This window comes from Streptomyces cellostaticus, assembly GCF_001513965.1.
Taxonomy (GTDB): domain Bacteria; phylum Actinomycetota; class Actinomycetes; order Streptomycetales; family Streptomycetaceae; genus Streptomyces; species Streptomyces cellostaticus.
Map to the genome: position 1 here is coordinate 56,043 of NZ_KQ948042.1, position 47,483 is coordinate 103,525.

General features: G+C 72.1%; 42 protein-coding genes and 1 rRNA gene (1 of these 43 only partly in view). 11 read left to right on the forward strand and 32 right to left on the reverse strand.

The genetic code is table 11. The annotated features are described in order from the left end of the window. Positions 1-655 carry the 3' portion of a mannosyltransferase family protein gene (locus AQI88_RS35125; RefSeq protein ID WP_067007462.1) on the forward strand. Its footprint begins 611 nt before the window's first position, so only the last 655 of its 1,266 coding nucleotides appear in the window; its start codon lies beyond the left edge, outside the window; the stop codon is at positions 653-655. A 239-nt stretch (positions 656-894) separates the two neighbouring features. Then, entirely contained in the window at positions 895-1,926 is a 1,032-nt protein-coding gene (locus AQI88_RS35130; RefSeq protein WP_067007465.1) for a phosphatase PAP2 family protein, read from the forward strand. A 110-nt stretch (positions 1,927-2,036) separates the two neighbouring features. On the opposite strand, the gene AQI88_RS35135 is transcribed toward AQI88_RS35130, so the two are convergent. The 3 genes from AQI88_RS35135 to AQI88_RS35145 all read right to left on the reverse strand — a co-directional run bounded on the left by AQI88_RS35135 (position 2,037) and on the right by AQI88_RS35145 (position 4,414). Next, the gene (locus tag AQI88_RS35135) at positions 2,037-2,252 is read right to left on the reverse strand and encodes an I78 family peptidase inhibitor (RefSeq protein ID WP_067007469.1); all 216 of its coding nucleotides are present in this window, start codon (positions 2,250-2,252) and stop codon (positions 2,037-2,039) included. Positions 2,253-2,617: 365 nt separating this feature from the next. Next, entirely contained in the window at positions 2,618-3,628 is a 1,011-nt protein-coding gene (locus AQI88_RS35140; RefSeq protein WP_067007472.1) for a helix-turn-helix transcriptional regulator, read from the reverse strand. Positions 3,629-3,718: 90 nt separating this feature from the next. Further along, a complete protein-coding gene (locus AQI88_RS35145; RefSeq protein WP_067007475.1) occupies positions 3,719-4,414 on the reverse strand; it encodes a LysM peptidoglycan-binding domain-containing protein in 696 nt (231 codons plus the stop codon). 539 nt (positions 4,415-4,953) lie between these two features. Between AQI88_RS35145 and AQI88_RS35150 the strand changes: the two genes are divergently transcribed. Continuing rightward, on the forward strand, positions 4,954-5,748 hold the full coding sequence (locus AQI88_RS35150) for a hypothetical protein (protein WP_067007478.1): 795 nt from the start codon (positions 4,954-4,956) through the stop codon (positions 5,746-5,748). A 105-nt stretch (positions 5,749-5,853) separates the two neighbouring features. Further along, the gene (locus AQI88_RS35155; RefSeq protein ID WP_067007481.1) at positions 5,854-6,255 is read left to right on the forward strand and encodes a hypothetical protein; all 402 of its coding nucleotides are present in this window, start codon (positions 5,854-5,856) and stop codon (positions 6,253-6,255) included. A gap of 69 nt (positions 6,256-6,324) precedes the next feature. Here the strand turns inward: AQI88_RS35155 and der are convergent, their stop codons facing one another. The 5 genes from der to aroH all read right to left on the reverse strand — a co-directional run bounded on the left by der (position 6,325) and on the right by aroH (position 10,807). Further along, entirely contained in the window at positions 6,325-7,806 is a 1,482-nt protein-coding gene (gene der / locus AQI88_RS35160; protein ID WP_067007484.1) for a ribosome biogenesis GTPase Der, read from the reverse strand. A gap of 77 nt (positions 7,807-7,883) precedes the next feature. Continuing rightward, positions 7,884-8,471, reverse strand: coding sequence for a lysophospholipid acyltransferase family protein (locus AQI88_RS35165; protein ID WP_067007599.1), 588 nt, complete (start codon positions 8,469-8,471; stop codon positions 7,884-7,886). 53 nt (positions 8,472-8,524) lie between these two features. Beyond that, on the reverse strand, positions 8,525-9,217 hold the full coding sequence (cmk, locus tag AQI88_RS35170) for a (d)CMP kinase (protein ID WP_067007487.1): 693 nt from the start codon (positions 9,215-9,217) through the stop codon (positions 8,525-8,527). 145 nt (positions 9,218-9,362) lie between these two features. Beyond that, positions 9,363-10,448, reverse strand: a complete 1,086-nt coding sequence (locus AQI88_RS35175; protein WP_067007490.1) for a prephenate dehydrogenase — start codon at positions 10,446-10,448, stop codon at positions 9,363-9,365. Next, a complete protein-coding gene (aroH, locus tag AQI88_RS35180; RefSeq protein WP_067007493.1) occupies positions 10,445-10,807 on the reverse strand; it encodes a chorismate mutase in 363 nt (120 codons plus the stop codon). The genes AQI88_RS35175 and aroH overlap by 4 nt, the downstream gene beginning before the upstream one ends. A 168-nt stretch (positions 10,808-10,975) precedes the next feature. On the opposite strand from aroH, the gene AQI88_RS35185 reads away from it, so the two are divergent. Together AQI88_RS35185 and AQI88_RS35190 are read left to right on the forward strand one after the other, a co-directional pair. Continuing rightward, the gene (locus AQI88_RS35185) at positions 10,976-11,374 is read left to right on the forward strand and encodes a Rieske (2Fe-2S) protein (protein ID WP_067007496.1); all 399 of its coding nucleotides are present in this window, start codon (positions 10,976-10,978) and stop codon (positions 11,372-11,374) included. A gap of 22 nt (positions 11,375-11,396) precedes the next feature. Further along, positions 11,397-12,158, forward strand: a complete 762-nt coding sequence (locus AQI88_RS35190; RefSeq protein ID WP_067007499.1) for a nucleotidyltransferase domain-containing protein — start codon at positions 11,397-11,399, stop codon at positions 12,156-12,158. Here the strand turns inward: AQI88_RS35190 and AQI88_RS35195 are convergent. From AQI88_RS35195 to AQI88_RS35250, 12 genes are all read right to left on the reverse strand, one after another. After that, positions 12,084-12,833 carry a nucleotidyltransferase domain-containing protein gene (locus AQI88_RS35195; protein WP_067007502.1) on the reverse strand — a complete coding sequence of 250 codons (750 nt, stop codon included), beginning with the start codon at positions 12,831-12,833 and terminating at the stop codon, positions 12,084-12,086. The two genes, AQI88_RS35190 and AQI88_RS35195, sit on opposite strands and share 75 nt — an antisense overlap. Before the next feature lie 4 nt (positions 12,834-12,837). Next, positions 12,838-13,860, reverse strand: a complete 1,023-nt coding sequence (locus tag AQI88_RS35200; RefSeq protein ID WP_067007505.1) for an ADP-ribosylglycohydrolase family protein — start codon at positions 13,858-13,860, stop codon at positions 12,838-12,840. Then, positions 13,857-14,576, reverse strand: a complete 720-nt coding sequence (locus AQI88_RS35205) for an NUDIX hydrolase (RefSeq protein WP_067007509.1) — start codon at positions 14,574-14,576, stop codon at positions 13,857-13,859. The genes AQI88_RS35200 and AQI88_RS35205 overlap by 4 nt, the downstream gene beginning before the upstream one ends. Positions 14,577-14,747: 171 nt before the next feature. Continuing rightward, positions 14,748-15,809: a pseudouridine synthase gene (locus AQI88_RS35210; protein WP_067007512.1), complete on the reverse strand. Its 1,062-nt coding sequence runs from the start codon at positions 15,807-15,809 to the stop codon at positions 14,748-14,750. A gap of 12 nt (positions 15,810-15,821) precedes the next feature. Continuing rightward, the gene (gene scpB / locus AQI88_RS35215) at positions 15,822-16,472 is read right to left on the reverse strand and encodes an SMC-Scp complex subunit ScpB (protein ID WP_067007515.1); all 651 of its coding nucleotides are present in this window, start codon (positions 16,470-16,472) and stop codon (positions 15,822-15,824) included. Further along, positions 16,469-17,575 carry a segregation and condensation protein A gene (locus AQI88_RS45365; RefSeq protein WP_425264581.1) on the reverse strand — a complete coding sequence of 369 codons (1,107 nt, stop codon included), beginning with the start codon at positions 17,573-17,575 and terminating at the stop codon, positions 16,469-16,471. Before AQI88_RS45365 ends, scpB begins: the two co-directional genes overlap by 4 nt. Before the next feature lie 908 nt (positions 17,576-18,483). Next, on the reverse strand, positions 18,484-19,053 hold the full coding sequence (locus AQI88_RS35225) for a hypothetical protein (protein WP_067007518.1): 570 nt from the start codon (positions 19,051-19,053) through the stop codon (positions 18,484-18,486). Next, positions 19,038-20,171, reverse strand: coding sequence for a ParA family protein (locus AQI88_RS35230; RefSeq protein WP_079057999.1), 1,134 nt, complete (start codon positions 20,169-20,171; stop codon positions 19,038-19,040). The genes AQI88_RS35225 and AQI88_RS35230 overlap by 16 nt, the downstream gene beginning before the upstream one ends. Positions 20,172-20,585: 414 nt before the next feature. Further along, positions 20,586-21,710, reverse strand: a complete 1,125-nt coding sequence (ald, locus tag AQI88_RS35235; RefSeq protein ID WP_067007524.1) for an alanine dehydrogenase — start codon at positions 21,708-21,710, stop codon at positions 20,586-20,588. Positions 21,711-21,849: 139 nt separating this feature from the next. Continuing rightward, complete coding sequence (locus AQI88_RS35240) at positions 21,850-23,934, reverse strand: tetratricopeptide repeat protein (protein WP_067007604.1); 2,085 nt, start codon at positions 23,932-23,934, stop codon at positions 21,850-21,852. Between the two features lie 186 nt (positions 23,935-24,120). After that, on the reverse strand, positions 24,121-24,747 hold the full coding sequence (locus tag AQI88_RS35245; RefSeq protein ID WP_067007527.1) for an NUDIX domain-containing protein: 627 nt from the start codon (positions 24,745-24,747) through the stop codon (positions 24,121-24,123). 97 nt (positions 24,748-24,844) lie between these two features. Then, the gene (locus AQI88_RS35250; protein ID WP_067007530.1) at positions 24,845-26,494 is read right to left on the reverse strand and encodes a CTP synthase; all 1,650 of its coding nucleotides are present in this window, start codon (positions 26,492-26,494) and stop codon (positions 24,845-24,847) included. A 542-nt stretch (positions 26,495-27,036) separates the two neighbouring features. On the opposite strand from AQI88_RS35250, the gene AQI88_RS35255 reads away from it, so the two are divergent. The 3 genes from AQI88_RS35255 (at position 27,037) to AQI88_RS35265 (ending at position 32,011) form a co-directional block, all read left to right on the forward strand. Continuing rightward, positions 27,037-28,839 (forward strand): glycoside hydrolase family 15 protein, encoded by a 1,803-nt coding sequence (locus AQI88_RS35255; RefSeq protein WP_067007533.1) that lies wholly within the window; start codon positions 27,037-27,039, stop codon positions 28,837-28,839. A 149-nt stretch (positions 28,840-28,988) separates the two neighbouring features. Next, entirely contained in the window at positions 28,989-30,323 is a 1,335-nt protein-coding gene (locus tag AQI88_RS35260) for an FAD-binding oxidoreductase (protein ID WP_067007536.1), read from the forward strand. Between the two features lie 44 nt (positions 30,324-30,367). Continuing rightward, positions 30,368-32,011, forward strand: a complete 1,644-nt coding sequence (locus AQI88_RS35265; protein WP_067007539.1) for a PucR family transcriptional regulator — start codon at positions 30,368-30,370, stop codon at positions 32,009-32,011. On the opposite strand, the gene AQI88_RS35270 is transcribed toward AQI88_RS35265, so the two are convergent. From AQI88_RS35270 to AQI88_RS35295, 6 genes are all read right to left on the reverse strand, one after another. Continuing rightward, on the reverse strand, positions 32,008-33,144 hold the full coding sequence (locus AQI88_RS35270; protein WP_067007542.1) for a glycosyltransferase family 4 protein: 1,137 nt from the start codon (positions 33,142-33,144) through the stop codon (positions 32,008-32,010). The two genes, AQI88_RS35265 and AQI88_RS35270, sit on opposite strands and share 4 nt — an antisense overlap. A 479-nt stretch (positions 33,145-33,623) precedes the next feature. After that, positions 33,624-35,342 carry a DNA repair protein RecN gene (gene recN / locus AQI88_RS35275; protein ID WP_067007545.1) on the reverse strand — a complete coding sequence of 573 codons (1,719 nt, stop codon included), beginning with the start codon at positions 35,340-35,342 and terminating at the stop codon, positions 33,624-33,626. Positions 35,343-35,487: 145 nt separating this feature from the next. After that, the gene (locus AQI88_RS35280; protein ID WP_067007548.1) at positions 35,488-37,050 is read right to left on the reverse strand and encodes a S53 family peptidase; all 1,563 of its coding nucleotides are present in this window, start codon (positions 37,048-37,050) and stop codon (positions 35,488-35,490) included. A gap of 166 nt (positions 37,051-37,216) precedes the next feature. Next, positions 37,217-38,122 carry an NAD kinase gene (locus AQI88_RS35285; protein ID WP_067007551.1) on the reverse strand — a complete coding sequence of 302 codons (906 nt, stop codon included), beginning with the start codon at positions 38,120-38,122 and terminating at the stop codon, positions 37,217-37,219. Beyond that, positions 38,119-38,934, reverse strand: coding sequence for a TlyA family RNA methyltransferase (locus AQI88_RS35290; protein WP_067007555.1), 816 nt, complete (start codon positions 38,932-38,934; stop codon positions 38,119-38,121). The genes AQI88_RS35285 and AQI88_RS35290 overlap by 4 nt, the downstream gene beginning before the upstream one ends. 7 nt (positions 38,935-38,941) lie before the next feature. Then, positions 38,942-39,217, reverse strand: coding sequence for a hypothetical protein (locus AQI88_RS35295; protein WP_067007558.1), 276 nt, complete (start codon positions 39,215-39,217; stop codon positions 38,942-38,944). Between the two features lie 42 nt (positions 39,218-39,259). On the opposite strand from AQI88_RS35295, the gene AQI88_RS35300 reads away from it, so the two are divergent. Next, complete coding sequence (locus AQI88_RS35300; RefSeq protein WP_067007561.1) at positions 39,260-39,607, forward strand: sterol-binding protein; 348 nt, start codon at positions 39,260-39,262, stop codon at positions 39,605-39,607. Here AQI88_RS35300 and AQI88_RS35305 read toward each other — a convergent pair. From AQI88_RS35305 to AQI88_RS35320, 4 genes are read right to left on the reverse strand one after another with little or no spacing between them, the layout of a single operon-like run. Continuing rightward, a complete protein-coding gene (locus AQI88_RS35305; protein WP_079058000.1) occupies positions 39,591-40,457 on the reverse strand; it encodes an ABC transporter ATP-binding protein in 867 nt (288 codons plus the stop codon). The two genes, AQI88_RS35300 and AQI88_RS35305, sit on opposite strands and share 17 nt — an antisense overlap. Continuing rightward, complete coding sequence (locus AQI88_RS35310) at positions 40,454-41,500, reverse strand: FecCD family ABC transporter permease (protein ID WP_067007567.1); 1,047 nt, start codon at positions 41,498-41,500, stop codon at positions 40,454-40,456. Before AQI88_RS35310 ends, AQI88_RS35305 begins: the two co-directional genes overlap by 4 nt. Further along, complete coding sequence (locus tag AQI88_RS35315) at positions 41,497-42,540, reverse strand: FecCD family ABC transporter permease (RefSeq protein ID WP_067007571.1); 1,044 nt, start codon at positions 42,538-42,540, stop codon at positions 41,497-41,499. Before AQI88_RS35315 ends, AQI88_RS35310 begins: the two co-directional genes overlap by 4 nt. Positions 42,541-42,595: 55 nt before the next feature. Next, on the reverse strand, positions 42,596-43,624 hold the full coding sequence (locus AQI88_RS35320) for an HAD hydrolase-like protein (RefSeq protein ID WP_067007574.1): 1,029 nt from the start codon (positions 43,622-43,624) through the stop codon (positions 42,596-42,598). Between the two features lie 73 nt (positions 43,625-43,697). On the opposite strand from AQI88_RS35320, the gene AQI88_RS35325 reads away from it, so the two are divergent. Further along, positions 43,698-44,981, forward strand: a complete 1,284-nt coding sequence (locus tag AQI88_RS35325; RefSeq protein WP_067007578.1) for a DUF1015 domain-containing protein — start codon at positions 43,698-43,700, stop codon at positions 44,979-44,981. A gap of 103 nt (positions 44,982-45,084) precedes the next feature. Here the strand turns inward: AQI88_RS35325 and AQI88_RS47160 are convergent, their stop codons facing one another. Beyond that, positions 45,085-45,897 carry a tetratricopeptide repeat protein gene (locus tag AQI88_RS47160; protein ID WP_208615989.1) on the reverse strand — a complete coding sequence of 271 codons (813 nt, stop codon included), beginning with the start codon at positions 45,895-45,897 and terminating at the stop codon, positions 45,085-45,087. A gap of 1,362 nt (positions 45,898-47,259) precedes the next feature. After that, positions 47,260-47,376 (reverse strand): 5S ribosomal RNA (rrf, locus tag AQI88_RS35340). Between the last annotated feature and the right edge of the window lie 107 nt (positions 47,377-47,483).

The following is a 47,483-nucleotide window of genomic DNA, read 5'->3' on the forward strand; positions in this document are numbered from 1 at the left end:
CTCGTTCGTGCGAGACGGAAGCACGCAGCGCGCGCACGGCGCACACGGCAGCGAACACGCCCCCACCCCGGCGGGAGACACACACGCCGAGCGCGTCCCGGACCCGGATGGCGCGCATGAGACAACACGCGCCCCTTCTCTCACCACCAGCGCACCCCCCTGGCGGCGCGCTCTCGGCATGCTGCTCGCTCCCCTGGGCGCCGCCGGCTATGTCCTCTGGGTCGGCCACCACACCGGCAAGGGCCCGCTCGGCTATCTCGACGTGCAGGCCGGCTGGCGCAACGGGTTCGACGGCGGATACGCCTTCGCCCGCTTCGTGGCCGACAAGTTCACGTCATTTCCGTCGGCCCTGGCCGGCGCGGGCCTGATCATCGGCGTGGCCCTGCTGATCTGGCTCTACGTGACCGGCGTGCGCCAGCGCCAGCCCGTGGCACTGCTGGTGTACACGGGTGTCGTGCTCGCGCTCGCCCTGTGCGCGTCGAGTTACTTCGGGTCGAAGCCCCGGCTGCTGATGCCCGCCTTCCCGGTCCTGTTCCCCCTCGCGCGCGCCCTGGCCCGGCTGCGGACGTCCAGGTCGGTGCTGGTCACAGCGGGTGTGGCGGTGGCGACGGCGGTCTACGGGGCCTTCTGGCTGAACGGCTCCGGTCCTCCATGATCAACTCTGGGGCACCGGTGAGCACCCTCTGAATTCCATCCCATGATTCGGTGAACGAATTCATAAGCACCATAAAATCGCGCCCTGCAACATGATCAAAGGAATTGCAGGAAGCAGGCCCACAGGATTGCGGAATCGCAGGAATTCGACCGCACCTGAGAGGTTTCCCACATCACATCGTCATCACAAAGCCCCTGTATCGACCGGGAACAGAGCTCACTCGCTGTAACGTCGATTGGGTGCGTACCGAACGAAACCTCACCCGGAGTCTGGACCGGGTGTTCGCCAGGCTGGACCGTGAGCCGGAACGACCGGCTCACATCGATGTGCCGAGGATGAGCCGGCACCGGGTCGTGCTGTTCACCGCGACCCTCGCCTTTTACCTGGCGATCGTCTGGGCCGTGGTGATCACCTCCTGGCTGGTCCGGCTCGACTGGCAGGTCATGTTCTTCCGGCCGTACCAGCAGTGGCCGCAGATCCACGCCTTCCTCGACTACTACGTGGTGCTCGGCCAGCGCGGCCCCACCGCCGTGATGGTCGCGGCCTGGCTCGGCTGGCGCTCCTGGCGGCAGCACACGCTCCGCCCGCTGCTGACCCTGGCCACCTCGCTGCTGCTGCTGAACATCACGGTCGGCGCCGCCAAGCTCGGCATGGGGCGGCTCGGTCCGCACTACGCGACCGTGATCGGCTCGAACGAGATGGGCGCGGGCGGCGATATATTTCCCAGCGGCCACACCGCCAACGCCGTGGTGACCTGGGGAATCCTGGCGTATCTGGCCTCCACCCCGAGAGCGCGCCGCTGGCTGTCGGCGCTGTCGGCGATCACTTCGCTCGGCGTCGGCCTCACCACCGTCTACCTCGGTACGCACTGGCTGAGCGATGTGCTGCTGGGCTGGGCCGCGGGCCTGCTGATCATGCTCGCCCTGCCCTGGTTCGAGCCGCTGATCGCCAGGGCCGAGACCGCGCTCTTCGACCTGCGCGACCGCTGGCGCGCCCGCCGCGGCCGTACGGTGCCCGCGCCGGCCGTCCCGGTCACGCCCGCGCCGGTGCTGCTCAAGCCGCGCACCGCGGCCGCCGAGCAGTCCGCTCCGGCGCGCGAACCGGTGTCGTCGGTGCGCGGCTCCCGGGCCCCGGCCCATCGGGCACCGAGCCCGCACACGGCCCGTTCGGAGCGCACCCCGGTCACCCCGGTGGGCAGCCGCCGCCCGCCGCACGCCGACCGCCTGCCGCGCGGCACCTCCCAGCCGGCCCGTCCCCTGACGGGCGGCTGACGCTCCACCACGGCAGCAGGGTCCGGTACGCACAGCCCACCCCGCCGCCACGGCGAAGGCCCCGTCTCCCCCTTCCGGGAGCGGGGCCTTCGTCGTACTCGCGAGGGATCTCAGCCCTTCCAGGCGCGGGCCACCCGGCCGTCGCGCACCTCGAAGTTGAGCCGCCCCACCCGGTACTCCATGGTGATGATCGCGCCCGGCGGCAGCGACCGTACGGTCGACCACCCCCGCTCCCGCGCGAGCCGCTCGGCGCGCGGGGCATCGAGGCCGACGTACCCGTCCGGACTGTCCTTGGGCTCCGCTGGCGGAGTGGGAATCGGTGCCATGCGGCCACGCTAGGCCGCATCGGGCGGCGACGGAAGCCGTGACCGGCGGCAGGCGCCGCGGGTCCCTCTCCGGTCACACTTCTGTCACAGGTTCCCGACACCCGTATCCGGCGAACTCCATCACACGTACGGGGGTTTCCGTCCCGCTTGCCGGGGCAATCGAACAGAATTCCCGCGCGTCGGAGCGCCCCTCCGAATTACCCGGCCGAAAGCGCCGCAGTAGCGATCGGGGCGGGTTCGCGGAGCGATTCCCTGCGGAATCCGGCGCACTGCGGCGCAAGCTGACGCCGCATCGGAATTTCACCGATTCAGCACATAATCGCCGTGCGCCCCCTGCCGGAGGCGGCCGCGCCGGCCCGGTTCGCCTACCCGCCGCCCGCAGCGTCCTCGGTGCGCGAGCCGGGTTCCGCAGCCCGGGCCAGAGCGGCATCGAGCCGGTCCCGAACCGTCCTGATGACCTCGTTCAGCTCGGCGGGCTCCAGCACCTCGAACGGGACGCCCGTCATCATGATGTGAATGACCATCACCTCCAGGTTCGGCGCACCGCTGCGCAGGATGCACGCATCCTCGCCGTCGGCCTCCAGCGTCCCCGCGGACGGCGAGATCCGCTCGGCGGCCTCGTGCAGCGGGACCAGCAGCCGCACGGCGGAGTGCACGGCGTACACGCGCGTGGAGACGCCCTGGGAGACGTAGACGGCGAGATCCTCGGCGGGCGGCTCACGCGGGGTGAACCGCGGGCCGTGCGGCGGCGTCGGGGTGACGCGGTCGACGCGGAAGGTCCGCCAGTCCTCCCGGTCCACGTCCCAGGCGACCAGGTACCAGCGCCGCTCGGTGCACACCAGCCGGTGCGGTTCGACGGTGCGGCGGCTCGCGGTGCCGTCGTGGCTCAGGTACTCGAAGCGCAGCCGCTCGGCGTCCCGGCACAGATGGGCGAGTTCGGTGAGCACGGCCGGGTCGACCGGGGACGACGGCGGACCGCCGCGCAGCATGGGCACGGTGAAGGCGTTGAGGGCGCCCACCCGGCGGCGCAGCCGGTTCGGCAGCACCTGTTCCAGCTTGGCGAGGGCGCGTACGGAGGTCTCGCCGATGCCCTCGATGCCCTGTCCGGCGGCGGTGCGCAGGCCGACGGCGACCGCGACGGCCTCGTCGTCGTCCAGCAGCAGCGGGGGCAGTTCGGCACCCGCACCCAGCTGGTAGCCACCGCCCGTGCCGGGGCTGGCGTTGACCGGGTAGCCCAGCTCGCGCAGCCGGTCCACGTCCCGGCGGACCGTGCGCGGGGTGACGCCGAGCCGCTCGGCGAGGTCGGCGCCGGACCACTCGCGGTGGGCCTGGAGCAGCGAGAGCAGGCGCAGCAGGCGTGCTGAGGTCTCCAACATGGGGCCGAGTCTGCCAGCCGATGCGGACAGCCGCTGTCCTCGATGGGGACAGCGGCTGTACGCGTCAGGTCACCGGCGCCCGGAGGCTGTTCAGAGCGCGAGGCGCTGACCGGGCACGATCAGGTTCGGGTCACCGCCGATGACCTTCTCGTTGGCGGCGTAGATCCGCTGCCAGGTGGTCCCGTGCCGGGCGGCGACGGCGCTCAGGGTGTCGCCCTCGCGGACGGTGTACTCGCCGCGGGACGCACTGCGGTCGGTGTGGACCGCCGGGCGTTCCGGCGTCTTCGCCGGAGCCGGCTTCGCCGGTGCGGACTTCACGGGAGCGGACTTCGTCGTCACGCTGCCCTTCGCTGCGGTCGTGCCGGACGAGCCGGACGAGCCGGACGCCGGTGCGGCGCCGGAGGCTCCGGCGCGGCCCGAGCAGACCGGCCAGGCGCCCCAGCCCTGGGCGCCCTGGACCTTGGTGGCGACGGCGATCTGGGCGCTCCTGGAGGCCTGGTCGGCCGTCGGGGCGTAGGCGGTGCCGCCGTACGCGCGCCAGGTGCCGGCGGAGAACTGGAGCCCGCCGTAGTAGCCGTTGCCGGTGTTGATGTGCCAGTTGCCGCCGCTCTCGCACTGGGCGATGCGGTCCCACACTCCGTTGTCCGCCGCGGCGGCGTTGCCGGTCGCGGCCAGCAGCCCCAGCGGGGCCAGCAGCGCCGCCCCGGCGAGGGCGGCCGTCGTACGGCCCTTGCGGGCGCTGTCGTGACGAGCGGTGTTGCGGGTGGTATCGGCACACTCGGACATGTAATTCCCTCTCCACGAACCCGGGCTCCCCCAGGGCGAAGCGCGCCTCCCCGCGTAGGACCGCGGTTCCTCGCGCCCGCCCCGTCCGCCACGACCGGTGCGGCGATCGTGCTCTGCCTGGCCGGCCGGCGGACGTACCCGAGCGGTGCTCGTTGCACACGGCGGAGGAATGTAGGGAGGTCGGGCGGCCGATATCAACCAACTCACCGTCATTCCAGGCCAGTTAGCCGTTACCCCGAGTATCGGCGATTTTCGGCCAGCCATTTCATGCGCTGATTTCGTAATTTATCGACCACCGACCGAGGCGATCTGTGAGCCACTTCACCCTTTCAAGTTCCTTGACAGCGCGAAGAGTTGACGGTGAGTGTCCAAATCCGTACCGGAGGTGACCCTGTGCGGTGGATGGTTCGATTCCGTTCTCCCCAGAGCGTGACTCCCACCACAGGACGCCCGTTGTCTTCTTCATGAGCCCGGAACCCCGGGGCTCAGGGGCCGGGAGCCACCCGGTCGACCCAGCACCGCATCCCGAGGGAGCCACCGTGCCGCGCATGCTCGACGTCAGTGACGCCGTACGCGCCGAGATCGGCGACGAAGAAGCCGACCGGCTGCTCGCCGGAGAGAACGCCCCGGGCAGTTACGACTGCACGTCCTGCCGCACCCCGGGCGACTCCGAGCAGGAGCGCACCAGCACCGTCCTGTTCGTCGGCGACGAGACCGCCGTCCTCGCCTTCGCCCACGCCAGCTGCCTGCCCTCGCAGGTCGTCCAGGTCACCGAGGAGCAGTTGCAGGGCGCCGTGCGCTCCATCGGCGGCACCGGCAGCGACATGGCCGCCGGCGGCCAGGCGCACGACGTCGCGCCCGAGCAGGCCGTGCTCGGCGTGACCAGCGGACTCGTCCTGATCGAGGGTGAGCTGCACCCCGCGCTCGTCGTCGAGCCGACCGCGCCGATCGTGCGCCCGGGCTCCACCGGGTCCGGCGACGACTTCCTTCCGCTGCTCATCGAGCAGGGCTTCATGCCGGTGATGGAGCTGGCGTCGGTTCCGCCGGTGCTGCACGGCTGGTCGGTACTGCTGGCCGTGGGCCGGCTGCACGCGGTGCTCCAGCCCGGCACGGGCGGCGGGCAGCCGGTGGCCTGGTGGCAGGCGCACCAGCCGCTCCAGGTGACCGACAGCTGGCGGGCGGCGGCCAACAAGCACCAGCAGGTGCTGATGTTCGCGGCGCCGGTGGGGTCCATCGGGCGGCAGCCCCGGGAGGATCTGCTGCGCGATGCTCTCGACAAGGCTGCGGCCCATGGCAAGTTGGTTGCTGCCGCGCTTCCCCTTGCGGGGACCTGAGACCGCCCGGGGGCGCGCCCACACGGCGGAGCCGCACAGTGATCCGGCCCCGCGCCCCTATTTGTCCGACCGCATCTCTTCAAGGTTCCGGTCGTTTGGACATACGTGCACGCATACGACACTCCTCACCGTCGGTCCGCCTTCTCCTCCGTTCCGTCCGCACGGTCGGGGCAGGAGGGCACCGGTGCGCCATCGGCCACGCCGATCTACGACTCGCTCTACGCGGAGTGGGTCAAGACCTTCCGCACGCTGCCGGGGGACCGCAGCGGTGAGGAAAACATGGGCTTCGTCGCCTTCGGAAGCCTCGGCCTCCCGGAGGGCACGGGCTCGTACGGCGGCCACCGGCCGGGGTCGTTCAGCAGCTCCTACAGCGCCTACAGCGCCGGGGCCTACAGCGCGCGGCAGCAGTCGCAGTGGCAGCGCATCGGCACCCTCGGGCGGCACCAGGACACCGGGATGCACTACGTTCCGGCGGCGCTGCCGCCCGGTCCGCGCCGGGGTGTGTGACGTACGGCGAAGGGCGACCCTCGTACCCCGGGGCCGCCCTTTGCCGTACAGCTGTGTCCGCTGCTTGTTCTACTTCTTCTTCGCGCCGCGCTTCTCGCGCACCCGCACCGAGATGTGGATCGGGGTGCCCTCGAAGCTGAACTCCTCGCGCAGACGGCGCTCGATGAAGCGCCGGTAGCCCGCCTCGATGAAGCCGGAGGCGAAGAGGACGAACCGCGGAGGCTTGGTGCCGGCCTGGGTGCCGAAGAGGATGCGCGGCTGCTTGCCGCCCCGGACCGGGTGCGGGTGTGCCGAGACCAGCTCGCCGAGGAAGGCGTTCAGGCGGCCGGTCGGCACGCGCGTCTCCCAGCCCGCCAGGGCCGTCTCGATCGCCGGGACCAGCTTCTCCATGTGGCGGCCGGTGCGGGCCGAGACGTTGACGCGGGGCGCCCAGGCGACCTGGGCCAGCTCGGTCTCGATCTCCCGCTCCAGGTAGTAGCGGCGCTCCTCGTCGAGGGTGTCCCACTTGTTGTAGGCGATGACCATCGCACGGCCGGCCTCGACGGCCATGGTGATGATCCGCTGGTCCTGGACGGAGATGTTCTCGGAGGCGTCGATCAGGATGACCGCGACCTCGGCCTTCTCCACGGCGGCCGCGGTGCGCAGGGAGGCGTAGTAGTCCGCGCCCTGCTGGAGGTGGACGCGCTTGCGGATGCCGGCGGTGTCGACGAACTTCCACGTCACGCCGCCCAGCTCGATCAGCTCGTCGACCGGGTCGCGGGTGGTGCCGGCCAGCTCGTTGACGACGACGCGCTCCTCGCCGGCCACCTTGTTCAGCAGCGAGGACTTGCCGACGTTCGGGCGGCCGATGAGCGCGATGCGGCGCGGGCCGCCGACGGCGGTGCCGAAGGACTGCTCGGGGGCGTCCGGCAGCACCTCCAGGACGGCGTCGAGCATGTCGCCGGTGCCGCGGCCGTGCAGCGCCGAGACCGGGTGGGGCTCGCCGAGGCCGAGGGACCACAGGTAGGCCGCGTCGGCCTCGCCGCTCGGGCCGTCGACCTTGTTGGCGGCCAGCACCACGGGCTTGCCGGCCTTGCGCAGCAGTCGTACGACCGCCTCGTCGGTGTCGGTGGCGCCGACCTTGGCGTCCACGACGAAGACGACCGCGTCGGCCGCCTCGATCGCGTACTCGGCCTGGGCGGCCACGGAGGCGTCGATGCCGAGGACGTCCTGCTCCCAGCCGCCGGTGTCGACGACCTTGAAGCGGCGGCCCGCCCACTCGGCCTCGTAGGTGACGCGGTCGCGGGTGACGCCAGGCTTGTCCTCGACGACCGCCTCGCGGCGGCCGATGATGCGGTTCACCAGGGTCGACTTGCCGACATTGGGGCGGCCGACGACGGCGAGCACGGGCAGTGGGCCGTGACCCGCCGCCTCGATGGCGCCCTCGACGTCCTCGATGTCGAAGCCCTCTTCGGCGGCGAGCTCCATGAACTCCGCGTACTCGGCGTCGCCGAGTGCCCCGTGCTCGTACTCGTGCTCGGCCGAGCCGTCGGGCTGGATCTGGTCGTTCATGAAGTCCGTACCTCGTCGTTCATCGTGGTGATCGGTGGAACGGCCCGTTATGGGCTGATCCACTACTCAAGTGTCGCTTAGCGCCCGGTCAGGCGCCTGGCGTTTTCCAGGTGGCGGGTGAGCTGCTTCTGGATGCGCTCGGTCGCCTCGTCCAGCGCCTTGCGCGTGCGCCGCCCGCTGCCGTCGCCCGCCTCGAACGGGTCGCCGAAGACGACGTCGACGCGGGAGCGCAGCGGGGGCAGTGCCTTTATCAACCGGCCGGGCCGGTCGGAACTTCCCAGGACGGCCACGGGCACGATCGGCGCCCCGCTGCGGACCGCGAAGTACGCCAGCCCGGCGCGCAGCGAGGCGAAGTCGCCCTCGCCCCGGGTGCCCTCGGGGAAGATGCCCAGCACTCCCCCGTTGTCCAGGACGCCGAGGGCCTCGGAGATGGCCGCGCGGTCGGCGGACGTACGGTCCACCTTCAGCTGGCCGATGCCCGTCAGGAACGAGCCCAGCGGGCCGACGAACGCCTCCTTCTTGATCAGGAAGTGCGTCGGCCGGGGCGCCACGCCCATGACCATCGGACCGTCGACGTTGTGCGAGTGGTTCACGGCGAGGATCGCCGGGCCGGTCGCGGGCAGCCTCCAGGCGCCGAGCACACGCGGCTTCCACAGCCCGTACATCAGGCCGACGCCGATACGCCGCCCGACCTCGGCGCCCCGCTCGGACGGAAGGCTCACTGCCCGGCCCGCTTCTCCTCGACCAGGGTGACGACGCACTCGATGACCTGGGCGAGGGTGAGGTCGCTGGTGTCCACCTCGACCGCGTCGTCGGCCTTGGCGAGCGGCGAGGTCTTGCGGCTGGAGTCGGCAGCGTCCCGCTTGATCAGCGCCTCGCGGGTGGCGTGGACGTCCGCGCCCTTCAGCTCGCCGCTGCGGCGGGCCGCGCGGGCCTCCGGGGAGGCGGTGAGGAAGATCTTCAGGTCGGCGTCCGGCAGCACGGTCGTACCGATGTCCCGGCCCTCGACCACGATGCCCTGCTCCGCGCCGGCGGCCAGCGAACGCTGCAGCTCGGTGATCCGGGTGCGCACCTCGGGCACCGCGCTGACCGCGCTGACCTTGGAGGTGACGTCCTGGGTGCGGATCGGGCCGGCCACGTCGACGCCGTCGACCGTGATGGTCGGGGCGGACGGATCGGTGCCGGAGACGATCTCCGGCTTGCCGGCGACGGCCGCGATGGCGGTCGGGTCCTCCAGGTCGATGTCGTTGGCCACCATCCACCAGGTGATCGCCCGGTACTGGGCGCCGGTGTCCAGGTAGCTCAGACCGAGCTGCGCGGCCACGGCCTTCGACGTGCTCGACTTGCCCGTGCCGGAGGGGCCGTCGATCGCAACGATCACGGGCTTGGCGGTCGGGGCGCCGTTTTCCACGGGGGGACACCTTCCTGGTGCGGTGCGGGGAGCGGGGTGCGGGGAGCGAGAGCGCCCTGCACAAGGTTACTGGGTGCGGGTCACTCGTCCGGACGCGCGCGTGCCGGGCGGGCTCCGGCCCGGAGGGCCAGGCCGGCACCGGGCACTACTGGCGCAGCGCCCAGCCCCGCTCGCGCAGTGCAGCCGTCAGCACCGGTACCGCCTTCGGCTCCACCATGAGCTGGACGAGACCCGCCTGCTGCCCCGTCGCATGCTCGATGCGGACGTCCTCGATGTTGACCCCGGCCTGTCCCGCGTCCGCGAAGATCCGGGCCAGCTGGCCGGGCTGGTCGTCGATCAGGACCGCCACGACCTCGTAGATCCGCGGGGCGGACCCGTGCTTGCCGGGTACCCGCACCTGTCCCGCGTTCCCGCGCCGCAGCACGTCCGCGATGCCCGCGCTGCCCTCGCCCCGCTTGTCCTCGTCGGAGGACTGCAGGGCGCGCAGGGCCCGCACGGTCTCGTCCAGGTCGGCGGAGACGTCCGTGAGGAGGTCGGCGACCGGGCCGGGGTTGGCGGAGAGGATGTCGATCCACATGCCCGGGTCGGAGGCGGCGATCCGGGTCACGTCCCGGATGCCCTGCCCGCACAGCCGTACGGCGGCCTCCTCGGCGTGTTCCAGGCGGGCGGCGACCATGCTGGAGACCAGGTGGGGCATGTGCGAGACGAGGGCCACGGCGCGGTCGTGGGCGTCGGCGTCCATGACGACCGGCACGGCCCGGCAGTGCGAGACCAGTTCCAGGGCGAGGTTGAGCACCTCGGTGTCGGTGTCCCGGGTCGGGGTGAGCACCCAGGGGCGGCCCTCGAAGAGGTCGCCGGTGGCGGCCAGCGGGCCGGACTTCTCCCGGCCGGACATGGGGTGGGTGCCGATGTAGCAGGACAGGTCCAGGCCGCGGGCCTCCAGCTCGCGGCGCGGGCCGCCCTTGACGCTGGCCACGTCGACGTAGCCGCGGGCGACGCCCCGGGTCATGGCGTCCGCGAGGAGCGCGGCCACGTGCGCGGGCGGGGCCGCGACGACGGCGAGGTCCACCGGACCCTCGGGGGCCTCGTCGGTGCCGGCGCCGAGCGCGGCGGCCGTACGGGCCTGCCCGGGGTCGTGGTCGGTGAGGTGGACGGTGACACCGCGCTGGGTCAGGGCGAGCGCGGCGGAGGTGCCGATGAGCCCGGTGCCGATGACGAGTGCGGTCCTCACTGGGCGATGTCCTTGCGCAGAGCGGCGGCGGCGCCGAGGTAGACGTGGGCGATCCCGGCGCGGGGCCGGTCGGACTCGATGTGGGCGAGGACCCGCACGACCCGGGGCATGGCGCCCTCGATGTCGAGCTCCTGGGCGCAGATCAGGGGTACGTCCACGATGCCGAGCTTGCGGGCGGCGGCCGCCGGGAAGTCGCTGTGCAGGTCGGGGGTGGCCGTGAACCAGATGCTGATCAGGTCGTCGGCGGTGAGTCCGTTCCGCTCCAGGATGGTGGTGAGCAGGGCTCCCACCTGCTCGTCCATGTGACCGGCCTCGTCCCGCTCCAGCTGGACGGCCCCCCGGACCGCTCGTACCGCCACGGCGCTGCTCCTTGCTGACATGCGTATCGGCTCTTGGTCCGTCCAGCCTAGTCAGCCCGCGCCGTCCGGGCGCGCGGCGCCCGGTCGCTGAGACAGTACAAAGATGCCGGTATTCACCAAGACACCGGTATCTCCTTTTTGATCACCATGTGCGTTCGGAGTGATGCCATGACCCAGCACTCGACACGCCGCACGGTTCTCGCGACGGGCGCGGCCGCGCTTGCCGTGGGATGCGCGGGATGCGGCGGCGACAAGAGCGGGAGTCCCCCGTCCGTGGGCGGGCAGGAGCTGGCGAGGACGAGCGACATCCCGGAGGGCGGCGGCAGGATCTTCAAGGAGCAGAAGGTCGTGGTCACCCAGCCGGAGAAGGGCGACTTCAAGGCCTTCTCGGCGATCTGCACCCACATGGGCTGCACGGTGAACCAGGTGGCGGACGGCACGATCGACTGTCCCTGTCACGGCAGCAAGTACCGCATCGCCGACGGCTCGGTCGCGCACGGTCCGGCGCCCAAGCCGCTTCCTCCTGAGACGATCAGGGTGGAGGGAAATTCGATCCGCCTGGCGTGAGCGGCCCGCGTACGCTCCGGGCATGCAGCCCGAGAGCGCTGAGCATCCTGAGGATCTCGTACGCGACCACACCGTCTACGCCTGTGTCATGGGTTCGCGGGCCTTCGGCCTGGCCACGGAGGCCAGCGACACCGACCGGCGGGGCGTCTTCCTCGCCCCCACGCCCCTGTTCTGGCGGTTCGAGAAGCCGCCGACGCATGTGGAGGGGCCGGGTGAGGAGCGGTTCTCCTGGGAGCTGGAGCGGTTCTGCGAGCTGGCGCTGCGCGGCAACCCGAACATCCTGGAGTGCCTGCACTCCCCGCTGGTGGAGCAGGTGGACGGCACCGGACGCGAGCTGTTGTCCCTGCGCGGCGCTTTCCTGTCCCGGCATGTCTACGACACCTTCACCGGCTACGCCCTCGGCCAGCGCCGCAAGCTCGACGCCGACGTCCGCACGACGGGCGCCCCGCGCTGGAAGCACGCGATGCACCTGCTCCGTCTGCTGATGAGCGCCCGGGATCTGCTGCGCACCGGAGACATGCGGATCGATGTCGGCGAGCAGCGGGAGCCGCTGCTCGCGGTGAAGCGGGGCGAGGTCTCCTGGGCGCGGGTCGAGGCGTGGATGGCCCGTCTCGCGGCCGAGACCGAGGAGGCGCTGCTCGGCACCCCGCTGCCGCCGGAGCCGGACCACGCGCGCGTGGCCGACTTCGTCTTCCGGGCGCGGCGCGCCTCAGCCCTCCAGGCGGAGCCGGACCACCAGGTCCTGCAGGGCGTCGTACGCGGTGGGCGCCTCGGGCAGGGCTGAGGCGGCCTGCGCCTCGTCGAGCACGGCGTGCAGCCGTTCCACGTCGGCCTCCGCGCGCGCGGGGTCGAGGTCGGCGGTGCCGTGCTCGCGCTCCGCCTTGGCGGCTATCAGCTCGGGCAGATAGCCGGGCGCGCCCACCTGGTCCAGGAGCGTGGGCAGATGGGCCTGGACCTCGCCGCTGCGCATGAGGTGTATGCCGGTGAGCAGCACGCGGAACGTGTAGAGCAGCGGCTTGAGTTCGCCGGTCTTCTCGAACAGCCGCCACTGGGTCACCGCGAAGCCCCGGTAGTGGTGGGCGTGGTGGCTGGTGAGGACGCCCGGCACGAGCGCGGTCAGCTCCCGGTGTGCGTCGGTGGTGTGCGCGACCAGGGGGGAGAGCAGCTGCTCCAGCACATAGCCGTTGCGCCGGAGCATCAGCCGTACGAACTTGCGCAGGTCGTGGGTGACGAGGTCCATCTCGACGCCGAACCGCACCCAGACCCGCGACCGTGTCTCCTCCGGCTCGTGCAGCCCGACCAGGTCGGCGGCGGGCAGCAGGTGGATGCCGCGCAGGTCCAGGTCGGAGTCCTCGGAGGGGAAGCCGTACAGGTGGGCTCCGGAAACGGTGGCGAACAGCAGGGGGTCGGGCTGTTCGGCGATCACGGGGGCCAGGTTCAGGTCGAGGTTGTCGATCATGCGGTCAAGCGTCCCAGAGCGCTCCCAGCGTCAACAGGTCGCCTCGGTACTCGATCCGGTCGGCCCACGCGGCCGGCCAGGCGTCCGCGCCCCGCCAGGCGCCCGCGAAGGCCCCGGTGAGGCAGGCGATCGAGTCCGAGTCGCCGGAGGAGCAGGCGGCCCGGCGCAGGGCGGTGACGGGCTCGTCGGGGAAGAGCAGGAAGCACAGCAGGCCGGTGGCGAAGGCCTCTTCGGCGATCCAGCCCTCGCCCGTGGCCAGGCACGGGTCGGTCTCCGGGGAGACGGTGCGCACGGCCTCCTGGAGGCGGCCGAGGATGTCCAGGCACTCGTCCCAGCCCCGCGCGATGAAGTGCTCGGCGCTGGGGTCCTGGGAGCGGGTCCACAGGTCGCCGAGCCAGGTGTGGTGGTAGCGGGTGCGGTTGTCGTAGGCGTACGAGCGCAGCTGTCCGACGAGTCCGGCCGGATCGGTGCCCTGGGCGAGCAGGTGGACCGCGCGGGCGGTGAGGTCGGAGGCGGCCAGCGCGGTGGGGTGTCCGTGGGTGAGCGCGGACTGCAACTGGGCGGCGCCGGCGCGCTGTTCGTCGCTCAGGCCCGGGGCGAGCCCGAGCGGGGCGACGCGCATGTTGGCACCGCAGCCCTTGGAGCCGATCTGGCTGGCCTCCTGCCAGGCCCGGCCCTCCTCCTTGAGGAGGCTGCACGCGGTCAGACAGGTGCGTCCGGGGGCGCGGTTGTTCTCCGGCGACCGGTACCAGTCCACGAACTCCTCGCGCAGCGGCCTCGCCAGCCGCTTGGGCGCGAGAACCCCGCGGTCCATGGCCGTCCTGAGCGCGCGGCCGAGGGCGAGGGTCATCTGTGTGTCGTCGGAGACGAAGGCGCGCTGCGGCAGTTCCATCTCCCGCCAGGGGCCGCACTTGGCGAGGATGGCGGGCACGTCGTTGAACTCGGTCGGGAAGCCGAGGGCGTCCCCGAGGGCCAGGCCGAGCAGGGATCCGGTGGCGGCGCGCTTGCTCGTCAGGGTGGTGGTCATGCGGGGCGTCCTTCCCGGGACGGTCGGAGCAGGGGCGGGTGCAGGGTGGTGGCGGTGCCCGCGCGGTAGAGGGCGGCCGGCTTGCCGCGACCACCGGTCAGCCGGGCAGCGCCGGGGACGGGTTCCACGAACCCGGGCGTGGCAAGCACCTTGCGGCGGAAGTTGGGCCGGTCCAGGGCCGTGCCCCACACCGTCTCGTAGACCTGCTGCAGCTCGCCGAGGGTGAACTCGGGCGGGCAGAAGGCGGTGGCGACGCAGCTGTTCTCCAGCTGGGCGCCGATCCGGTCGTGGGCGTCGGCGAGGATCCGGTCGTGGTCGAAGGCGAGCGGCCCGGCGGAGCCGTACGGCAGCCAGCGGGCCTGGGCCGCGTCACCGCCGCCCCGCGGTTCGGGGGGCTCGGGGAGCAGCGCGGTGAAGGCGACGGACACGACCCGCATCCGGGGGTCGCGGTCCGGCTCGCTGTAGGTGCGCAGCTGCTCCAGGTGCAGCCCGGAGACGTCGGCCAGGCCGGTCTCCTCGGCGAGTTCGCGCCGGGCGGCCCGCTCCGCGGACTCCTCGGGCAGCAGGAAGCCGCCGGGCAGCGCCCAGTGACCGGCGTACGGCTCCTGCCCGCGCTCGACCAGCAGTACGTGCAGGGCGCCGGCGCGGAGGGTGAGGACGGCGAGGTCGACGGTGACGGCGAAAGGTTCGTAGGCGTACTTGTCGTAGCCCTGCACGCCCAGTCACCCCCTTCATGGTCAGGACGACTAATAGTCGATACGACTATAAAGAGCGTGGACCGAGATCCGCAAGCCCTTCAGCGGGCCCTGGAGGCCCGTTCCGGCATACGACGACGGCCGGTCCCGGAAACCCCGGAACCGGCCGTCAGGAAGCCGTGCAGGCGCCTCCTAGAGGTCGACCTCCTTCATCAGCATCCCGACCTCGGTGTTGGACAGGCGGCGCAGCCAGCCCGACTTCTGGTCGCCCAGGGTGATCGGGCCGAAGGAGGTGCGCACCAGCTTCTCGACCGGGAAGCCGGCCTCGGCGAGCATGCGGCGCACGATGTGCTTGCGGCCCTCGTGCAGGGTCACCTCGACCAGGTAGTTCTTGCCGGTCTGCTCGACCACCCGGAAGTGGTCCGCGCGCGCGTACCCGTCCTCCAGCTGGATGCCGTCCTTGAGGCGCTTGCCCAGGTCGCGCGGGATCGGGCCCACGATGGCGGCGAGATAGGTCTTCTTCACGCCGTACTTGGGGTGCGTGAGGCGGTGTGCCAGCTCGCCGTGGTTGGTGAGCAGGATGACGCCCTCGGTCTCGGTGTCGAGCCGGCCGACGTGGAAGAGCCGGGTCTCGCGGTTGGTGACGTAGTCACCGAGGCACTGGCGCCCGTCCGGGTCCTCCATCGTGGAGACGACACCGGCGGGCTTGTTGAGCGAGAAGAACTGGTACGACTGCGTCGCGACCGTCAGGCCGTCGACCTTGACCTCGTCCTTCTCCGGGTCGACTCGGCGCCCCTGCTCGAGGACGATCTCGCCGTTGATCTCCACCCGGGCCTGCTCGATCAGCTCCTCGCAGGCGCGCCGGGAGCCGTAGCCCGCGCGCGCGAGGACCTTCTGGAGGCGCTCGCCCTCCTGCTCGGCGCCCGGGAAGGTCTTGGGGAGCTTGATGTCCTTCTTGCCGGCGTACCGCTCGCGGTTGCGCTCCTCGACGCGCGTCTCGTACTCGCGGGAGCGCGCCGGAGCCGTACGACCGCCCTGCTGGGGCTTCTTCGGGCCGCCCTTGGCACCGCCGCGGGCCGAACCGCCCCGGCCGGACTTGGGGCCGTCCTGGGTCGCGCCGGGGCCCACGTCGTAGCGGCGCTCCTCGGGGCGGGGCTTGCGGGGACGGCCCTGCCCCTGCCGCTCGTCCCTGTTGTTGCCGGCACCGCGGTAGTTACCGCGCCCGCCGCTCTTTCCGCTGCCGCTGCTTCGCATCAAAGTTCCGTCTTAGTCGTCTGCGTCCTCTGCGCCGGGCGCGTCGGGCGCGTCCGGGTCGAACGACGGTACGCCCTCCTGGGTCTCGGCCTCGATCGCCTCCGCCTCCGGGAGGAAGGGCGCGAGCTCCGGAAGCTCGTCCAGGCCACGCAGGCCCATCCGCTCCAGGAAGTAGTTCGTCGTCCTGTACAGGATCGCACCTGTTTCGGGTTCCGCGCCCGCCTCCTCGACCAGACCGCGCTGCAGGAGGGTGCGCATCACACCGTCGCAGTTGACTCCGCGCACGGCGGAGACGCGGCTGCGGCTGACCGGCTGGCGGTAGGCGACGACCGCGAGGGTCTCCAGCGCAGCCTGGGTGAGGCGGGCGGTCTGGCCGTCCAGCACGAGCCGCTCGACGGCGGGCGCGTACGCGGCGCGCGTGTAGAAGCGCCAGCCGCCCGCGACGAAGCGCAGCTCGAAGCCGCGGCCCTGCACGGTGTACTCGTCGGCCAGCTCGCGCAGCGCGTCCGCGATCTGCCGCTTGGGCCGCTGCAGGATCTTGGCCAGGTGCTCCTCGGTCGCGGGCTCGTCCACGACCATGAGGACCGCCTCCAGGGCGGGCTTGAGGTCCAGGCCGGCGACGGTACGGAGCCCCGCCGGAAGTTCTGCGGTCTCCTCGCTCATGCCTTCTTCTCCTCCTTGGGCTGCTCGGGCGGCCGGTCGAACTCGTCGGTGACCATGGGCGCCGCCTCCTCGTCCCCGCCGGTCCAGCGCACCAGCAGCTCGCCGAGCGCGGCCTCCTGCTCCAGGGCGACGGCCTTCTCGCGGTACAGCTCCAGCAGGGCGAGGAAGCGGGCCACGACGGTGAGGGTGTCGTCGGTGTCCTCGACCAGCGCGCGGAAGCTTGCCTCGCCGAGATCCCTGAGGCGCGCGACCACGATCCGCGCCTGCTCCTGCACGCTGACCAGCGGTGCGTGGATGTGGTCGATGTACACCTGGGGCTTGGCCTTCGGCTGCATCGCCTTGACGGCGAGCTTGGCGAACCCCTCGGGGCCGATGCTGATGACGACCTCGGGCAGCAGCTCGGCGTGGTGGGGTTCGAGGCCGACGGTACGGGGGTAGCGGCGGGCCTCGTCGTCGAGGCGCTGGGTGAAGATGTCGGCGATCTGCTTGTACGCGCGGTACTGGAGCAGCCGCGCGAACAGCAGGTCACGGGCCTCCAGCAGCGCCAGGTCGGCCTCGTCCTCGACCTCGGCGGTGGGCAGCAGCCGGGCGGCCTTGAGGTCGAGCAGGGTGGCGGCGACGACCAGGAACTCGGTGGTCTGGTCCAGGTCCCAGTCCGGCCCCATGGCCCGGATGTGCGCCATGAACTCGTCGGTGACCTTGGAGAGGGCGACCTCGGTGACGTCCAGCTTGTGCTTGGAGATCAGCTGGAGAAGCAGGTCGAAGGGTCCCTCGAAGTTCGAGAGACGGACCTTGAAGACGCCGTCGGAAGGAGGCCCGGCGGGATCTCCTGATCCGGCCGACGCTGCCGACTCCGTGCCGGCAGCAAGGACGACGGACGACGCCCCGGACTCGCCCCGAGCCCCCGACTCCGACCCGACCGGCCGCCCAGGCGCGCCCCACCGATCCCCCTCCGGCCCGGACGACGACTCAGACCCACCCCCGGCCCACGGCCCCGGTTCTTCTCCAGGCTGCGGCCCCGGCTCTTCTCCTGCCCGCGACCTCGGTTCTTCTCTGGCCTCCGGCCCCGGCTCGGCGACCGGCACCAGCCCGTGCTCCGGGATCGGCACGGGCTCCGGCTCCGACTCGGTCGGCCGCTCAAGCGCACCCCAGCGATCGGCCTCCGGCCCGGACGACGACTCAGACCCGCCCCCGGCCCACGGCCCCGGCCCTTCTCCAGGCTGCGGCCCCGGCTCTTCTCCTGCCCGCGACCTCGGTTCTTCTCTGGCCTCCGGCCCCGGCTCGGCGACCGGCACCAGCCCGTGCTCCGGGATCGGCACGGGCTCCGGGGCCGGCACGGGCTCCGGCTCCGACTCGGTCGGCCGCTCAAACGCACCCCAGCGATCGGCCTCCGGCCCGGACGACGACTCAGACTCGCCCCCGGCCCACGGCCCCGGCCCTTCTCCAGGCTGCGGCCCCGGCTCGGCGACCGGCACCAGCCCGTGGTCCGGCGTCGGCACGGGCTCCGGCTCCGACTCGGTCGGCCGCTCAAACGCACCCCACCGATCCACCTCCGGCCCGGACGACGACTCAGACTCGCCCCCGGCCCACGGCCCCGGCCCTTCTCCAGGCTGCGGCCCCGGCTCGGCGACCGGCACCAGCCCGTGGTCCGGCGTCGGCACGGGCTCCGGCTCCGACTCGGTCGGCCGCTCAAGCGCACCCCACCGATCCACCTCCGGCCCGGACGACGACTCAGACTCGCCCCCGGCCCACGGCCCCGGCTCTTCTCCAGGCTGCGGCCCCGGCTCGGCGACCGGCACCAGCCCGTGGTCCGGCTTCGTGGGGGTCGGCTGTTTCTCGGGCGGGGGCGGTGACGCCACGGCGGCCGCGGGGGCGGCCTCGGCCGGTTCGGGCCGCGAAGCGCCTGGTCCTCGTCCCAGCGCGCGCCTGCGGCCGGCGCCTGGGCCGGGGGCGGGAGCGTCGTTCGAGGTCATAGCCGTCGCAGGCTATCGCTTGGCGCCCCCGAGGCCGACTACCGACCCCGCAGCCGCCGTACCAGGATGCTCGCGTCCCCTCGGGACTCCAGGTCGGCCAGGACCACGGCGACCGCCTCGCGGACGATGCGGCCGCGGTCGACGGCGAGGCCGTGCTCGCCTCTGAGGACCAGCCGCGCGTGCTCGAGGTCCATGAGTTCCTCGGCGGAGACGTACACGGTGATCTTCTCGTCGTGCCGCTCGCGCCCGCTGGGCCGCCGGTTGGCCGCCCGCCCGCGCTTGCGGGGCTGTGCGGCCGCCGCGGGGGCGGAGGCGGCAGAAGAACCTTCCTGCGCCGTCTGCCGCCGGGCCGGCCGGGTGCGGGACTCGCCGGCCTCGGCCGCTTCCGCCTCCGCCGCTACGTGCTCCGCGCCCTCTCCGTCACCGCCCTGGACGGGCACCGACGGCGGCACGTCCTCGGCGGCGGCCACATCGTCGCTCTCCCCCGCGGGAGCCGGCACCCGGGCCTCACCGTTTGCCCCGCGCCGGGGCGTGGACGGCTGGAGCGCCATCCCCCCTGTCGTACGGAACAGTTCGTCGGCCCCGGGCAGACTCACTCGGCGTGACACCGGGCGAGCACCTCCCTGGCGAGCTGGCGATAGGCGGCGGCACCGACGGAGTTGGAGGCGTACGTGGTGATCGGCTCACCGGCGACCGTGGTCTCCGGGAAGCGGACCGTGCGGCCGATGACCGTGTGGTAGACGTGGTCGTCGAACGCCTCGACCACACGGGCCAGCACCTCGCGGCTGTGGACCGTGCGCGAGTCGTACATCGTGGCGAGGATGCCGTCCAGTTCCAGCTCGGGGTTGAGCCGCTCCTGGACCTTCTCGATGGTCTCGGTGAGCAACGCGACACCGCGGAGAGCGAAGAACTCGCACTCCAGGGGGACGATCACCTTGTGGGCGGCGGTCAGCGCGTTCACCGTGAGCAGGCCGAGCGAGGGCTGGCAGTCGATCACGATGTAGTCGTAGTCGGCCAGCAGCGGCTTGAGCGCCCGCTGGAGGGTCGACTCGCGCGCGACCTCGGAGACCAGCTGGACCTCGGCGGCCGACAGGTCGATGTTGGAGGGCAGCAGGTCCATGTTGGGGACCGCCGTCTTCAGCAGGACCTCGTCCGCGGACATGCCCCGCTCCATGAGCAGGTTGTAGACGGTGAGGTCGAGCTCCATCGGGTTGACGCCGAGACCGACCGACAGCGCGCCCTGCGGGTCGAAGTCCACGAGCAGCACGCGTCGGCCGTACTCCGCGAGCGCGGCACCCAGGTTGATGGTCGACGTCGTCTTGCCGACGCCGCCCTTCTGGTTGCACATCGCGATGATCGTCGCGGGGCCGTGACTGGTCAGCGGGCCCGGGATCGGGAAGTACGGCAGCGGGCGTCCGGTCGGGCCGACGCGCTCACGGCGCTGACGGGCAGCGTCGGGCGCGAGCGTGGCCGCGTACTCGGGGTCGGGCTCGTACTCGGCGTCGGGGTCGTAGAAGTGCCCCTCGGGCAGTTCGTCGTAGTCGGCGAAGTGGTTGTGGGGCGCGCCACTTCCGTCGCCGGCCATGGCGTTCACGTGATGGCCATCCATGCTCTGGTGTGCTGTCCGGGCGGTCTGCGGTCCCGGACTCTGGTGGGCTGCGAAGGTGCGCACAGCTACGGAGCCGACAGCCTCGAATCCCTCGGGGCCCTGGCCCCGTACAGGCATTCCTGGTTGACCACCCCCGGGAGAAAATGTCGACTCATTCACAAGTCGTCTTACCTCCTTGGTGACCAGGGAACTTCTAGACAAGGTCAGCGTGGCACCATGCCGACGGTTGGCGACTCTATGGCGTGTCGGCGGTCCGCAGCAACACAATCCGCCGGACCCGGCAGGATGTGTCGGCAATGAAACATCCCGCTGTCAAGGGCGTACGGCCGTCGCACAGCAGGTTTCACCGGTGTGCGAATCGGTCGAAGGGTTACGTTCGAGGCGAGTTGACCGAGAGTCGCAAAGTGACCATACACACATCCGGCCGGACCTTGTCGGGCAAGGTCCGGCCGGGTGCGCACTGTTGACGACCTGTGTTGACGTATCGCCTTTTACCTTTCGGTGACTTAGCGACTCGCCAGGCCGCAGGGGTCAGCCGAGCAGGGAGTCCAGCTCCACGTGCTCCAGGCCGTGCGCCTCGGCGACCTCCTTGTAAACGACCTTGCCGTCATGGGTGTTGAGACCCTTGGCGAGCGCGGCGTCGCGGCGCAGCGCCTCGACCCAGCCGTTGTTGGCCAGCGAGACGATGTACGGCAGCGTGGCGTTGGTGAGGGCGTTGGTGGAGGTGTTCGGCACCGCGCCCGGCATGTTGGCGACGCAGTAGAAGACCGAGTTGTGGACCCGGAAGGTCGGCTCGGCGTGCGTGGTGGGACGCGAGTCCTCGAAGCAGCCGCCCTGGTCGATCGCGATGTCGACAAGAACACTTCCGGGCTTCATGCGGGACACCAGCTCGTTGGTGACCAGCTTGGGGGCCTTGGCGCCCGGGATGAGGACGGCGCCGATGACGAGGTCGGCGTCGAGGACGGCCTTCTCCAGCTCGAAGGAGTTGGACATGACCGCCTTGACCTTCGTACCGAAGATCTTGTCGGCCTCGCGCAGCTTGTTGATGTCGCGGTCCAGCAGGGTGACCTCGAAGCCCATGCCGATGGCGATCTGGGCGGCGTTCCAGCCGGAGACACCGCCGCCGATGACGACGGCCTTGGCCGGGGTCACGCCCGGGACGCCGCCCGGCAGCACGCCGCGGCCGCCGGCCGGACGCATCAGGTGGTAGGCGCCGACCTGCGGGGCCAGACGGCCCGCGACCTCGGACATCGGGGCGAGCAGCGGCAGCGCGCGGTTCGGCAGCTCGACGGTCTCGTAGGCGATGGCCGTGGTGCCGGACTCGATGAGCGCGTCCGTGCACTCCTTGGAGGCGGCCAAGTGCAGGTAGGTGAAGAGGATCTGGTCCTTGCGGAGGCGGTGGTACTCCTCCGCGATGGGCTCCTTGACCTTCAGCAGCAGGTCGGCGGCGGCCCAGACCTCGTCAGCCGTCTCGAGGATCCCGGCGCCGGCGGACACGTACTCGGCGTCCGTGATCGAGGAGCCGAGGCCGGCGCCCCGCTCGATGACGACCTGGTGGCCGTTGCGCACCAGCTCGTGCACACCGGCGGGGGTGATGGCCACCCGGAACTCGTTGTTCTTGACCTCGCGGGGGATGCCGACCTTCACGTCGATCACGGTCCTTGGCTCAGAGGGTATGGGGGGTGCACTACAAGACATACCCAGGCATGCAGGGGCATACCGGGAGACACCGCAGGAGAACGTGCGGCAGAGCCAGTCTAATGAAGGTGTTCCGACTGTCTAGCCTTTCATTGCATCAATCTTCACTGGATGCACTGCGGATTTCGCAGGCGTCCGTGTCCTGTTTCGGACTGGACTCCTCCTCCTGCTGTTCCTCGTGCAGCATGCGCTCCGCCATCGCGCGGTGCAGGTGGGCGGCCGTGGGGTCGCCGAGCCGGTCCAGGGTGTCGGCCAGCCGGAGCTGCAGCGCGGCCTGCAACCGGACCTCCTCGGCACGCCGCGCCCACTCCACCGCCTCCTGGCAGGTGCGCAGCGACTCCTCGGGCCGTCCCGCGTACTCCTGGACCCGGGCCACTTCGCTCAACGCCCGTGCGTGGGCGGCGACATCACCGTTCTTGCGGTACCCGGCGGCGGCCGCCCGCCAGTTCCTGAGCGCCTCGCCGTAGCGGCCCGCGTAGGTGTGCGCGGTGGCGATCCGGCCGTACAGCCGGGCGGCCTCCGCGCGCTCGCCCCGGGCCAGCCGCTCGGCGAGGGCCCGGCCGAACCAGTCGGCGGCCCGGTCGTAGTCCCCCAGCTCCTGGTGGGCGCCGCCTACGGATTCCATCGCGCGGCGGGTCGCATAGGGGTCGTTTGCTTCGCGTGCGGCGTCCAGGGCGGCCCGGTAGCGGGCCAGCGCGGCCTGGGTGCGGCCGGTCTGCGCGTCCAGATCGCCCAGGTTCAGCAGGGCCGCGGCCTTCTCCCGGTGCAGCCCGCGCCGCTCGGCGACGTCCAGGACGAGGCCGTGAACGCCGTACAGGTCGGGGGCGGCCGCCTGCGTGCCGAAGTGCGCCGCCATGGCCCTGACCAGCTGGGACATCAGCCGGCGGGCGAGGGTGTCCAGCTCCCCGTCGGCCACGGCCAGGCGGACGGCGGCCAGCAGGGCGGGCCTGCGCACGCGCAGCCACTCGGCGGCCGCGCGCGGGGTGGGGAAGCGGAGCGCCGGGGGCGTCTCCTGCAGCTTCTCCCGTGCCTGCGGGCGGTCCGTCTCGGTGATCGCCCGGCACGACTGCAGCAGCCGTACGGTCCGCTCCAGCATGCGGGCCCGGGCCAGCTGGAGCTCGGCCGGGCGTTCCTGGCTCTCGGCGAGGGAGCGCAGCAGCGGGTGCAGACAGCCGGGGACGTCGTACTCGGGCAGCGGGGAGTCCACGGCGCGCAGCAGGCCGAGCAGGACGAAGTCGTCGAGGGCGGCGCGGGCGGCGTCCACCGAGCAGCCGGCCAGGGCCGAGGCGGTGTGCGGGTCGATCAGGCCGGCCGGGGCGAGGGAGAGCAGGCGCAGTATCCGGGCGGCGGAGCCGGGCAGCTGGTCGTAGACGAGCCGGAAGACACGGGCGAGCGGGGTGCTCTCGGTGCCCTCGGCTCCCTCGGCACCCTCGGCGGCGTAGGTGTGCATCCGCTTGGCGAGGTCGGAGACGGCCGCCTGGGGCCGGGAGGCGAGCCAGCCGCCGGCCAGGGTGAGCGCGGCCGGATGGCCCTGGCAGGCCTCGGCCAGGCTCTCGGCGGAGCGCGGATCGACGGTGATGCGGACGGAGCCGGTGTAGCGGGCGAGGAGTTCCACCGCCGACTTGGTGTCGAGGCCCCCGAGGGTGCAGGGCCGGACGTCGGCGATGCCGGTGAGCGGGCCGCCCGAGACGGCGAGCACCAGACAGTCCGGGGCCTCGGGCAGCAGCGCGTCGACCTGCTCGGCACCGGCCGCGTCGTCCAGCAGGAGCAGCGCGCGCCGCTCGGCGAGGGCCGCGCGCAGCGCCTCGGTCAGGTCGTCCTCGCCGGCTCCGGCGGGTGCCCGCACCTCCAGCGCGGCGAGCAGCTCGCGGGCGGCGCGCTCGATCGGTACCGGGGTGCCGTCGGGCTCGCTGAGCCGGGCCCGCAGCACTCCGTCGGGGTAACGCTCGGCGATCTGCCGTACGAGTTCCCCGGCGAGGGCAGTGCGGCCGGAGCCGGGGCGGCCCGCGATGAGGAGCACGCGCGCGCGGGGGGCTTTCCGGCCGGAGAGCGTGTCCAGGCCCGCGCGCTCGATGTCGGCGCGCAGTTCCTTCAACTCCCGTGTGCGGCCCAGGAAATGGTCCTGCACCGCTGGAGACGCCGACAGCCGCAGGTCGCCTGTGTCCACCGCCTGATCCGTCACGGGCCACACTCCCGTCCCACCGCGCGCGCAAGCCCGCCGGGTCCTTCCGGTACGGGCGTCGCCCCTGCTCTTCGGCTCACTCGCGAAGAGCCTAGTTCACGCTCTGCGACGTTCCGTGAGGAGCGCGGCGGACGCATCCCCCGATCGGATCAGGCGATCGTCACACCAATGCGCGAACGGGTGAGTTCAGGAAGCGAACGGACGCGCGGGCCACGGCGCGTCGGCCGGGCGCAGGGAGTCCAGACCGTCCCCGCCCCGCGCGGCGACCAGGGAGAGGACGCCCACGACGAGGCAGTTGTTGTGCACGTCACCGGCGAGCACCCGGTGCACCAGTTCGTCGACCGGCACGCGCGCGTACTCCATGGCGGTCTCCTCGTGCTCCGTCTCGAAGCGCTCACCCTCGGCCTCGGAGAGATTCCGGGCGAGGAAGATCCGCACGGCCTCGTCGCAGCCGCCGGGGGTGGTGTACACATCGGTCAGCACCCGCCAGTCCTCGGCCTTGACGTGCGCCTCCTCGTACAGCTCGCGCTGGGCGCCGTGCAGCGGGTTCTCGCCCGGCACGTCCAGCAGGCCGGCCGGGATCTCCCACAGCTTGTGCCGCACCGGGTGGCGGTACTGGTTGATGAGCAGGACCCGGTCCTCCTCGTCCAGGGCGAGGACGGCGACCGAGCCGGGGTGCACCTGGTAGTCGCGGCGGGCCACCGAGCCGTCGGGCATGACCACCTCGTCCGTGCGGACGGAGGTCTTGTTGCCCCTGAAGGGGGTCTCCGTCGAGCGGATCTCCCACTCCTCGGGGGTGTCCTTGATCGTCATGCCCTGTCCTTCCGCACGCCTTTGAAGACCGGCCAGATGAAAGCCGGGGTGCTCACCTTGTGAAGGTATGCACCCCGGCCACCGTACAACTGGTGTGTTACTTGGAATTCTTCCGCTCGACCGCGGCCTTCACCAGGCCGGCGAACAGCGGGTGCGGACGGGTCGGCCGCGAGCGCAGCTCGGGGTGCGCCTGCGTGGCGACCAGGTAGGGGTGGGTCTCGCGCGGGTACTCGACGTACTCGACGAGCTTGCCGTCCGGCGAGGTGCCCGAGAAGAGGATGCCCGCCTGCTTCTCCAGCTCAGCGCGGTAGGCGTTGTTCACCTCGTAGCGGTGACGGTGCCGCTCCTCGACGTACTCCTTGCCGTCGTACACCTCGCGCACGATGGAGCCCTCGGCCAGCTTCGCCGGGTACATGCCGAGCCGCATGGTGCCGCCCATGTCACCCTCACCGGCGACGATGTCCATCTGCTCGGCCATGGTGGAGATGACCGGGTGGCCGGTGGCCGGGTCGAACTCGGTGGAGTTGGCGTCCGGGATGTCGGCCAGGTTGCGCGCGGCCTCGATCACGATGCACTGGAGGCCGAGGCACAGGCCGAGCAGCGGGATCTTGTTCTCGCGGGCGAAGCGGATGGCGCCGACCTTGCCGAGCACACCGCGGTCGCCGAAGCCGCCCGGGATGCAGATGCCGTCGACGTCACCGAGCTGGGCCTTGGCGCCGGCCGGGGTCTTGCAGTCGTCCGAGGTGACCCACTTGATCTTCACCCGGGCCTTGTTGGCGAAGCCGCCCGCGCGCAGCGCCTCGGTGACCGACAGGTAGGCGTCGGGCAGGTCGATGTACTTGCCGACCAGGGCGAGGGTGATCTCGTGGTCGGGGTTGTGGACGCGGTCGAGCAGGTCGTCCCAGGTCGTCCAGTCCACGTCCCGGAAGGGCAGGTCGAGCTTGCGGACGACGTAGGCGTCCAGGCCCTCGGTGTGCACGACCTTCGGGATGTCGTAGATCGAGCGGGCGTCCGGGCAGGCGACGACGGCGGCCTCGTCCACGTCGCACATCAGCGAGATCTTGCGCTTGATCGCGGTCGGCACCTCGCGGTCGCAGCGCAGCACGATCGCGTCGGGCTGGATGCCGATGTTGCGCAGGGCGGCGACGGAGTGCTGGGTCGGCTTGGTCTTCAGCTCGCCGGAGGGGCCGATGTAGGGCAGCAGCGAGATGTGGACGACGAAGACGTTGTCCCGGCCGACCTCGTGGCGGACCTGGCGGACGGTCTCCAGGAACGGCAGCGACTCGATGTCGCCGACCGTGCCGCCGACCTCGGTGATGACGACGTCCACCTCGTCGGTGGCCATGCGCCGGATGCGGTGCTTGATCTCGTTGGTGATGTGCGGGATGACCTGCACGGTGTCGCCCAGGTACTCGCCGCGGCGCTCCTTGGCGATCACGGTCGAGTAGACCTGGCCGGTGGTGACGTTGGCACTGCCGTCCAAGTCGCGGTCGAGGAAGCGCTCGTAGTGTCCGATGTCCAGGTCGGTCTCGGCGCCGTCGTTGGTGACGAAGACCTCACCGTGCTGGAAGGGGTTCATCGTGCCCGGGTCGACGTTCAGGTACGGGTCGAGCTTCTGCATCACGACGCGCAGGCCGCGAGCCTTGAGCAGCATGCCCAGGCTGGAGGCGGTGAGGCCCTTGCCGAGCGAGGAGGCGACACCCCCGGTGACGAAGATGTGCTTGGTCGTCGTGGATTTGGGCGGCATGGCCAAGAGGGGGCTCCCGTGGTCGCTGTCTGTGATGCGGTACGGCTGCCGACCCGAATTTTTCCGGGGGTGCCGTCGCTGCGGTTCGGGGGTTTTTCGCCCACCGGTCCACGGGCTACCAGCGTATCAGCGCCTCGGCGGGATGGCTCCCGGCCACGCTCCGCGCTCGCGTCGACACGGAATCCGCACACCTCCCGTCACACACGTCGACACAGGCACGCACCGGACACACGGGTTTCATCCGCTGGTCACCCGTTCGGCCCACACGGGTTGCCCGGAGCGGCACGCAGATCATCTACGTGCGTCGTATCCTGCTCGGACACTCGCTGCCGAGCCCGGCCGGAAACGACGGCACACCCCCGCCTGCATCACCCGGAACAACGAGAGCGCGGCAGTTCGTTGAGCAAAGACTGTCGTTTTGCCTCAGGGCTCGGCGGGCTGCTTTGCTTCACCGCTCAACGACGCATAACAACGACCCCTTGACCGCACTAGCGACAGCCCCCCTGCGCGGGGGTGACGTGGCCGTTCGACTGGAGTTGCACGTGGCCGGGCGCATCGAAGATTACGCACTCATCGGAGACATGCAGACCGCGGCACTGGTCTGCCGGGACGGCACAGTCGACTGGCTGTGCCTGCCCCGCTTCGACTCGCATGCCATCTTCGCCGGCCTGCTGGGCACCGAAGAGCACGGCTTCTGGCGGCTCGGCCCGGCGCACGCGGCCGACTCGCCGCCGCCCACGGCCGCCCGGCGGACCTACCGGGGCGACTCGCTGATCCTGGAGTCGGAGTGGGACACCCCGCGCGGCACCGTGCGGGTGACCGATTTCATGCCTCCGCGTGACGGTGCCCCGCAGCTGATCAGGATCGTGGAGGGCGTCACCGGCCGGGTGCCGATGCGCTCGGCCCTGCGGATGCGGTTCTCCTACGGCCGGGTGGTGCCCTGGGTGCACAAGCACGAGGGCCGGACGGTGGCGGTGGCCGGCCCCGACTCCGTGTGGTTCGACACGGAGGCCGAGACCTACGGCAAGTCGCTGACGACCTACGCCGACTTCACGGTCGCCCCGGGGGACCGGATCGCGTTCACGATCTCGTGGGAGCCCTCGCACAAGGAGCCGCCGGCCCTTCCGGAGCCGGAGCAGTCGCTGGAGGCGACGGAGAACTTCTGGCGCGAGTGGGTCGAGCACTGTACGTACCACGGCCCGTACCGCGAGGCGGTGGTCCGCTCCCTGATCACGCTGAAGGCGCTGACGTACGCCCCCACGGGCGGCATCGTCGCGGCCCCCACCACCTCCCTGCCGGAGGACATCGGCGGCGTCCGCAACTGGGACTACCGCTACACGTGGCTGCGGGACGCGGCGATCACCCTGTCCTCCCTGCTGCGCACCGGCTACCGCGAGGAGGCCCGTGCCTGGCGCGAGTGGCTGCTGCGCGCGGTCGCCGGCGACCCGGAGAACCTGCAGATCATGTACGGCATCGCCGGTGAGCGCGAGCTGGGCGAGGCCGAGCTGGACTGGCTGCCCGGCTACGAGAGCTCCGCCCCGGTCCGGGTCGGCAACGGCGCGGCCCACCAGCTCCAGCTGGACGTGTACGGCGAGGTCACCGAGGCCCTGCACCTGGCACACATGACGGGCCTGGCCCGCAACGACTACGCCTCCCTGCTCCAGCTGAAGCTGATCCGCTACCTGGAGGACCACTGGCAGGAGCCGGACGAGGGCATCTGGGAGGTGCGCGGCCCGCGCCGCCACTTCGTGCACTCGAAGGTGATGGCCTGGGTGGCGGTGGACCGCACCATCAAGCTGATCGAGTCCGGGGACGCGGACGGCCCGCTGGAGCGCTGGAAGGAACTGCGCGACGACATCCACCGGGACGTGTGCGAGAAGGGCTACGACCAGGAGCGCAACACGTTCACCCAGTCCTACGGCTCCAAGGAGCTGGACGCCTCGCTGCTGCTGATTCCGCAGATGGGCTTCCTGCCGCCGGACGACAAGCGGGTGATCGGCACCATCGAGGCGATCCAGCGCGAGCTGTCCACCCCGGACGGGTTCATCCTGCGCTACCCGACGGAGGGCGAGGACGAGGGCGTCGACGGCCTGCCGGGCGACGAGGGCGCCTTCCTGGCCTGCTCGTTCTGGATGGCGGACGACCTGGCGATGATCGGCCGGGTGGACGAGGCCCGCAAGCTGTTCGAGAAGCTCCTCGCGCTGCGCAACGACCTCGGCCTGCTCGCCGAGGAGTGGGACCCGCGCCTGCAGCGCCAGGTCGGCAACTTCCCGCAGGCCTTCAGCCACGTCCCGCTGATCGACACGGCGCTGCGGCTGACGGCTTCGGGGGCATACGGCGGGTAGCGCTCCGCCGGCGGAGCCGTGAGAAGCCGTCGGTTGTCTTCCGGTTCATGGTGGCTGGTCGTGCCGGCGCGGCGGAGCCGCATGTCGACACAGCCCTGCACCCCTAGGCTGAAACCGAGCAGATCCCCCTTCCCGGAAAGGGGGCGGCCATGGCTTCCTTCTCGAAGGCGCGCACGGCCCTTGCAGCCCTGCGCGAGGGCCTGTCCGGCGCGGTGTTCGCACCCGGGGATCCGGGCTACGACCAGGCCCGTACCGCGTTCACCGCGCTGCCCGAGCGGCGGCCGGCCGTGGTCGCGCAGTGCGCGGACGAGGCCGATGTGGTCCGGGCGGTGCGCTTCGGGAGGGAACTGGACCTCCGGATCGCGGTGCGCGGCGGCGGGCACGGTCTGGTCGGCGCCCTGGTCGACGGGGCGCTCGTGGTGGACCTGCGCCGGATGCGCCGGGTGACCGTCGATCCGGCGGCCGCGGCCGTCCGCATCGAGGGCGGCGCCACGGCCGGCGATGTGGACCGGGCCACCCGGCGCCGGGGCCTCGACGCGGGCGGGGCCCGCAGCCCGGCCGTCGGCATGGGCGGCCTCGTGCTGGCCGGCGGCCTCGGCCGGCTGGACCGCAGCATCGGCCTCGCCGTCGACCATCTGCTCGGCGTGGAACTGGTGACCGCTGGTGCCGAGCGGGTACGGGCCGGTGCCCAGGAGCACCCGGAGCTGTTCTGGGCGCTGCATGGCGGCGGCGGCAATTTCGGCATCGCCACCGCCCTCACGCTGAGGCTGCACCGGCTGCCGGAGGTCTGTTCGGCGCTGCTGCTGTGCCTGCCCCGGTTCGGCCCCGCCGTGATCCGTGCCTTCCGCGAGGTCGTCCGCACCGGCCCCGACCGGGTGGGCGGCGCCGTCACGCAGGTGACCGTGGACCGGCCGATGTGCGCCGTGCTCCTGACGTACGCGGGCGACGAGGCGGATCTGCGCAGGCTGGCCGCGCCGCTGCTGGCGGTGCCGCACGAGGCGGAGGTGTGGGGCGCCGAGGCGCACCCTCCGCCGGACTCGCCGTCCGGGCTGCGTGCCCACTGGTCGGCGGAGTGCCTGGCCGCACTGCCCGACGAGCTGGTGGACCTCTTCTGCGCCCGCGCGGAGGCGAGGCCGGTGCCCGCCTGGTCGCGGCACCTGCTCTTCCCGCTCGGCGGCGCGGTCGCCGCCGGACCCGCCGGGTACCCGGTGCCGTACCGGGACGCGGCCTGGGTGGTGCATCCCTTCGCCTGCTGGGCGGACCCGGCCGACGACGAGCGGGCCCTCGCCTGGGTGCGGGAGGCCCGTGCCGACGTCCGACCCTGGAGCACGGGCGCCGTCTGTCTCGCTCTCGTCGGCGACGAGGGCCCCGAGCGCGTGCGCGCGGGTCTGGGCGCCGGGAACCTGCTGCGGCTGGAGAAGGTGAAGCGGGCCTACGACCCCGACAACGTGTTCCGCTTCAACCACAACATCCGGCCGGTGTAGCCCGGAGATGTTCTCCGGGCGTATCCGCAGGTAGCGTCCGCTGCATGGACAGCGGTACGGAGAGCAGATTCGCCACCCAGGGCGCCGGGATCACCGTTCAGCGGGCGCTGGAACTGCCGGGGCTGCGCAGCGGACTCCCGGAGATCGTGGCGGGCGCCGACCGGCTGGGGCGCACCGTGCGCTGGGTGCACGCGGGCGAGGTGCCGAACATCGCCTCGCTGCTCAAGGGCGGCGAACTGCTGCTCACCACCGGCTACGGCCTCGGCACCCGCCCGGCCGAGCAGCGGGCGTTCGTGCGCACGCTGGCCGAGCGCGGCATCGCGGCCCTGGTGGTCGAGCTGGGCCCGCGCTTCACCCGGCTGCCCGCCGCCCTGGTGGACACCGCCCGCGGCGCGGGGCTGCCGCTGGTCCAGCTGCACCGCGAGGTGCCGTTCGTCACCGTCACCGAGGAGATCCACACCGAGATCGTCAACAGGCACTATGCGCTGCTCCAGCAGGCCGAGGAGGTGCATCGGCGGTGTACCGAGGCACTGTTGGGCGGTGGCGGGGTGCCGCAGGTGCTGGGCATCCTGGCCGACTTCGGCGCCAACCCGGTGTTCCTGGAGACGGCGGACGGCCGGCTGCTGTATGCCGCCGGTTCCGGCCCTCAGGGTGCGGATCCGTTGCAGGTGTGGGAGGGGCTGCGCGGACCGCACAAGGATGCGCCGCCGCCGGCCGGTTCGGTGCTCGTGGACGTGCCCGGCGGCGGCCTGGGCGCGGGGGCGGTACGGGCCCGGCTGGTGCTGCTGCCGGTGTGTTCGCCGCTGGCTCCGGTGCACCGGATCGCCGCCGAGCGGGCCGCGGGCATCCTGGCCGTGGTGCTGATGCAGGCCCGGCAGGAGGAGGAGCTGGCGGCGCGCGGCCGCGGCGACTTCCTCACCGACCTGGCCGAGGGCAGGATCACGGCGGAGGATGCGCCGGCCCAGGCCCGGGTCCTCGGTTTCAAGCCCGGCAACAGCCCGCTGCTGCCCGTGGTGATGCGCGTCGGTGACTCCCTGTCCCCCGGCGGCGGCTGGGCGGTGCTGGCGCGCGCGGTCGCCGAGGAGCTGGCCTCGGTGGGGGTGCCGGTGCTGCTGGGCGTCAGGCCGGTCGAAGGCCGGGTCCCGGTGCTGCTCGGGCTGCGCTCGGAGTCGGAGCGGCCGGCGGTCGCGGACCGGGTGGCGGCGGCGCTGCGGGCGGGCGTCGAGCGGGCCGGGATGCAGCGGCCGGGCGCCCCGCCGCCGGTGGTGGTGGTCGGGGTGGCCGGCGGCTGGGCGGCCGCGTCGGCCGGGCTGCGGCACGCGGCCGAGACGGCGACGGCGGCACAGGGCCTGACCGACCGCCCCTGGTACGACGCCCGCCGCCTGGACATCGACCTCCTTCTGTGGCGGCTGCGCGACCACCCGGACCTGGCGGCTTTCGTGGACCGCGCGATCGGCCCGCTGCGCGACCACGACCACCGCTCCAAGCCGCCGCTGCTGCCCACCCTGGAGACCTACCTGGCGCACGCGGGCCGCAAGGCGGAGACCGCCCGCGAGCTGCACCTCAACCGCCAGACCCTGTACAACCGGCTCGCCCGCATCGGGGAGTTGCTGGGCACCGACCTCGACGACCCGCAGACGGTGCTGGCATTGAGCCTCGCCCTGCGGGCACGCCGGCACGTGCCCTAGGCGAGCGGCCTCGGCTGGGTCAACTCGTCGTAGACACTGAGGACTTGGGCGACGGTGTCGTCCTCGGTCGGCCAGGTCGCGGCCTGCCGCATGCCCCGCTCGCGCAGCAGCTCGCGCCGCTCGGGGCTTGCGAGCAGCCGTACGACGGTGTCCGCGAGCGCCTCCGCGTCGCCGTAGGGGACGAGTTCGGCCGCGTCGCCCACAAGGTCGGGGATGCCGCCGACGGCGGTCGCGACGAGCGGTACGCGCGCGTACAGGGCTTCCTGGGCGAGGACGGAACGCGACTCCCATCTGCTGGTCAGCAGCGCCAGGTCGGCGGCCGCGAGCAGCTCGGGCACGTCCTCGCGCCGGCCGATGAGCCGCACCGGCAGCTCCTCGTCCTCGATCCGCCGCTGGAGCTCCGGCCGCAGCGGCCCCTCCCCCGCGACGGCGACTAGCGGTACGGGGTCGAGGTCCCGCCAGGTGCGGGCTGCGTCCAGCAGGACGTCGTAGCCGCGCTGCCGTTCGAGGGAGCCGACGGCCATGAGCAGGGGGCGTCCGGTGGCGCCGAGTTCGGCGCGGATCTTGGGCCGCAGCCGGTCGGGGTCGTCGTGGTCGACGGGCCGGCGCCGCCCGGGCAGGGTCACGGCCGCGAGCCGGGCGTCCCGTGCCCCCGTGCGGCGGGCCCGGTCCACCAGGTCGGAGGTGGTGCCGAGAACCACGGCGGCCGTCCGCACCACGCGCCGCTCCAGCAGCCGCAGCAGATGCGCCCGCGCACCCTCCGCCCGGGCCCGGTTGTGCCAGGTGACCACCAGCGGGGTGTGGCGCCCGCTGAGTGCGAGCACGGCACGGAAGGAGGCGTGCAGCCCATGGGCGTGCACCAGGTCGGCGTCCGTGCAGGCAGCCCGGAGCGCGGCCACGGAGGCCGGGTCGCTGCTGCGCGGGACATGCACGTGGTCGGCGCCGGCCCCGGTGAAGTCGTAGGCGTGGTCCGCCTCGGCGGGGGCGCACACGGTGACCCGCACGCCTCGGGCGACGAGCCCCTCGGCCAGGGAGCGTACGTGCGCGCTGCTGCCGGCGTTGCCTCCGCCCAGCACCTGCACGGTGCGCAGCGGCGACTGGCCGTGCGGTGCGTTGCTGCTCACGGGGCTCACGGGGCCGGGGCTCCTGACTCGGCGCGGGCGGTCACGTAGAAACGTACAGAAGGTAGCGGGCGGAGAGGGGCGGAAGGACGTACCGCGCGCCTCCCGCACGGACTGCGTTCGACCCGCCGCCCGCGCTGCGTAAACCCACCGCCCGCCCTGCGTTCTGTGCCAAGCATGCCAGGACGTACGGCCGTTCCGGGAAATCCGGGGAGGCGCACAGCGCGGCGGGCCGGAGCAGTGCGCCGGAGCACGTCACCCACAAGGGTGAGAACAACACAGCCGCGACCGAGCGGCCTGCGCACGCGTACCCCGAGGCCGGACGCCCACAGCGCCCGCTCCCGGGCCCTCGCCCACGCCCCGCGCACCCGCGCCCGCCGCCACCACGACGGCGCGCGAGCAGTCCCACGCGCCCGTTGCACGCAACCTCACCGGCACCGGCCACCGCCTCCAGGGCGTGCACCGGTGACGTCGCCGGCCCGAGGTGCCGCCTAGAGGTCGGCCCTGGCCGTCGCCAGCAGCTCCTCCGCGTGTGCGCGGGCCGTCTCCGAGTCCTCCTGGCCGGCCAGCATCCGGGACAGCTCACGGACGCGCTCCTCGCCCTCCAGCGCCTTCACGCCGGAGCGGGTGACCGAGCCGTCGTTGGTCTTCTCGACCAGCAGCTGCCGGTCGGCGAAGGCGGCGACCTGCGGAAGGTGGGTGACGACCACGACCTGCGCGGTCTTGGCGAGCTTCGCCAGGCGCCGCCCGATCTCCACCGCGGCCTTGCCGCCGACACCGGCGTCGACCTCGTCGAACAGGTACGTCGGCACGGGGTCCGTCCCCGCGAACACCACCTCCACGGCCAGCATCACGCGGGACAGCTCACCACCGGAGGCGCCCTTGGCGATGGGCCGCGGCGGGGCGCCCGGGTGCGGGGCGAGCAGCAGCTCGACCTCGTCCACGCCCGAGGGCCCGTACCCGACCGTGCGCCCGCCGACCTCGACGCCCTCCGGGTCCTCGGTCTGCCGGATGTCGAAGGACACGCGCGCGTGGGGCATCGCCAGCGAGGCCAGTTCCGCGGTCACGGCGGCGGCGAACCGCTCGGCGGCCTCCGTCCGCGCGTCCGTCAACGCCTGTGCCAGTCCGCCCAGCTCGGTGCGCAGCGCGTCCCGCTCGGCGGTCAGCTCCCCGATCCGCTCGTCGTCGCCGTCCAGCTCGGTCAGACGCGCGGCGCTCAGTTCGGCCCAGGCGAGGACGGCGTTGATGTCGTCCCCGTACTTCCGCGTGAGGGTGTTGAGCGCGGCCCTGCGCTCCTCCACCGCGGCCAGCCGCAGCGGATCGGCGTCCAGGTCGTCGGCGTACCCCGCCAGCTCACCGGCCACGTCACCGAGCAGGATCCCGATCTCACCGATCCGGTCGGCGAGGGAGGAGAGGGCCGGATCGTGCGAGCGGACGGCCTCCAGGGCCCGGTGGGCGCCCGCGACGAGGGTCGAGGCGTCGATCCCCTCGGGGTCCTCGGGATTGCCCGCGAGAGCCGCGTGCGCGACGGTGGCGGCGGACGACAGCGCCTCGGCGTGCCCCAGCCGCTCCGCCTCCTCGGCCAGCTCCACGTCCTCCCCGGCCCGCGGTTCCACGGCGGCGATCTCGTCGAGCCCGTAGCGCAGCAGGTCGGCTTCCTGGGCGCGCTCACGCGCGCGCGTGACGATCTCCTCCAGCTCGGTGGAGACGGCCCGCAGCCGCCGGTAGGCCTCGGTGTACTTGGCGAGCGGCACGGCGACCGTGTCCCCGGCGTACCGGTCGAGCGCCTGCCGCTGCCGGGACAGCTTCAGGAGCCCCTGCTGGTCGGTCTGCCCGTGCACGGCCACCAGGTCGTCGGCCAGCTCCGCCAGCAGCCCCACGGGCACGCTGCGTCCGCCCAGGTGCGCCCGCGAGCGGCCCTCGGCTGAAACGGTACGGCTGATCAGCAGGGCACCGTCGTCCAGCTCGGCCCCGGCCTCCTCGGCACGTACGAGGGCGGCGGCGTCCCCGGGGACGGCGATCCGCCCCTCCACGACCGCCTTCTCGGCCCCGATCCGCACGAGCGCCGGGTCCGCCCGCCCTCCGAGCAGCAGCCCCAGACTGGTGACCACCATGGTCTTGCCCGCACCCGTCTCACCGGTGACGGCGGTGAACCCGGGCGACAACTCGACGACCGCGTCGTCGATGACTCCGAGCGACCGTATCCGCATCTCCTCCAACACGGACAAGACCTTACGAGGTCGGGGGGCAGGAGTGCGACGTGCCCCGGCACGGTTGTGTGAAGGTGCAGGTGACGAATGCGGATCGGTCTCGCATTGTCACCCGGGCGAGTGCAGCGGACTGAGTACGGCGTCCTCAGTGCAGTCCCTTGAGGAGGGCGACGCCGTCGGGTACGCCCCAGCCGGTGACGGCGTCGTACCCCTCCTTCACCGGGTAGCCGACCGCCGGGGGGTGGGAGGCGTTGTCGTGGCCCCTGGCGATGTCGCGGCAGGCGACCTCGCCGAGCGGGCGGCCGTTGGTGCCGCTGTCGTAGAGCAACGGCGTGAGGAAGCGCTGCTGCTTTTCCGCCGGGAGCAGGGCGTCGATACGGGCGACGAGGGAGGCCCACACCGGGGCGGAGGCACTGGTGCCGCCGGCGGGTGACGGATCGCCCAGGAAGATCAGGTCGTATCCCGGACGGCCGGCGAGTGCGGCGACATCCGGCACGACCCTCCCCTGGATGCTGCCCGCGTTCACGGAGTCCACATGGATCTGCTGCTGCCAGTCCGGGCGGCCGAACTTGTCGGAGACGCCGCCTCCGCTCGCACCCCCGCCGTCGCTCAGGGTCCGGTGGCCGGGCGCATCCCACCAGGACACTTCCCGGCCGGACGTGTCGATCAGCGTCCCGCCGACACTCAGCACGAAGGGACTGGTGCTCGGGAAGTCGACATGGGCCCGGCCGTCCACCATCTGGTCTCCCGAACCGTCGTCGCCGGAAGCGACACAGACCGTGATGCCCAGTTCCGCCGCGCCCTCAAGGCGCTTGTTGATCTGGTTGAGGGCGGTGTGCGTCCAGTTGAGATCGTCCTCGGCAAGGCCCCAGCTGACCGACAGGGTCACCGGCTTGTCCGCGATGACCTGGTCGAGCAGCTCGATCCAGCCCCTCTGGTCGAACGCGGCGAAATAGACAGAGATCTCGGCTGCCGGACAGAGACCGGCGACGATCTCCACGTCCATCATCACTTCGCCTGCCGCCTCGAGCGCGAACTTCTGGTCCGAAGGCGGCAACTGCTTGACTTCCTGCAGCGTCCTCGGTGGATCGAAGTCCAGGGGCACGATCTCGACCTGCGGCGGCTGAAGGTTGTGCGCGGCACAGAAGGCCTGCAGATCGGCGTCGAAGTAGCAGCCGCCGAACTCGGCGATCGCGATCTTCTGTCCGTCTCCGTCGCCGGCCGGGAAGTTGTACTGCCGCTCGATGTCGGCCGGCGTGAACGACCCCTGGAAGCCCGAGCCGCCGGCATCCCTGCGTCGGGACACCTGCCGCTGGTCCAGTCCGAAGACGCCGGTCACCTTTCCCTCGAGGCCTGCCGGGATGTGCAGCTCGCCCTCGCGGCCGCGGAACTCGCCGTGCTCGGGGCTGTGGTAGATGCCAAGGTTCGCTTTGAAGGCGGCGTTCATCGCGGACACGGGACCGGTTGCCACGATGCTCCCCGGTTCGAGCCGGACCTCGTCGACCGTGAGGCCGTACCGTTCCAGAGCGGCCTTCGTCTCCGCGGCGTCCTGGCGTCGCTCGTCCGGGATCGCATCGGCGGGGGCCACCTTCCCGCGCAGGGTGAGAGTCACCTTCACCGGGTCCTGCGGGTGCGCGTCCCTCAGCCGGGTCGCGCCGGCCATGGCCGGCCGGGCACTCCCGGTCAGCGCCACATGCTGCTCGCTCATCTTGGTCTCCTTGATGGCGGCATGCCGCTAGCCGGGCCTACCGCCTCGGGCCTGAACTGTTCACAGGCAGATATAGCCCGATATTGCCGGGAACATATGCCGAAGGTGTTCGGGCCACCCGGACAGGGCATCGCCTGCCCGGGATGGAGTAGAAGCGAGCGACGGCTCAGTGCGGCGCCCCCCGCCACCCGGAAACGGGCAACGCGAACTTGGCGACCAGCCGATCCGTGAACGAAGCATGATGCAACCGGGCCAGCCGCACGGGCACGGCTCCCCGCCGGACCTCCACCCGCGCCCCGGGCGGCAGCTCGACGGTCCGCCGCCCGTCACACCACAGGACCCCCGGCGGAATATGAGGCAGCACCTCCACGGCCAGCACGGAATCCGGCGAAGTGACCAACGGCTTCGCGAACAGCGCATGCGCACTGATCGGCACCATCAGCAGCGCCTCCACCTCGGGCCACACCACCGGCCCCCCGGCCGAGAACGCATACGCGGTGGACCCGGTGGGCGTGGACAGGACGATCCCGTCGCACCCGAACCCCGTCACCGGGCGCCCGTCGATCTCCAGCACGACTTCCAGCAGCTTCTCGGCGCCGGCCTTCTGCACGGCCGCCTCGTTCAGCGCCCAGTCCGTGTGCACGATGTCCCCGTTGCGGTGCACGACGACATCGACGGTCATCCGCTCCTCGACCTCGTACGACCGCGCCACCACCCGGTCGACCACCCGGTCGAGGTCGTCCCGTTCGGCCTCCGCGAGGAATCCGACGCGCCCGAGGTTGACACCGAGCATCGGTACCCCGGACGCCCGGGCGAACTCCGCGCCGCGCAGCAGCGTGCCGTCGCCGCCGAGCACGATCAGCAGTTCGCAGCTGTCCAGGCACTGCGGTGTCGCCTCCTTGACGAGTTCCACCTCGTCGGGCAACGGCAGGTCGCGCGCCTCCTCCTCCAGCACCCGCACCCCGATGCCGGACCGCAGCAGCCCCTTGACCACCAGCTCAGCGCTGCGGATCGCCGCGGGCCGCCCGGTGTGGGCGAGCAGGAAAACAGTACGCGCTCGGTTCTGTGTCAACGCGGCCCCTCCGCCACTGCACGGTCAACATCGGCCGGGTCCAGTTCGGGGGCGCCGGCCCGCAGCCAGAGAAAGTACTCGACATTGCCCGAGGGCCCGGGCAGCGGACTGGCGGTGACTCCACGCACCCCGAGCCCCAGCTCCCAGGCCTTCTCGGCCACCCCGCGCACGGCCTCCGCCCGCAGCTGCGGACTCCGTACGACACCCCCGCTGCCAAGCCGTTCCTTCCCCACTTCGAACTGCGGCTTGACCATCATCACCAGGTCGGCGTCCGGCTTCACACACCGCTTCAGGGCGGGCAGCACCAGCCCGAGCGGGATGAAGGACAGATCACCCACGACAAGATCCACAGGTTCCCCATCGATCGCCTCAAGCGTCAACTCGCGTACGTTCGTACGGTCCTTGACGGTGACGCGTTCATCGTTCTGGAGAGACCAGGCGAGTTGGCCGTATCCGACGTCCACGGCGACGACCTGCGCGGCGCCCGCGCGCAGCAGGACGTCGGTGAAGCCGCCGGTGGACGCGCCGGCGTCCAGCGCGCGCCGGCCCTCGACGACGAGCCCCTGCGGTACGAACACCTCCAGCGCGCCGGCGAGCTTGTGGCCGCCCCGGGAGACGTAGTCCGGGTCGCTGTCGTCGGACTGGACCACGATCGCCACCGCGGTCTCCACCTGCGTGGCCGGTTTGGTCGCCACGGTCTTGCCGACGGTGACCCGCCCGGCGGCGATCAGCTGGCTGGCGTGCTCGCGCGAACGCGCAAGCTTCCGGCGGACCAGCTCCGCGTCCAGACGACGGCGTGCGACTCCTGCCACGTTCGGTTCAGCTCCTGCTCTCGTACTGCCGTGGGGGCGCCGGAGGTCCCGGGCGGGCGTCGAGCGCGGTGAGCGCGTCGCGCAGCCCCCTGTGTACATCCTCGTACACCTCGACGTGCCCGTCGGTGGCGAGGTGGTCGGTGTCGGCCAGCCGCTCCAGCTGGGCGTCGACCTCGGCGTTGCCGGTGGGGGTGCGGGGGACGTTCAAGGGGGCCGGGGAGGCGGGATCGTACTCGGGCTCGGCCGCTGTGACGATCTCGGCCTCGGACACGGACTCGCTCATGCCCAGACGCTACCCCGAACCGCTGGGGTACCGTCGTGCGCGATGGCCACGATCGAGGAGTGCCGCGCCGCACTGGGAAAGCTCTCGGACACCATGCAGGGCGCCGAGGGCGACGTCCGCGCGGCCGCCGCCCTGGACCGGTCGGTGAGCTGCCACATCACCGACCTCGATGTCACCTTCGCCGGCCGGCTGACCGGCGGCCGGATCGAGGTGGACGAGACCCACCCGGGGCGACCGCGCGAGAAGGCGCAGATCAGGCTCGCCTTGGCCGGCGACGACCTGGTGACCCTGGTGGGCGGCGAGCTGAACTTCGCGACCGCCTGGGGCTCGGGCCGGGTGCGGCTGGAGGCGAGCCTGCTGGACCTGTTCCGGCTCAGGAAGCTGCTGTGAGCCTGGCCTTGCGCGCGGCCGGCACCACCAGCGGAGTCCCCGTCTCCGGATCGTCGATGATCTGACAGCGCAGCCCGAAGACCTCCTCCACCAGCTCGGCCGTCACGATGTCGTTCGGGGCGCCCTCGGCGATCACCCGGCCGCCGCGCAGGGCGACGAGGTGAGTGGCGTACCGGGCGGCGTGGTTGAGGTCGTGCAGGACGGCGACCAGGGTGCGGCCCTGGGTCTCGTGCAGCTCCGCGCACAGGTCGAGGACGTCGATCTGGTGCTGGATGTCCAGGTAGGTGGTCGGCTCGTCCAGGAGCAGCAGCGGGGTCTGCTGGGCGAGCGCCATGGCGATCCACACGCGCTGGCGCTGGCCGCCGGACAGCTCGTCCACATACCGGTCGGCGAGTTCGGCGACGCCGGTCTGCGCCATGGACTCCTGCACGACCCGCTCGTCCTCGGCGGACCACTGCCGCAGGATGCCCTGGTGCGGGTAGCGGCCGCGGCCCACGAGGTCGGCGACCGTGATCCCGTCGGGTGCGATGGACGACTGCGGCAGCAGGCCGAGGGTGCGGGCGACCTTCTTCGCGGGCATGGACTGGATGACCTGCCCGTCGAGCAGCACCCGGCCCTGGCTGGGCTTGAGCATCCGTGACAGGGCCCGCAGGAGCGTCGACTTGCCGCACGCGTTCGGGCCGACGATCACCGTGAAGGAGTTGTCGGGGATCTCCACCGACAACTGCTCGGCGATGACGCGCTGGTCGTAGGCGAGGGTGACGTTCTCGGCGGACAGGCGGTTCACAGTGCTCCTTCGGGTGTTCTGGTTCGCCGAGCCGCTCGCGTCCGGCTTGGTCGAGGTGCTCATATCCGGCCCGCCCTGCGCTCGGTGACCAGCAGCCACAGCAGATAGCCGCCGCCGAGGACGCCGGTGACCACGCCCACGGGCAGCTGGTCGGCACCGAAGGCGCGCTGCGAGGCCCAGTCGGCGGTGACCAGCAGGGTGGCGCCCATGCAGAGGGAGGGCACCAGATTCGGCCCGGGCGAGCGGGTCAGGCGCCGGGCGAGCTGCGGCGCGGTGAGCGCCACGAAGCTGACGGGTCCGGCGGCTGCGGTGGCGGTCGCGGTGAGCAGGACGGCGCAGACCATCAGCACCAGCCGTACACGCTGTACGCGCACACCGAGGGCGTTCGCGACGTCGTCGCCCATCTCCATCATCCTCAGGCCCCGCGCGCCCGCGAGGACGAGCGGGACGAGGACGGCGCACAGCCACAGCAGCGGCCAGACCTGCTCCCAGTCCCGGCCGTTGAGGGATCCGGTCATCCACACCACCGCGCGGGCCGCGTCGACCAGGTCCGCCTTGGTGAGCAGGTAGCCGTTGACGGCCGTGACGATCGCGGAGACGCCGATGCCGACCAGGACCAGCCGGTATCCGTGCACGCCCTGCTTCCAGGCGAGGAGATAGATGGCGAGTCCGGTCACCAGGCCGCCGATCAGCGCGCCGACGGTGACCTGGGTGGCGCTGCCGGACATCAGCACGATCACGACCAGCGCGCCCGCCGTCGAGCCCTGCGAGAGGCCCAGCACGTCCGGGCTGCCCAGCGGATTGCGCGAGACCGCCTGGAACAACGCGCCGCCGAGGCCCAGCGAGGCGCCGACCAGCAGGCCGACCAGGACGCGCGGCAGGCGCAGCTCGTTGACGATGAAGTCCTGGTACGCGGTGCCGTTTCCGGCCAGCGTCTCGAGAACGTCGGATGCCGGGATCTTCGCGTCGCCGGTGCCGATCAGCGCCACACCGGCGGCGAGCGCGGCGGCCAGCAGCAGGACGACGACGATCAGCGCGCGCACGTCCAGGCGCAGGGAGAGCCCGCCGGGGGTGCGTACGGCACGGCTCCTGGAGAGTGTCTTCACAGCTGGGCCGTCCTCCGCCGTCGTACGAGAAAGATGAAGACCGGGCCGCCGATGATCGCGGTGACGATGCCGACCTGGAGTTCCGAGGGGCGGGCGACGACCCGGCCGACGACGTCGGCGCCGAGCAGCAGCACGGGCGACAGGACCGTCGCGTACGGCAGGATCCAGCGCAGGTCGGGGCCGGTGAAGGAGCGCACGACGTGCGGGACCATCAGGCCGACGAACACGATCGGACCGCAGGCGGCGGTCGCGGCACCGCACAGCACGGTGGCGGCCAGCATGGCCAGCGCCCGGGTGCGGCCCAGGTGGGCGCCGAGGGCGCGGGCGGTGTCGTCGCCCATCGCCACGGCGTTCAGCGGCCGGGCCAGCGCCAGCGCGAGGACCGTGCCGACCGCGAGGAACGGCAGCACCTGCACGATCGTCGCGTTGGTGGCCGAGGCCAGCGAACCCACCGTCCAGAAGCGCATCTTGCCCAGCGCCGCATCGTCCATGATCATCACGGCCTGGAGATAGCCGTACAGCGCGGCGCTGATCGCCGTACCGGCGAGCGCCAGCCGCACCGGTGTGGCACCCCGGCTGCCGCCGAGGAACCAGACCAGCGCACCGACCGCCGCCGCGCCGCCGAAGGCGAACCACACATAGCCGGTGAGGCTGGTGACGCCGAAGTAGGTGATGGCCGTCACGACGGCGGCGGAGGCACCCGCGTTGATGCCGAGCAGCCCGGGATCGGCCAGCGGATTGCGGGTGAGTGCCTGGAGCACGGCCCCGGACAGGCCGAGCGCGGCACCGGCCAGCAGACCAAGGACCGTGCGCGAGAGCCGCTCGTCGACGACGACATCGCCGTACGTCCCCGTGCCGTGGAACAGGCCGTGCCAGACCTGGTCCAGCGACAGCGCTTTCGCGCCGATCGCGATGCTCGCCAGGGCGACGAGCACCAGGATCACGACGGAGGCGAGGAGCCCAAGGGCCCGCACCGCCCGGCGGGTTGGGGGCGCGGGGGCGGTCTCCGCGCGCTGTTCCGGAGGACTGTCGACCAACACGAGGTTAGGTTAGCCTACCCTCGCATGCGATTTCGATCCGCGGGCTGCCGAGAAGTCAGAGCCCGAGCCGCGCCAGCGCCTTGCCTCCGTCCAGCTCGCAGGAACCGTCCCCGGCCGCCGTCCAGGCCGCCGCGCACAGCGCCCGCAGCCCGTCGAACGTCTCGCCGTCGCCCTCCAGCTCCAGCCGGTCGGGCCCGGCGGTCGCCGTCCAGCCCCCGCAGCGGAAGCCGTCACCCTCCCGGGTGATCTCCGGCTGACCGGTGAGCAGCCCGCGCAGATCGGCATCCACGTACGTCGGCCGGTGGTGCGGCGGCGCGGCGAGCAGCTGGGGGCCGTCGGTGACACCGGTCAGCACCAGCAGCGAGTCCACGCCACCGTTGAACGCGCCCTCGATGTCCGTGTCCAGCCGGTCCCCGACCACCAACGGCCGCCTCGCGCCCGTGCGCAGGATCGTCTCCCGGTGCATCGGCGGCAGCGGCTTTCCCGCCACCTGAGGCTCGGCGCCGGTCGCGATCCGTACGACCTCCACGGCCGCCCCGTTGCCCGGTGCGATGCCCCGCCCGCTGGGAATCGTCAGGTCGGTGTTGGACGCGAACCACGGCACCCCCCGCGCCACGGCGTACGACGCCTCCGCGAACCGTCCCCACGGCAGATCGGGCCCGCCGTACCCCTGCACCACCGCTGCCGGATCGTCGTCCGCCGACTCCACCGGCGTCAGGCCGCGCTCGCGCAGCGCCACCCGAAGCCCTTCACCACCGATCACCAGCACCCGCGCGCCGGCCGGCACCTGCTCGCTGATCAGCCGCGCGACCGCCTGCGCGGAGGTGATGACATCGGCCGCCCCCGTCGGTATGCCCAGCTCCGTCAGGTGCTCCGCCACCACGTCCGGCGTCCGCAGCGCGTTGTTGGTGACGTAGGCCAGATGCATCCCGCCCGCGCGCGCGTGGGCCAGCGAGTCGACGGCGTGCACGATCGCGTTCCCGCCCGCGTACACCACCCCGTCCAGATCGAGCAGCGCCGTGTCGTACGCCTCGCTCAGGGGCTGCCCACTGCCCTCGGGCCTCGTCCTGACGCCGTGGCTCATTCCGCATCGCTCCTCGTTCGACCCTGTTTCCCCCGATCATCCCCCACGCCACTGACACACGTACGATGCCGGGATGAAGACTGCAGGTCACTCGGAAGCAACGGCGCGCCGAGGCCTGGAACTCACCCCGTTCCGAGGCCTTCGCTACGACCCCGACCGGGTCGGCAGCCTGGCCTCCGTCACCTCTCCGCCGTACGACGTCGTCGTACGCCCCGACGGGGTGCACCACCTCCAGTCGGCCGACCCGCACAACATCGTCCGGCTGATCCTGCCCCAGAACGGCACTCCCAGCGCCCGCAACGAACAGGCGGCCGACACCCTGCGCCGCTGGCTCGCCGAGGGCATCCTGACCGCCGACCCCGACCCCGCCCTGTACGTGTACGAACAGCGGGACGGCAACGGCATGCTCCAGCGCGGCGTCATCGGCGCACTGCGCGTGTCGGAGCCGTCGGAGGGCGTGGTGCTGCCGCACGAGGACGTCATGCCCCCGGTGGTCGCCGACCGCGCGGCCCTGATGCGCGCCACCCGCGCCAACCTGGAGCCCCTGCTGCTCACCTACCACGGCAACGGCACGGCGGCCGAGGTGGTCGAGCGCACCGTGGAGCAGCCCCCGCTGCTGGCCACCACCACCGAGGACGGCTTCCACCACAGCCTGTGGTCGGTCACCGACCCCGCCGACGTCACCCTCATCCAGTCCGACCTGGCCAACCACCAGGCCCTCATCGCCGACGGCCACCACCGCTGGGCCACCTACCGGCGGCTGCGCGCCGAGCACCCCTCCCCCAGCGCCTGGGACCACGGCCTGGTCCTCCTGGTCGACACCGCCCGCTATCCCCTGCGCGTCCGCGCCATCCACCGCCTGCTGCACGGCCTGCCGGTCGCGGACGCACTGGCGGCCCTGGACGGACTGTTCCGGGTACGACGCCTCGACGCACCGCTGCCCGAAGCGTTGGAGGTGCTGGCGGACGCGGCCTGCTCGGGCAACGCCTTCCTGCTGGCCGGCGACGGCGCCTTCCATCTGATCGACCGCCCGGATCCGGACCTGCTGGCCCGGACGATCCCCGCGGACCGCCCGGCCGCCTGGCGCTCCCTGGACGCCACCGTCCTGCACGCCACGCTCCTCGACCACGTCTGGCACATCCCCGAGGACTCCCCGGCCCACATCGCCTATATCCACGACACCGCGGCCACGGTCGCGAAGGCGGAGCGCGACGGCGGTACGGCCGTCCTGTTGCATCCGGTCCGCGAGGAGGTCGTACGCGATCTGGCCCGTCAGGGCGTGACGATGCCCCGCAAGTCGACGTCGTTCGGCCCGAAGCCGGCCTCGGGGCTGGTGCTGCGGGCGCTGGAGATCTGAGCCCGGCCCGAGCCCGGGCATGCGAAAGGGCGGGACCGATGGGGTCCCGCCCTTTGTCACGTGGTCACCGTCATGGTCACCATGCCCCGGTCACCGGCTCGCGTCAGTCCTTGTCTTCCTGCGCGGGCGCGTCCGTGGAGTCGGCGCTCTCTTCGCGCTCGGTCTCGGTCTCGGCGTCGGTCTCGGCGTCGGTCTCGGCGTCGGTCTCGGCGTCGGTCTCGGTCACGCCCTCGGTCTCGTCCAGGGCGTCGACGAACTCCACGCCGTCCAGCTCGGCGAGCCGGTCGGAGGCGTCCGTGCTGCCGTCCCGGTCCGCCTCGACGGCCTTGGCGAACCACTCACGCGCCTCGCTCTCCCGACCGGCGGCCAGCAGGGCGTCGGCGTAGGCGTAGCGCAGGCGCGCGGTCCACGGCTGGACGGAGTTGGAGGCCAGCTCGGGGCTCTGCAGCGTCACGATGGCCGCGTCCAGCTGCCCCATGTCACGCCGGGCACCGGCCGCGACGAGCCGCATCTCGACCTGCCCGGCCTTGTCCAGCTTGTGCACTTCGGGAGCGCCGGCCATGTCCAGCGCCTTCTCCGGCCGCCCGAGTCCACGCTCGCAGTCGGCCATCACCGGCCACAGGTCCACGGTGCCGCTCATGCGCCGCGCGGCCCGGAACTCGGCGAGGGCCTCGCTGTACTTCTGGCTGGCGTACGCGGCGAACCCGGCGGCCTCGCGTACGGCAGCCACACGGGACGCCAGGCGCAGGGCCACCCTGGAGTAGCCGTACGCGCCCTCGGGGTCCTCGTCGATGAGCCGGGCGACCATCACCAGGTTCTTGGCAACGTCCTCCGCGAGCGTCTTGGGCAGGCTCTGCAGCTCCTGCCGTACGTCCTTGTCGATCTCGTCGCCGGTGACGTCCTCCGGGATCGGCAGCCGCTTGATCGGCTCACGGTCCCGGTCACGATCACGGTCCCGGTCACGCTCGTCGCGGAAGCGGCCACCACCACGCCGATCGTCCCGGCCACGGAAGCCACCGCCCGGGCGTCCGCCGCGGTCGTCGCGCCGGTCGTCACGGCGGAAGTCGGGACGCTCGCCGCCACGGCGGAACCCGGGACGGTCACCCTCACGGCGGTCGTCCCGGCGGTCGTCACGGCGGTCATCGCGGCCACGGAAACCACCGCGGTCACCGCGGAAGTCACCTCGGTTGTCATCCCGACGGAAGCCGCCACGCTCACCGCGGTCGCCACGCTCGCCGCCGCGACGGTCGTCACGCCGGTCGTCACGGCGGTCGTCCCTGCGGAAGTCGGGGCGCTCGCCGCCGCGCCGGTCGTCACGCCGGTCATCGCGCCGGTCGTCCCTGCGGAAGTCGGGGCGCTCGCCGCCACGGCGGTCGTCACGCCGGTCATCACGGCGGTCGTCCCTGCGGAAGTCGGGGCGCTCGCCGCCACGGCGGTCGTCACGCCGGTCATCACGGCGGTCGTCCCTGCGGAAGTCGGGGCGCTCGCCGCCGCGACGGTCGTCACGCCGGTCATCGCGCCGGTCGTCACGACGGAAGTCGGAGCGCTCGCCGCCACGGCGGAACCCGGGACGGTCACCCTCACGGCGGTCATCCCGGCGGTCATCGCGGCCACGGAAACCACCGCGGTCACCGCGGAAGTCACCTCGGTTGTCATCCCGACGGAAGCCGCCACGCTCACCGCGGTCGTCGCGCCGGCCGTAGCTGCCACGGTCGTCACGGCCCCGGAAACCACCCCGGTCGCCGCGCTCGCCGCGGTCGCGGTCGTCACGACGGGCGAAACCGCCACGGTCGCCGCCGCGCTCGTCGTCGCGACGGAATCCACGGCGGTCGTCGTCGCGCCGCTCGCCCCGCTCACCACGGGAATCGCGGTCGTCACGGCGGAAGGAGGGTCGGTCGTCACGGCGGAAGCCACGGTCACCACGGTCACTGCGGTCGTCGCGCCGGCCGTAGCTGCCACGGTCGTCACGGCCCCGGAAACCACCGCGGTCGCCGCGCTCGCCGCGGTCGCGGTCGTCACGACGGCCGTAGCCCCCACGGTCGCCTCCGCGGCTGCCGCCGCGGTCGTTCCCACGGTCGCTGCCACGGCCCGGGCCGCCGCGGTAGCCGCCACGGTCACCGCGGTCACCACTGTCCCGTCGCCGCTGGTCGCGCTCCGGTCGGTCCTCGGGCGAGTTGGTGGACATGGGTGACTCCTGTCTTCGGTACCACAAGCATTGTAAAAACAAAAGGACCCCTGGTCCCAGCTGAACGCTGGGACCAGGGGTCCTCCAAAGATTGTTCGGCGGCGTCCTACTCTCCCACAGGGTCCCCCCTGCAGTACCATCGGCGCTGTGAGGCTTAGCTTCCGGGTTCGGAATGTAACCGGGCGTTTCCCTCACGCTATGACCACCGAAACCCTAATGGTTTCGAGCGAACAAGCACACTCTTCAATTGTGTGTTCAGCTCTTAGCCGGCAACGGTTCGTTGCCTCAGAACATACACAGTGGACGCGAGCATCAAT

Bases quoted from the DNA above. Each gene is read 5' to 3' on its own strand.
- AQI88_RS35135 (WP_067007469.1), bottom strand. From the start codon at position 2,252: ATGGCACCGATTCCCACTCCGCCAGCGGAGCCCAAGGACAGTCCGGAC.
- AQI88_RS35140 (WP_067007472.1), bottom strand. From the start codon at position 3,628: ATGTTGGAGACCTCAGCACGCCTGCTGCGCCTGCTCTCGCTGCTCCAG.
- AQI88_RS35145 (WP_067007475.1), bottom strand. From the start codon at position 4,414: ATGTCCGAGTGTGCCGATACCACCCGCAACACCGCTCGTCACGACAGC.
- der (WP_067007484.1), bottom strand. From the start codon at position 7,806: ATGAACGACCAGATCCAGCCCGACGGCTCGGCCGAGCACGAGTACGAG.
- AQI88_RS35165 (WP_067007599.1), bottom strand. From the start codon at position 8,471: ATGTACGGGCTGTGGAAGCCGCGTGTGCTCGGCGCCTGGAGGCTGCCC.
- AQI88_RS35185 (WP_067007496.1), top strand. From the start codon at position 10,976: ATGACCCAGCACTCGACACGCCGCACGGTTCTCGCGACGGGCGCGGCC.
- AQI88_RS35190 (WP_067007499.1), top strand. From the start codon at position 11,397: ATGCAGCCCGAGAGCGCTGAGCATCCTGAGGATCTCGTACGCGACCAC.
- AQI88_RS35195 (WP_067007502.1), bottom strand. From the start codon at position 12,833: ATGATCGACAACCTCGACCTGAACCTGGCCCCCGTGATCGCCGAACAG.
- AQI88_RS35200 (WP_067007505.1), bottom strand. From the start codon at position 13,860: ATGACCACCACCCTGACGAGCAAGCGCGCCGCCACCGGATCCCTGCTC.
- AQI88_RS35210 (WP_067007512.1), bottom strand. From the start codon at position 15,809: ATGCGAAGCAGCGGCAGCGGAAAGAGCGGCGGGCGCGGTAACTACCGC.
- scpB (WP_067007515.1), bottom strand. From the start codon at position 16,472: ATGAGCGAGGAGACCGCAGAACTTCCGGCGGGGCTCCGTACCGTCGCC.
- AQI88_RS35230 (WP_079057999.1), bottom strand. From the start codon at position 20,171: ATGCCTGTACGGGGCCAGGGCCCCGAGGGATTCGAGGCTGTCGGCTCC.
- AQI88_RS35245 (WP_067007527.1), bottom strand. From the start codon at position 24,747: ATGACGATCAAGGACACCCCCGAGGAGTGGGAGATCCGCTCGACGGAG.
- AQI88_RS35250 (WP_067007530.1), bottom strand. From the start codon at position 26,494: ATGCCGCCCAAATCCACGACGACCAAGCACATCTTCGTCACCGGGGGT.
- AQI88_RS35260 (WP_067007536.1), top strand. From the start codon at position 28,989: ATGGCTTCCTTCTCGAAGGCGCGCACGGCCCTTGCAGCCCTGCGCGAG.
- AQI88_RS35265 (WP_067007539.1), top strand. From the start codon at position 30,368: ATGGACAGCGGTACGGAGAGCAGATTCGCCACCCAGGGCGCCGGGATC.
- recN (WP_067007545.1), bottom strand. From the start codon at position 35,342: ATGCGGATACGGTCGCTCGGAGTCATCGACGACGCGGTCGTCGAGTTG.
- AQI88_RS35280 (WP_067007548.1), bottom strand. From the start codon at position 37,050: ATGAGCGAGCAGCATGTGGCGCTGACCGGGAGTGCCCGGCCGGCCATG.
- AQI88_RS35295 (WP_067007558.1), bottom strand. From the start codon at position 39,217: ATGAGCGAGTCCGTGTCCGAGGCCGAGATCGTCACAGCGGCCGAGCCC.
- AQI88_RS35300 (WP_067007561.1), top strand. From the start codon at position 39,260: ATGGCCACGATCGAGGAGTGCCGCGCCGCACTGGGAAAGCTCTCGGAC.
- AQI88_RS35305 (WP_079058000.1), bottom strand. From the start codon at position 40,457: ATGAGCACCTCGACCAAGCCGGACGCGAGCGGCTCGGCGAACCAGAAC.
- AQI88_RS35320 (WP_067007574.1), bottom strand. From the start codon at position 43,624: ATGAGCCACGGCGTCAGGACGAGGCCCGAGGGCAGTGGGCAGCCCCTG.
- AQI88_RS35325 (WP_067007578.1), top strand. From the start codon at position 43,698: ATGAAGACTGCAGGTCACTCGGAAGCAACGGCGCGCCGAGGCCTGGAA.